Genomic DNA, 56,367 nt, shown 5'->3' with positions numbered 1-56,367 from the left:
CCCACCGTCCTCGAGGGGGTGACGTCGGCCATGGCGTGCCGTGACGAGGAGACCTTCGGTCCGGTCGTCGCCGTGACCCGGGTGTCCTCGGACGAGGCGGCCGTCGCGCTCGCCAACGACACCGAGTACGGGCTGAACGCGTCGGTGTGGACCCGGGACGTCCGCCGCGGCCGGTCGCTCGCCGCCCGGCTCGACGCCGGCACCGTGAACGTCAACGAGGGCTACGCCGCGGCGTGGGGGAGCGTCGGGGCGCCGATGGGCGGCATGAAGGCGTCCGGCCTCGGCCGTCGGCACGGCCGCGAGGGCCTGCTGAAGTACACCGAGAGCCAGACCGTCGCGGTCCAGCGGGGCGTCAACATCGCCGACCTGCCCGGGCTGTCCGGGTCGCGGTACGCCGCCGGCATGACGCGGGCGCTGCGCGTGCTGCGCGGCATCGGCCTGCCCTGACGGACCCGGCCGGCGAGCGGCGTGGGGGCCGCTGTCGGCGCCCGGTGCGACGATGGCGCCCATGGCCGACGGGCACTCGTGGACGGTGACGGCACCGGTGTGGCGGGCGGAGGACTCGTCATGGCACTTCGCGACGATCCCAGCGGGCGTCAGCGACGAGGTCGACGCGGCCGTGGGTGACCTCACCGGCGGCTTCGGCTCGGTCCGGGTCGAGGTGACGCTCGGTGGCTCGGTGTGGCGCACGAGTCTGTTCCCCTCGCGCGAGCACGCTGCCTACGTCCTGCCGATGAAGAAGACGGTCCGCACGGCCGAGGGGGTCGGGGAGGGCGACGAGGTCCGCCTCGTCCTGCGGCTCGTCGACCGCTGAGCCGCCGCCGGACGGGGTTGCTCGTCCTCGACGGGGAAAGAAGTCCGTCCGAGGCGAGGAGGCCCGTCCACGGGGTGGGGCTCGCGGGGGGTGAGGCGGCGGTCCGTCCGGTGGTGGGCGCCGCCGCGTCAGGCGGTGAGGGCCGGGCGGATCGTCGCGGCGTCGGGGTTGGTGTGCGGGACGCCGTCGACGACGACCGTCGGCACGGTCTCGTTCCCGTCGTTGACGCTCCGCACGAACGCGGCGGCGTCGGGGTCGCGCCAGATGTCGACCCAGGCCGCCTGCCGACCCCGGGTCCCGAGGCCGAGCCGCAGGCGCTCGCAGAACGGGCACCCGGGCCGCCAGTAGACGACCACCGACCGCCCGGACCCCAGCGCCTGCGCGTGGGTCATCACCCTGCGCCCGCCGCGCAGCGGCGAGACGAACCAAGCGACCCCCAGCACGAGGAGCAGCGTGAGGGCCGCGGTGCCCCAGCGACCGGACACCGCGTGCCAGCCGCCGAGCACGAGCCCGAAGACCGTGAGCACCACCCAGAGACGTCGATCCAGCATGGTGACGACCGTAGACCCACCCCGCGGGCGGCGGGGTCCGCCCCGAGGTCGACCGTCGCTCCGTCGCAGGTGGGAGGGCGCGGGACGTAGCGTGAGGGCGTGCCCGACGTCACCCGGATCGCGACCGACCTCATCCGCGCCATCGGCGAGCCCGGGGTGGGGCTGCTCATCTTCCTCGAGACGGTGATCCCTCCGATCCCCTCGGAGGTCGTCCTGCCGTTCGCGGGGTTCGCCGCCGCGCAGGGCGAGATGAACGCCTGGCTGGCGTGGGCCTGGGCCACCGCCGGCTCGCTCGCCGGAGCGGCCCTGTTCTACGTGCTCGGCGCGTCGCTCACCTACGAGCGGCTGTACGCGTTCGCCGGCAAGCGCTGGTTCGTCCTGTTCTCCCAGAAGGACCTCGACCGCGGGTTCCGGTTCTTCGACCGGCACGGCTCGGTCGTCGTCCTCGTCGGGCGGTTCGTGCCGTTCGTCCGCTCCGTCGTGTCGATCCCGGCAGGACTGAACCGGATGTCCTTCCCGTGGTTCCTCCTGCTCACCGCTGTCGGCAGCGGGATCTGGAACGCCGCCTTCGTCGTCGCCGGGGTCCGGCTCGGCGCCGACTACGAGTCCGTCGCGCGGTACGTCGACCCCGCGAGCCGGGTCGTCGTCGTGCTCGTCGTCGCCGGCCTCGTGTGGCTCGCGGTCCGCAAGGCGCGGGCGCACCGTCGACGGACCGCCAAGCAGCACACAGGCTGACCGGTCCCGTCAGCCCTCGTCGCGCCAGGAGCGCCAGAGGCGGGCGTACGAGCCGTCCGCGGCGATGAGGTCGTCGTGCGCGCCCAGCTCGTCGATCCGGCCGCCGTCGACGACCGCCACCCGGTCGGCGTCGTGCGCCGTGTGCAGCCGGTGCGCGATGGCGATGACGGTCCGGCCGGTGAGCACGGCGGCGAGCGAGCGCTCGAGGTGCCGGGCCGCCCGCGGGTCGAGCAGCGACGTCGCCTCGTCGAGCACGAGCGTGTGCGGGTCGGCGAGGACGAGCCGGGCGAGCGCCACCTGCTGGGCCTGGGCCTCGGTGAGGGTGTGCCCGCCGGACCCGACGACCGTCGCGAGCCCGTCCGGCAGCGCCTCCGCCCAGCCCCGGGCGTCGACGGCCTCGAGCGCCTCGAGCAGCGTCGCGTCGTCGGCGTCCGGACGGGGCAGGCGCAGGTTGTCGCCGAGCGTGCCGACGAAGACGTGGTGCTCCTGGGTGACGAGCGCGACCTGCCCGCGCAGCTCGTCGAGCTCGAGGTCGACGAGGGGGACGCCGCCGACGGTGATCCGGCCGGTCCGCGGCCCGTCGACCCCCGCCATGAGGCGGCCGAGGGTCGACTTGCCCGCCCCGGACGGCCCGACGATCGCGAGCCGCTCGCCCGGCTCGAGGTCGAGGGAGACCCCGTGGAGGACGTCGTGGCCCTCGCGGTAGGCGTAGCGGACGTCGGTGACGTCGAGCCGGTCGTCGGCCGGCACCGCGCCGCTCGCGGTGCGGTCGGCGGGGACCTCGCCGACGCCGAGGATGCGGGACATCGACGTCGCGGCGAACTGGATCTCGTCGAGCAGCCCGACGAGCTCGCCGAGCGGGTCGAGGAGCCGCTGGACGTAGAGGACGACGGCGGTGGCCGACGCGACCGGGATCATCCCCTCCCACGCGAGCCACCCGCCCCACAGCAGCGCCCCGGCGATCGGCGCGAAGAAGCCGACCTCGAGCCAGGGGAACCAGCGCAGCCGGAGGCCGACGGTGTACCGCTCGGCGGCGTGGCTGCCGTCGACGGCGGCGACGAAGCGGCGACCGCGCTCCTCCTCGAGCCCGAGCGCGTCGACGGTCCGCGCGCCCTCGACCGTCTCCGCCGCGACCCCGTTGAGCCGGGCGTACGTCGCGTGCTCCCACAGGTAGCCCGGTCCGGCCAGGCGCAGGTAGCGCCGGGTCGGCAGGAACCAGACGAGCGGCGTGAGGAGCAGCGGCAGCGCCGCGAGGGGGGAGGTGAGCACGGTCGCGACGGCGGTGACCGACACGGTCGTGACCGACACGACGACGGTCGGGATGCCGAACCGGATGACGTAGCTGATGGCGTCGATGTCGTTCGTCGTGCGGGCGAGCAGGTCGCCGGTCCCGGCCCGCTCGACCGTCGACAACGGCAGCCGGACGGCGGTCCCGACGAAGTCCTCGCGCAGCCGTGCGAAGACCTCCTCGGAGAGCACGAACGAGCTGCGGCGGGCGACCCAGGTGAAGCCGGTCTCCGCGACGAGGGCGACGGCGAGCAGCCCGACGAGGACGTCGATCCGGCTGATGACGGCGTTGCCGGTCGTCACGGTCCCGACGACCTGGCCGACGACCCACGGCCCGGCGAGCCCGGCGACCGCGGCGAGCAGGTGCCAGACGAGGACGCGCACGAGCGAGCGACGGTGGTCGCGCAGCAGGACGCCGACGTGCTGGCGCACGACGCTGCCGCGGGCGATGGGCAGGGTGCGCCGGGCGTGGTCGGTGGACTCCAGGAGCGGGGCCATCAGTCCTCCCCTCGGACGACGACGGAGCGGTAGCGGGGACAGGTGCGGGAGAGCTCGCGGTGGGTGCCGGTGGCGACGACCCGGCCGCCGTCGACGAGGTGGACGACGTCGGCCCGGTCGAGGACGAGGGGGCTCGCGGTGACGACGACGGTCGTGCGACCGCGGCGGTGCTGCGCGAGGCGCTCGGCGATGCGGGCCTCGGTGTGGGCGTCGACGGCGCTCGTCGGCTCGACGAGGACGAGGACCTCGGGGTCGCGCAGGAGGGCGCGGGCCAGGGCGAGCCGCTGCCGCTGGCCGCCGGACAGCGACCGGCCGCGCTCCTCGACCTCTCCGTCGAGTCCGCCCTCGACCGCCGCGAGGGCGTCCTGGGCGTCGGTGACCGCGACGGCCCGGCGGCGCGCCCCGTCGTCGGCCCCGGCGAGCTCCTCGCGCAGCGGGCCGCTGAACAGTCGTGGGTCGGCCTCGGAGACCAGGACCCGGGCGCGGACCTCGTCGAGCGGCACGTCGTCGATCGCGACACCGCCCCACGTCACGCCGTGCCGTCCGGGCACCATCCTCCCGAGCCGGGCCGCGACGAGCGCGGTGTCCTCGGGGCGCGCGCTGACGAGCGCGGTCATCAGCGCCGGCTCGACGCACACGTCGGAGGCCGGGTCGTGCAGCGGGGCCTCACCCGTGGGGGCGCTCGCGGTGCCGTGGGTGCGGTCGTGGTCGGGCCGGACGGCGAGGATCCGGGCGATCCGGCGGGAGGCGACGCGCGTCGTGATGAGCTTGTCGGCCATCTCGACGGCGGTCTGCAGCGGGATCGTGAGGAACGCGGTGTACCCGTAGTACGCGACGAGCTCGCCGGGCGTGATCTGACCGCTCACCGCGAGCTGGGCGCCGACGCCGGTGACGACGAGGACGAAGAGGCCGGGCAGCAGAACCTGGGCGGAGTCGAGCGTGGCCTGGGTCGGCGCCACGCGGACGCCGGCCCGGCGGACCGCCTGGGACTGGTCGCGGTAGCGGGCGAGGAAGGCGTCCTCGCCGCCGACGCCGCGCAGCACCCGTAGGCCGGCGACGGTGTCGGCGCCGAGCGCCGTGAGCCGGCCGGCCTCCTCGCGCTGGGCGCTCTGGCGGCGCTGGAGCGGCTTCATGACGAAGGCGAGCGAGGCGACGAGCAGCGGCCCGCCGACGAGCATGACGAGCCCGAGCAGGAGCGAGCCGCGCAGGAGGATGACGGCGACGACGACGAAGGAGACGACGGCGCCCATGAACCGGGCGAAGACGTCGAACGAGTGGCCCATCCGGCCGAAGTCGCTCGTGAAGCTCGTGAGGACCTCGCCCGCCGGGACGGAGCGGGTCAGGGCGGGTCCGGCGCGACGCACGGCGCGGTCGGCGACGACCCCGGCGCGGAAGGCGGCGACGAGCCAGTTCTTCACGGCGAACCAGTGCCGGCCGTTGCCCGCGGCCGCGGAGACGAGGCCGAGGCCCAGGACCGCGAGCGACCAGAGGACGAGCGCGCGCCCGTCCCGGGCGACGAGGCCGTCGTCGACGGCCCGGCCGACGGCGGCGGGAACGAGCGCGACGGCGAGCATCCACGGGATGCCGAAGCAGGCCCCCGCGAGGAGGGAACGCCACTGGCGGCGGGCGAGCCAGACGAGCAGTCGGTCGGTGTGGGCCGGCGGGTCCTCGTCGGGTCGCACGCCGTAGCTCCACGGGGGTCGGCTGCGCATGACGGAGCAACGCTACGTCCCACCACCGACGCCGCGCGAACGGGTTTCCGCCGGTCAGGGCAGGCGCCGTGGCCCGCCGGGTCGCGCGCTCGCCGCGAGCCGGGAGCGGGTGGCCCGCTCGGCGGCCTCGTCGGGCTCGAACGGCAGCTCCTCCCACGGGTCGCCGACCCGGACGGTGCCGCCCTCGAGCACCCGGAGCACCGTGCCGGCGAGGTCGTGCAGTGCCCGCGCCGCCCCGTCGCCGACCTCGTCGTCCAGCACCCGGCACGGCGCCGCGACCCGGACCACCTCGAGCAGCACCGGACCCAGGCGCGCCTGCGCGCCCGGGGTCCGCACGACCGGCCCGTGGCTCACCGTGACGTTGCGCCGCGTCCCCGAGGCCGGCACCTCCGCGCCGAGGCGCTCGGCCGCCGCCGCGAGGTCGGTCGCCGACTGCACGGTGACGTGCCGGTGCCGGGAGCCGTGGTACCGGTCGCCGACGAGCCCGCTCCAGGTCTCCGCGACGACCTCGTCGACCGGCCGCATCGGCAGTCGCCGGCCCGGCGCGACGTGGATCGCGACGACGACGGGGGGAGCGCTCACCCGCCCAGTGTGGCGGCCGGACGCCCAGCCCGGTCACGTAGCCTCGACGGGTGCTGCGGACCGCCCTGACCCCGAGGTACCTCGGGCTGCTCGGGGTCGCGCTCGTCGTCGTGCTCGCCTTCACCTGGCTCGGCCGGTGGCAGCTGGGGGTCGCCGAGGGCCGGGCACAGCAGGAGGCCGTCGAGGAGGCCCGCGCCGCCCGGCCGGTCGCCCTCACCGACGTCCTGACACCCAACGCCGCCTTCCCGGGTGAGCTCTCCTCGCGTCCCGTCCTCGCGACCGGCGCCTACACCGACGGCCAGCTCCTCGTCCCCGAGCGACGGCTCGACGGCGTCGCGGGCTCCTGGGTCCTCACCCCCTTCGTCGTCGAGGACACCGGCGCCACCCTCCCGGTGCTGCGCGGGTTCGTCGCCGAGGGCGAGGTGGCCGGACCGCCGCCGGACGGGCGGCGCACGATCGAGGGCGGCCTGGCCCCGCCGGAGGGCGCGGCGCCCGTCGAGACAGGACCGGGGGAGATCGGGTCGGTCGACACCGCGGTGCTCGTCAACGAGTGGTCGGTGCAGCTCTACAACGGCTTCCTCTTCCTCGACCGCGAGGACCCGGCGACGGGGGAGCAGCTCGCGAAGGTCCCGACCCCGCTCGGCCCCAGCGGGGTGACGTGGCGCAACGCCGCGTACGCCGTCCAGTGGTGGGTCTTCGCCCTCTTCGCGCTGTGGATGTGGTGGCGGATGGTCCGGGAGGGCCACCGCCGGGCCGAGGAGGAGCCATCCACCCACCACGGGACCGCCGCCCCGCCGCCGGTCGCCTCGGGGGAGAATGGCGCTCGTGAGCACCGCTGACCGCCGGCCCGGCACCGTCATCCGACCCGAGGACGTCGACGCCGTCCGACCCCGCCTCGCCTTCTTCAAGGTCATGGCCTTCGTCGTCGGCGTCGGGCTGCTCGTCCTCGTCGTCGAGCTCTTCCTGTCGTACGGGATGGGCCTGGAGGGCTCGGACAACCCCCTCTACTGGTGGCCGCAGCCGCACGGCTTCATCTACATGGTCTACCTCGTCGCCGTCGCCGTCCTCGGCTTCAAGGTCGGCTGGTCGCTCACCCGGATGGTCCTCGTCATGCTCGCCGGCTGCGTGCCCTTCCTCTCCTTCTGGGTCGAGCGCAGGGTCGCCCGGGAGGTCGAGGTCGAGCTGGAGACCGTCGCCAGTAGCCTTTCGGTGTGAGCGACGCCCCGGAGCTGCCCGCCGACCCGTCCCCCGTCGACCCGAGCCACGCCGTCGTCGAGGGCGGCGACCCGGTCCACCTCGCGGACAAGCCCGTCCTCGTCGTCGACTTCGGCGCCCAGTACGCCCAGCTCATCGCCCGGCGCGTCCGCGAGGCCAACTGCTTCAGCGAGGTCGTCCCGCACACGATGACGCCCGCGGAGATGCTCGCCAAGGACCCGGCGGCGATCATCCTGTCCGGCGGTCCGTCGTCGGTCTACGAGGACGGCGCCCCCCGCCTCGACCCGGGCGTGCTCGAGGCCGGCGTCCCCGTCTTCGGCATGTGCTACGGCTTCCAGGCGATGGCCCTCGCGCTCGGCGGCACCGTCGCGCGGACCGGCCTGTCCGAGTTCGGGGCCACCCCGGCGACGATCACCGACACCCACTCGACGCTCTTCAACGGCCAGCCCGCCGACCAGTCGGTGTGGATGAGCCACGGCGACTCCGTCGAGGAGGCCCCCGACGGCATGCGGGTCACCGCGACGACGTCCGGGGCGCCGGTCGCCGGCTTCGAGGACGACGAGCGACGGCTCTACGGCGTCCAGTGGCACCCCGAGGTCATGCACTCGACCTTCGGCCAGCGGGTGCTCGAGAACTTCCTCATCAAGGGCGCCGGGCTCACCGGCGAGTGGACGGCCGAGAACGTCGTCGAGGAGCTCGTCACCGCCGTCCGGGACCAGATCGGCGACAAGCGCGTCATCTGCGGGCTGTCCGGGGGGGTCGACAGCTCCGTCGCGGCGGCGCTCGTGCAGCGGGCCGTCGGCGACCAGCTGACCTGCGTCTTCGTCGACCACGGGCTGCTGCGCTCCGGCGAGGCCGAGCAGGTCCAGCAGGACTTCGTCGACGCGACCGGGGTCGACCTCGTCACCGTCGACGCCGCGGACCGCTTCCTCGAGGCGCTCGCCGGGGTGTCCGACCCCGAGGAGAAGCGCAAGATCATCGGCCGCGAGTTCATCCGGGTCTTCGAGCAGGCGGCCCGCGACATCGTCGGCGAGCACGACGGTGCGGGCGACCACCCCGTCGAGTTCCTCGTCCAAGGCACGCTCTACCCGGACGTCGTCGAGTCCGGCGGCGGCGAGGGCGCGGCGAACATCAAGAGCCACCACAACGTCGGCGGCCTCCCCGAGGACCTGCAGTTCACCCTCGTCGAGCCGCTGCGGCTGCTCTTCAAGGACGAGGTGCGGGCCGTCGGCCTCGAGCTCGGGGTCCCCGAGGGCATCGTGTGGCGCCAGCCGTTCCCCGGTCCCGGGCTCGGCATCCGGATCGTCGGCGAGGTGACGAAGGAGCGGCTCGACGTCCTGCGCGCCGCGGACAGGATCGCCCGGCACGAGCTGTCCGAGGCCGGTCTGGACCGGGAGATCTGGCAGTGCCCGGTCGTGCTGCTCGGCGACGTCCGCTCCGTCGGCGTCCAGGGCGACGGACGGACCTACGGCCACCCGGTCGTGCTGCGCCCGGTCTCCTCCGAGGACGCGATGACCGCCGACTGGACCCGCATCCCGTACGAGGTGCTCGCGAAGATCTCGACCCGGATCACGAACGAGGTCCGTGAGGTCAACCGGGTCGTCCTCGACGTCACGAGCAAGCCGCCGGGCACCATCGAGTGGGAGTGAGGCCTCCGCGCCACGCCGTTCCCGGGTGACCCCGGCGCCGGGCGTGGCAGGCTGGACCGGCCCACCCACCGCGCACGCGAGGACCGCACCCCATGCAGAGCACGACCGCCACGGTGACCGCGACCGACGGCACCCCCCTGTTCACCCACCGCTGGCTGCCCGACGGCGACCCCACCGCGGTCGTGCAGGTCTCGCACGGGATGGCCGAGCACTCGGCCCGCTACGCCCGGCTCGCCGAGGCCCTCACGGGGGACGGGTACGTCGTCTACGCCCACGACCACCGGGGGCACGGCCGGACCGCCGGGGACGGCGACCACGGGTACTTCGCCGACCGCGACGGCTGGGACACCGTCGTCGGGGACCTGCGCACCGTCACCGACCAGGCCCGCTCCGAGCACCCCGACCTCCCGGTCTTCCTCCTCGGGCACTCGATGGGCTCCTTCCTCGCCCGGGCCTACGTCATCGAGGACTCGAGGGCGCTCGCCGGGCTCGTCCTGTCGGGCACCGGCGGCGACCCCGGTCTCCTCGGCCGGGTCGGTGCGGGGGTGGCCGCGGCCGAGGCGCGGGTCCGCGGCCGGCGACACCGCAGCGGACTGATGAACCAGCTGACCTTCGGCCAGTACAACGCCGCCTTCACGCCCACCCGCACGGAGTTCGACTGGCTCTCCCGGGACGCCGCCGAGGTCGACGCCTACGTCGCCGACCCCCGCTGCGGCGAGGTCTTCACCTCCGGCTTCTACGCCGACCTGCTCGGCGGGCTGGGCCCGATCAACGACCCGAGGCGGGTGGCCGCGGTGCGCCGGGACCTGCCCATCCTGCTGATGTCCGGCGACCAGGACCCCGTCGGCGACGCGGGGAAGGGACCGAAGGCCGTCGCGCAGCAGTACCGCGAGTCCGGGGTCGTCGACGTGACGTGCCACCTCTACCCGGGCGCGCGGCACGAGATCTTCAACGAGACCAACCGCGACGAGGTCACCGCCGACCTGCTCCGCTGGCTCGACGCCCACCGCCCGGACTGAGCGGGCCGTGCCGACCTGCCGACCCCCGTCCGGCGCCCCGGTGACCCTGGCTAGGGTTGGCCCGTGCTGAGAACGGCCGCCGCCGTCGTGGCGGGCAAGACCGCCAGGGCCCTCGCGCGCCGCCGCGGCGGGGGCTCGGCCTTCCCCGGGCTCGTCGCGGAGCGCCTCCAGCCGCGCATCCTCTCCGGCGCCCTCGCCGACGTGCCCGGCGTCGTCGTCGTGAGCGGCACCAACGGCAAGACGACGACGACGAAGATGCTCGTCGCCGTCCTCCGGGCCCACGGCCGCCGGGTCTTCTCCAACCCGACGGGGTCGAACTTCACCCGGGGCGTGCTGTCCGAGATGCTCCCGGACCTGCCGCTGCGCGGACGGCTGGAGGCGGACCTCGCCGTCGTCGAGCTCGACGAGGCCCACGCGATGCGGTTCATCGCGGAGGTCCCGCCCACCCACTCGCTCCTGCTCAACGTCGCCCGCGACCAGCTGGACCGGTTCGCCGAGATCGACCACACCGCGGACCTGCTCGCCCGGCTCGGGGCGGCGTCCACCGAGGGGGTCGTCGCCAACGTCGACGACCCGTACGTCTCCCGCGCCGCCGGAGAGCTCGCCACCGACGTCCGCTGGTTCGGGCTGCACCCGTCCATCGCGGACCGCCTGCCGGAGATCACGGAGCACGACGCCCGCTTCGACGACGTCCTCGCCGCCCGCGAGCCCGGCCCCGGCGACGCGCGCCTGCGCCCGGTCGACGAGCGCTCCTTCCACGTCGTCTTCCCCGACCTCGAGGTCGGCCCGGTCACCCTCCAGCAGCGCGGCCTCGCGGCGATGATCAACGCGACGGCCGCGACGACGACGGCGCGGATGCTGCTCGGGGACGCCTTCGACGCCGCGACCACAGCCGAGGCCCTCGCGAAGGTCCGCCCGCCGTTCGGCCGCGGCGAGGTCATCGACGTGGGCGGCCGCCCGCTCGAGCTCGTCCTCGTGAAGAACCCCGCCGGCTTCGGGGTCGCCCTCGGCACGTACGGCTCGACCCCGGCCGCCACCATGGTCGCGATCAACGACAACGACGCCGACGGCCGGGACGTCTCCTGGCTCTACGACGTCGACTTCTCCTCGCTGCGCGAGCGGGGCGTGGCCGTCACGAGCGGTGTGCGCGCCTACGACATGGCGCTGCGGCTGCACTACGACGACGTGACGACCGACGCCGTCGAGCCCGACCTCGACGCCGCGCTCGACGCCTTCGTCGCCGCCCACCCGGACGAGCCGAAGCGGATCTTCTGCACGTACACCGCGATGATGGCGCTGCGGCGCACGCTCGCGGCGCGGCACGGCCTCGCGCACTTCGGAGAGGACGCCCCGGCATGAGCACCCTCGTCCCGGACGGCCCGAGCAAGGGCACGATCACCCTCGTCCACCTCTACCCGCGCGAGATGAGCATCTACGGCGACCTCGGCAACACCCGGGCGCTGGCGAGCCGCGTCCGTCGGCACGGGTACACCGCCGAGGTGCACGACCACCACCCGGGCGCCGACTTCCGCGACGACGCCCATCTCCTCCTCGGCGGCGGCGGCCAGGACTCCGGGCAGGCCCGGGTCGAGGCCGACCTCGACGTCATCGGCCCGGCGCTGCGCTCGATGGCCCGCGACGGCGTGCCGATGCTCATGATCTGCGGGATGTACCAGCTCTTCGGTCGCAGCTTCCACACCGTCGGGGGGCAGGTGCTGCCGGGCCTGGGGATCCTCGACGTCACGACGCGGGGCAACGACAAGCGGATGATCGGCCCGGTCTGCCTCGACACCGAGTTCGGCCGGGTCGTCGGGTACGAGAACCACTCCGGCTCGACGGTCCTCGGCGACGGCCAGGAGCCGTTCGGGCGGGTCCTGTCCGGGCAGGGCAACAACGGCGAGGACCGCACCGAGGGGGCACGCAGCCACCACGTCATCGGGTCCTACCTGCACGGCCCCCTGCTGCCGGCGAACCCGATGGTGTCCGACGCCCTCATCGCCGTGGCGGCGGAGCGGGCGACGGGGCGTCCGTTCGAGCCGGCCGACCTGGACGACCCGCTCGCCGACGAGGCCCGCGGCCGTCAGGTCCGCCGGCTCGTCGGCTGACGACGACCTCGTCCGACCCCGCCTCGGGCGGCGGTGTCTTCGTGCTCAGCGACCACAGGAGCCACCCGACGGCGCCGAGCGGGATCTCCATGAGGTAGGTGACGAGCGAGAAGAGGATGACCCCGGCGGAGGCCCCCGCGGGGTCGGCGCCCCACCCGACGAGCGCGACGACGGTGGCGGTCTCCGTGACGCCGATGCCGCCCGGGGTGACGCCGACCGCGGTGAGGAGGCGCCCGATGGCGTACGCGGCGAACAGCTCGTCGAGCGGCAGGTCCACCCCCGTCTGCTCCATGACGAGGACGAAGAGGACGTAGTAGAGGCCGAAGAAGACGAGCATCCCGAGGCTCATCGACCACCAGGCGTCCCGGACGACGACGACGACCCGGGCGCGCAGGTCGCGGACCAGCTCCTCGAGGCTCATCGACGCCGTCGCCGGGCGACGCCGCAGCAGCGGGCGCAGCGCCCGGTCCAGGCCGCGTCCGATGGCCTGGGCGACCCGCTCGCTCACCATCATCCCGACGAAGGCCGCGACGAGGGCCGAGCCGGTCGCGGCTCCGGCGGTCGCCAGGTCGGTGAGGGTGCGAGGCAGGTCCTCGGCACCGGCGAGCAGGACGAGGATGGCGACGACGGGCAGGAGGATGCGGGTCAGGACGTTCCACACCCCGCTGACCAGCGCCGACGTCGAGACGGCCCGGCGGGTGAAGCCCCAGGACCGGCAGATCGTGTACGTCGCCGCGAGGCCGAGCGCGCCGCCCGCCGGGAGGAGCTTGGAGACCGAGGAGCCGCAGAGGTTGAGCACGAGCGCCCGCCCGTGGGTCAGGCCGGGCAGCGAGCCGGTGAGGACGAAGGTGTAGCCGTAGAGCCCGGCGACCATGAGCACCTGGAGCCCGAGGGCGTGGTGCGGCGGCACCTCGCGCAGCACGGCCCAGATGTCCCCCCACGACGTCTGCGCGAAGGCCGGCAGCATCCAGCCGATGAGCGCCGCGGCGAGCGCGATCCCGGCGACGAACTGGGCGACCTGGCGGCCGCGGACCTCGACGGTCGTCCCCGGGAGCCTCACGGCCGCCACCGGAGGGTAGTGCCGGAGGCCGGGGCGGGGGACCGGTCGCGCCGGTGGGTGCTGGACATCGACACCAGTGTCCCGCATGGCAGGGTGGGCCCTCGTGAAGGTCGCCCTGCTCTCCGACTGCTACCCGCCGCGGCTCGGTGGGATCGAGCGTCAGGTGCACGACCTCGCCCACCGGCTCACCGCCGCGGGGCACGCCGTCGAGGTGTTCACGGCGACCTCCGGGCCGGACGGCGAGCGGCACGGCGCGACGACCGTCGAGGGCGACGTCGTCGTCCACCGGATGGCGCTCGGACTGCCCGGGGACGTCCCGGTCAACCCGCTCGCCCCGCGGGAGGTGCGGCGTCGCCTGGAGCGTGGCGGCTTCGACGTCGCCCACGCCCACCTCGGCGTCGTCAGCCCCTTCGCGACCGACCTCGTCGGCACCGCCCTGGACGCCGACCTGCCCGTGCTCGCCACCTTCCACTGCGCCCTCGGGCACAACCGGCACTGGATGGCGGCGGCCGGCCACGTCGGCCGCTGGGCGCGGCGCGGGGTCGCGCTCGACGCCGTGTCCCGGATGACCGCCGCCCAGGTCTCGGGTGTCGCCGGCGGGGCACGGGTCGAGGTGCTGCACAACGGCATCGACGCCGCGTGGTGGGCCCACGGCGAGCACACGCCGGACCCCGCCGGGCTGCACGTCGTCACGGCCATCCGGCTGGTGTCCCGCAAGCGGCCGCTCGTCCTGCTCCGCACGCTCGAACGGGCCCGAGCGCTGCTCGACCCCTCGGTAACGATGCGGGCGACCGTCCCCGGCGCGGGTCCGCAGCGGCGGGTCATGGAGGCCTACCTGCGGGCGCGGGGGATGGACTGGGTGTCGCTGCCGGGCCGGCTCGATCGCGAGACCCTGCGCGAGCTGCACCACACGGCCGACGTCTACCTCTCGGTCGCGCTGCTCGAGGCCTTCGGCATCGCCGCCCTCGAGGCGCGCTCGGCGGGGGTGCCGGTCGTCACCCGGACCGGCACGGGCGTCGAGGACATCGTCACGCACGGGGTGGACGGTCTGCTCGTCGACACCGACGAGGCGCTCGCGCTCGCCGTCGCGGGCCTCGGCGCGGACCGCGGACGGCTGGCCGCGCTCACCAGCGGTGCCCGGGCGCGGCCGCCGCGCCAGGAGTGGGACGCGGTCCTCGGGGCCCACCTCGCGGAGTACCGCCGGGCCCGGGAGGAGCGGTGATCACCGTCGTCGGGGAGCGGGACGGCGAGGACGTCGTCTCCTTCGTCCTCGGCCACGGGGAGGACGCGCACGACCGGCTGCGCGCCCTCGGGTGGGCCGGTCGCTCGCCCCGGGCCGACGGGCCGCTCGAGCGGATGGTCGTCCGGTTCGTCGTCGACCCGGTGACACCCGAGCCCCTCACGACGACCGCCCGCGGTCCCGGGCTGAGCGACGCGGAGCGCGCCGACGTCGTCCCGCGGCAGCGGGTCGCGGCGTACGCCGTCGTCGTGGCCGACGGGGCCGTCCTGCTCACCCAGCTCACCGGCGGAACCGGAGCCGACGGGCGCTGGAACCTGCCCGGCGGCGGCATCGACCCGGGCGAGACGGCGGAGGCCGCCGTCGTCCGCGAGGTCCAGGAGGAGGCGGGGCAGCACGTCGAGGACGTCCGGCTCGTCGACCTCATGACCCAGCACTGGCGGGGTCGCTCGCCGCGGGGGGTCGAGGACTACCACGCGGTGCGGCTGCTGCACACCGCCGTCTGCCCTCGCCCGAGCACTCCGGTCGTCCACGACGTCGGCGGCTCGACGGCGGACGCGCGGTGGGTCCCGCTCGACCGGCTCGGGGAACTGTGGGTCGTCGCCACCGTCCCGGTCGCGCTCGAGGCCGCGGGCGTGCCGTGGCGACACCCGCGGCCCCGCCCCTGAGCCGGGACGGCGGTCGGGTCAGGGCTCGGTGCGGTTCGAGCGGATGCCCAGCAGTCCCACGACGACGACGAGCAGTCCACCGGCGACGACGGCCCACGGGCCGAGCACCGACCAGTCGGGGGAGAGGTCGACGCTCTCTCCGACGAGGACGGCGAGCGCGAGGAGCAGGCCGAGGGTGCCGAGGAGGAGCGCGAACGGGGCCGGGCCCCGGCGGTGGAGCGGTCCGGGCGGCGTGCCGGACGCGCCGGCCGCGTCGCTCGCCCCCGTCGTGGTGCCCGTGCCGGCCGGCCCGGCGTCGCCGGGGTCGGTCCGCGGCCGGCTCGCCTCGTCCTCGGGGTCGAAGCCGAGGTCCTGGGTCAGGGGTCGGGTCTCGTCGCTGCTCATGTCAGCCCTCCTCGATGGTGATCTCGCCGAGACCGAGCTCGACGTCGACGACGACGACGGCGTCGTCGCCGGTCGTGATGGTCTCGGGTCCGCTCCCGAGGTCGCGGGTGTCGACCGTCGTCGGGCCGTCGGGGTCGAGCCGCTCGTGTCGGATCGTCCCGACGCCGCCGTCGGCGGTGACCTCGACGTCGAGCCCCTCCGGGACCTCGATCGTCAGCTCACCGGCTCCGACGCGGGCCGTGACGGTCACGGGGTCGTCGGTGGGGGTGGTACCGACGAAGCCGGAGAGGTCCAGCGTCGCCTCGCCGGCGCCGAGCCGGTAGGACGAGGTCTGCGACGTCGCGGACGGCACCCAGGTGCGGTCGCCGACGCTCCCGCCGGGGGTGGTGTGCGCGGCGGCCGTCGCGATGCCGGTCGCCCCGGCGAGCACGAGGACGAGGAACCCGCTGACCCCGGAGGCGCGCCCACGCAGCCCGAGCCCGAGGACGAGGAGCGAGACGCCGGCGAGGGCGACGGCGAAGCCGAGCTGCACCGCCGGGCCGTCCCAGCCGACCGGGCCCGCGAGGAGGCTCCCGGCGCCGGTGAGGAGGATGGCGAGCCCGAGGCCGACGAGCCCGACCGAGCCGCTGGGCCGCCGGCGGCGGGGCCGCGGCGGGGGCGGCGGGAGCACCGGGCGCGGCGGGACCGGTGGGGTGGGGCCCCCGTAGCGCGGCGCCCCGTGCGGCGGCGGGACGTCACCTCCCGGCTCGCCGTAGCGCGGCGGACGTCCGAGCGCCGGGGGCCCGGCCGGGGTGGCGACGGCGGCCGCGGGGGCCGTGCCGGCGCCCGGCGCGGTGGCAGGGGTGGCGGTCGTCGTGGACGGGGCCACACCGGGACCGGTGGGCCCCGTGACGTCCTGGTTCGTGGGGGGTGCGGTCATCGCGGCGTCTCCTGGAGGTGGCGGGGGTGGGACGGGGCCCGGCGGCGCGGTCGCCGCCGGTCGGCCGGCGCGGGAGGCCAGCAGCCAGACGACGACGCCCACGGGCAGCAGGAGCCAGACCGGCCCACCCCAGCCGTTGTCGCCGACGCCGAGCGAGACCAGGCCGCCGAGCACGAACAGCCCGGTGACGACGACGAGGACGACCGGCCACACGTCGCCGTGCCGCAGCCCGCGGTCGGCGAGGAGCGAGCCGTCGGCGTCCGGGAGCAGCAGCCAGAGGACGAGGTACACCGGGACGGCGACGCCGCCGGCGAGGGCGAGGGCGATGGCCGCGGCCCGGATGAGGAGCGGGTCGACGTCGAAGCGCGCGGCGATCCCGGCGCACACGCCGCCGAACCAGCGGCGCTCGCCGTCCCTTCGCACGCTCGAGGAGCGGAGCCGGTCGAAGGTGTCGTCGAGGGCGCCGCGCCGGCTCTGCGGCGGCGTCCCGGTGGAGGTGTCCGTCATGCCACCCACTGTGGCGGCCGGGGGTGGGCGCTGCCATGAGGGTCGACCCTGACGCCCCCCTGACCCGACCCCGGGACCTGCCGCCGAGGGCTGCTGCGGGCCGGACCGGTGCGTCAGGATGGACCCGTGCCCACCCCCTACGAGCCCGTGTCCGCCCGGACCGTCGCGCCGGCGCCCGGTCCGGCCCGTCCGCCGCTCGTGCGCGCCCGGGCCGCCGGCTGGACGCCCGGGGTCTGCGACGCGGTCGCCCGCCACCTCGGGGTGTCCCGGCGGCTCGTGAGGGTGGCCTTCGTCGTCCTCGCTCTGAGCGGCGGCGCCGGCATCGCGGCCTACCTCTTCCTGTGGGCGCTCACCGCGGAGGACGACGTCGAGCCGTGGTCGCCCGCCGGGGTCGCCCGCAGCGAGCGGCGCCGCTGGGGGCTGACCCTCGCCGGTGGTGGCGTCCTCGTCCTCGGCGGCCTCGCGCTCCTCGTCCCGGGTCTCGGGGCGTCGGTCCGCGGCTCGGTGCTCGTCCCCGTGCTCGTCATCAGCGTCGGCGCGGTCGTCGCGTGGTCGACCCTCGACGACGCCCAGCGCTCGCGGTGGCTCACCGGCGGCCCGGGCGGTCGCGGCTGGGTCCGGGTCACCCTCGGGACGCTCCTCACCCTCGCCGGGATCCTCGTCCTCGTGACCCGCGGCAGCACCCCGGGCGTCGTGATGGACGCCCTCTTCGCGGCGCTCGCCGTCCTCACCGGCGCCCTCATCCTCGCGGCGCCCTGGGCGGTCCGGCTGTGGACCGACTTCCGCCGCGAGCAGCTCGCCGCGGCCCGGGCCACCGAGCGGGCCGACATCGCCGCGCACCTGCACGACTCGGTCCTGCAGACCCTCGCCCTCATCCAGCGCCAGGCGGGCGACGGCCAGGCCGTCACCCGGCTCGCCCGGGCCCAGGAGCGCGAGCTGCGGTCGTGGCTGTACGCCGGGCCGCAGGGATCCCAGGAGTCGCTCGCGGCGGCGGTCACCGAGGTCGCCCACGAGGTCGAGGACCTCCAGGGCGTGCCGGTCGACCTCGTCGTCACCGGCGACCGCCCCTTCGAGCAGCACGGCGCCGCGCTGAGCCGGGCGATGCGCGAGGCGCTGCTCAACGCCGTCCGGCACGGCGCGCCGCCGGTCACCGCCTACGTCGAGATCGGACCGAGCGGCGTCGAGGCGTTCGTCCGGGACCGCGGCGAGGGGTTCGACCTCGAGGGGGTTCCCGAGGACCGGCTCGGGGTGCGCCAGTCGGTGCTCGGCAGGATGGAACGGCACGGCGGGTCCGCCCGGGTCCGCCGACGCGAGGACGGGACCGAGGTGGAGCTGCGCCTCCCGCCCGTCGAAGGAGAGCAGTGATGGCCACGACCGACACGACCGCGACGCCCGCCCCCGTGCGGGTCGTCCTCGTCGACGACCACCGGATGTTCCGCACCGGCGTGCGGGCCGAGCTCACCGAGGCGATGGCCGAGGGCGGGCCGGTGTGCGAGTTCGTCGGGGAGGCCGCGGACGTCGACGCGGCGATCGCCGTCATCCGGCGCGAGGAGCCGGACGTCGTCCTCCTCGACGTCCACCTGCCCGGCGGGTCGGGCAACGGCGGGGTCGACGTCATCCGGGGCTGCGCCGGCGTCGAGACCGTCGGCGGGGCGCCGGTGCGCTTCCTCGCCCTGTCGGTGTCGGACGCCGCCGAGGACGTCATCGCCGTCATCCGCGCCGGGGCGCGCGGCTACGTCACGAAGACGATCACCGCGCGCGACCTCGTCACCGCGATCCGCCGGGTCGCCGACGGGGACGCGGTCTTCTCCCCGCGGCTCGCCGGCTTCGTCCTCGACGCCTTCGGGGCGGCGGCCGGCGAGATCGCCGAGGTCGACGAGGAGCTGGACCGGTTGTCCGCCCGCGAGCGGGAGGTCATGCGGCTCATCGCCCGCGGCTACCAGTACAAGGAGGTGGCCAAGGAGCTGTTCATCTCGGTCAAGACCGTCGAGACGCACGTGTCCTCTGTGCTGCGCAAGCTGCAGCTGTCCTCCCGGCACGAGCTGACCGCCTGGGCCATGGGACGCCGGCTCGTCTGACACCCGCGAAACCCCACCCGCCCCAGCCGAACCCCACCCACCCCAGCCGAACCCCACCCACCCCACCGGTCCCGAGATTTCGGGGTGACCCCGAAATGTCCGGTGACACAAGGGAACGGATCCCTTGTCTCACCGGAGGATGTCTTGCCTCGATGGGGCGGGAGCGGGAGGGGGGCGTTCCGGTCAGCCGGAGACGACGAGCAGCGTGCCGGCGAACACGACCCCGGACGCGAGCAGCGTCACCGTCGTGTAGCCGAGGATGTCGCGCATCTTCAGCCCGGCGATCGCGAGCAGCGGCAGCGCCCAGAACGGCTGGATCATGTTGGTCCACTGGTCACCGTAGGCGACCGCCATGATGGCGACCGACGGGTCGACGCCGAGCGACTCGGCCGCCCCGAGGAGCACCGGCCCCTGCACCGCGAGCTGGCCGCCGCCGGAGGGCACGAAGAAGTTGACGACGCCGGCCGACAGGAACGCGAGCACCCCGAAGGTCGTCGGGCTGGCGACGCTCGTGATGGCGTCGGAGAGCACCTCGATGAGGCCGGACGCCGTCATGATGCCGAGGATCCCGGCGTACAGGGGGAACTGCAGGAGGATCTCGCCGACGTTCGCGGCGGCGTTCTTCACGAGCGCGATGAGCTCGAACGGGTGGAGCACGAGCAGGAGGATGAGCGCGAGGAAGGTCCAGTTGACGACGTCGAGGGTCAGCCCGCCCCCGTCGGAGAAGTGCAGCACGAGGTAGAGCACGAGGAAGAGGCCCAGCGCCAGCGTCGGCACCCGGCTGGCGTCGACCCGGTCGGCGGGGGTGACGACGGTGTCGTCGAGGTCGACGTCGCCCTCGCGGGCGTCCACGTCGAGCTCGACGACCCGGTCGTCCCCGCGCGGGGCGACGAGCCACAGGGCGAGGGCGACGACGGCGACGACGAGCACCGCGGCGACGACGTTCCACAGCGCGAAGGTCGTCTGCGACAGCGGGAGCGGCTCGCCGAGCGCCTCGACGACGAACGAGTCCGGGGTCGCGGCCGTGAGCGGGGCGCTGCCGGAGTAGCCCATGTGCCACACGACGAACCCGGAGAACCCGGCGGCGACGAGCATCGGGAAGTGCAGCCGCAGGCCCTTCTCCCGGCCCTGCGCGGCGACCTCCTTCGCGAGCAGGGCCCCGACGACGAGGCCGAGCCCCCACGTGACGAGGGCGGCGACCGCGGCGACGACGAAGACGAAGACGTAGGCCTGCGCCGCCGTCCGCGGCACCGACCCGAGCACCCGCAGGAGGCGGCGGACGGGGCGGGTGTGGGCCAGGGTGTGGCCGAGCAGCAGGATGAGCGCCATCTGCGTGATGAAGGCGAGCAGGCCGGACAGCCCGTCCCCCCAACCGACGACGACGTCGACGGGCCCGGCGTCGGTGAGCAGCAGCGCCATGACCGCGACGACGAAGGTCAGGGCGACGGCGAAGACGAGGGCGGACGGGATCCACCGCTCGACGACGGTGTTGACGGGACGCATCGCGCGGGTGAGCACGCTGCCTCGGGGGCTGTCGGACACGAGGGGCTCCTGCCGTCGGGAGGGGGCGTCACCGGCGGGGGCCGGGCAGGGGCAGGCTAGCGGGACGAGCGTCGGATCGGCCCCTCGCGCACCGGCGCCGGGGCGCCGGGTGGGGCCGCGCGACACCGGCCCCGGCGCCGTCGACCCTGCCCGTGGCCTCTACCCTCGGGGGCATGGAGTTCGTCCAGCACCTGCTCGTCCTCGCCCACCTCCTCGGGATGGCGGCCATCGTCGGCAGCGCCGTCTTCGTCGCCCGGGGGACGGCGACCCCGGCGCTGCTGTGGGGTGCCCGGGCGCAGGTCGTCACCGGGCTGCTGCTCGTCGGTCTCGCCGAGATGGGGGACGACCCGGTGAACCACGCCAAGATCGGCGTCAAGCTCGTCCTCGCCCTGGCCGTCGCAGGCTGTGCCGAGGTCGCCGCGGCCAAGGCCCGCAAGGGTCAGGGCGAGCGCCCGCAGCTCGTCCAGGCGGCCGGCTGGCTGGCGGTCGTGGCCGCGGCCGTCGCCGTCCTCTGGGCCTGACGGGCTCGCCCGACGCCGCCGCGTCCGCCAGGGCGGCTCATGGCAGGAGCAGCAGCTTCCCCTGCGTCGCCCGGCCCTCGAGGGCGTCGTAGGCCCGGGCCGCGTCGGCGAGGTCGTAGCGACCGCCGACCGTCACCTCGAGCGTGCCGCGCGCCACCGCCTCGAGCAGCTCGCGGGCCCGCCACTCCAGCTCGTCGCGGGTGGCGATGTGGTCCAGCAGCTTGGGACGGGTGACGAAGCAGGACCCGGCGGCGTTGAGCCGCTGGAGGTCGAAGGGCGGCACCTGACCGCTGGCACCGCCGAAGAGGGCGAGCGTGCCGCGGGGTCGCAGCGAGGCGAGGGAGGCGTCGAAGGTGTCCTTGCCGACCCCGTCGTAGGCGACGTCGACGCCTCCACCCGCCACCTCGCGGACGGCGGCCGCGAGGTCCTCCACCGCGCGGTAGTCCACGACGTGGTCCGCTCCGAGGCGTGACGCCGTCGCGCACTTCTCCGGCCCGCCGGCCGTCGCGACCACCCGACCGCCGAGGGCCTTGACCATCTGGACGAGGAGCTGGCCGACCCCACCGGCGGCCGCGTGGACGAGCGCCGTCGTGCCCTCCTCCACGGCGTACGTGCTCGTCACGAGGTAGTGGGCCGTGAGGCCCTGGAGCATGACCGCGGCCGCGTCGTCGAGGTCGACCCCGTCGGGCACCCGCACGACGACGGCCGCGGGCACGGCCACGTAGCGGGCACCGCTGCCGGCGGCCTGGCCCCAGGCCACCCGGTCCCCGACCCCGAGGCCGCGGACGGCCGAGCCGACCTCGACGACCGTCCCCGCGCCCTCGTTGCACGCGACGAACGGCGGCTCGACGGGGTAGACACCCTCGCGCTGGTAGACGTCGATGAAGTTGACCCCGACCGCGGCGACCTCGACGAGGACCTCGTCGGGGCCCGGGGCCGGGGCTGGCCGGTCCTCGACGACGAGGACGTCGGAGCCCCCGGTGCGGGGGACGACGAGGGCGGGGCCGCGGCGGTCGTTCATCCCCTCACCGTAGAGCGGCGGGAGCGTCCGTGGGGTCGCCGGCGGGCACCCAGTAGCGCTCCTTGCCGGTCCGGACGTCCTCGAGCACGCCACCGCTCGCGACGATCGTCCGTCGTGAGCCCTCGTTGTCCTCGTCGCAGGTGACGAGGACCGGGTCGATGCCGAGGCCGGCGCACAGCGGGAGGGCCGCACGCAGCGCCGCCGTCGCCACCCCGCGCCGCCGCGCGGAGGGGCGCACCGAGTAGCCGACGTGTCCGCCCTGGTCGAGGAGGAAGGGGGTGAGCCGGTGCCGAACCGCGAGCGACCCGAGGTAGGTCGCCGGGTCGGCGTCGTCGACGACCCACCGGAAGGTGCACGGCACGTGGCCGGTCGGGCGGGGGTGGTCCTCGTCGGCCTGACCGCGCCGGTGGGCGGCGAAGCGGGCGAAGCCCTCCGGGGTCTCGAGCTCGTCGCGGGTGAAGGCGACACCGGCGAAGCCCTCGTCGGCCTCCTCGACCCACAGGCCGTCGCCGTCCCGGTGTCCCTCGCCGGCGGCGACGAACTCGTCGTGGGCGGCGAGGTAGGACTCGCGGAGGCGGGCGTCGGGGACGGCGAGGACGATCATGGACCGACCGTAGGCAGCGGCCCGCGACCGCGCGACCGGATTCCCGGGGTCACGCGGGGCGGCGCAGCCCGAGGAGGACCTCGTCGAGCATCTCCGGGGTGAGCCGCTTCGTGTACGTGTTGTGCGGGCTCACGTGATAGCTGCCGACGAGCCGGACCGGGCGCCCGTCGGCGGTGCGCAGGACGACCTCGGCCGCGTGCCCGAACCGCGGCTTCGGGCGTGGCACCTCCCAACCGAGACCCCGGGCGGCGGACAGGGCGGCGTCCCAGCCGATCGACCCGAGGGCGAGGACGGCCCGCAGCCGGGGTGCGGCGAGCTCGAGGTCGCGGCGCAGCCACGGCTCGCACGCCGCCCGCTCGGCGCCCGTGGGCTTGTTGGCGGGCGGGGCGCAGCGGACGGCGGCCACGATCCGCATGCCCGTGAGCGCCTGTCCGTCGCCGGCACCGACCGACGTCGCGAGCGCCGCGAAGCCCGCGCGGTGCAGGGCCGCCCACAGGAAGTCACCGGAGGAGTCGCCGGTGAACATCCGCCCCGTCCGGTTCGTGCCGTTCGCGGCGGGGGCGAGCCCGACGAGCAGCACCTCGGCGTCCGGGTCGCCGAAGGACGGGCCGGGCCGCCCCCAGTACGGCTCGTCCGCGAACGCCGCGCGGCGACCCGTGACCGCCACCTCCTCCCTCCAGCGCAGGAGGCGGGGGCAGGCGCGGCACACCGAGAGGCGGGCCTGCAGCTCGGGGACGTCGGGGGCCGAGGTCGCGAGGCGTCGGACCTGGGCCGGGGTGCGGGCCACCGGGGTGTCCGCGGTAGCCGGGTCGCCCGGCCAGCCGCCGCCCGGTGGGGCGGGGGAGGGGAGGGGGAGCCCGGTCACCGGGTGCGGGTCGGTCGGCTCCATGGACGCCACGCTAGGGGACGATGGCGTCGTGGCACGGGTGACGGTCGTCGGTGGCGGGGTCGTGGGGCTGACGAGCGCGCTCGCGCTCGCCGGGCGGGGACACCGGGTCCGCTGCGTGCGCGACGTCCCCGCGGCCGGGACCGTGTCGGCCGTCGCCGGTGGGCTGTGGTTCCCGTACCACGTCGAGCCGCGCGAGCGGGTCGTCGGATGGGGGCTGGTGTCCCTGGCCCGGTTCGAGGCGCTCGCCGACGACCCGTCCGCGGGGGTCGCGCTCCGGGAGGGTCTGCTGGTCGAGCGGGCGGGACCGGACCGGTGGTGGTCCGAGGGGGTCGACGGGGTGCGCGACGCGCGCCCCGACGAGCTGCCCGGGGGCGCCGCGTCCGGGGCCGTCGTCCGTCTGCCCCTCGTGTCGATGCCCGTGCACCTGGACTGGCTGTCGCAGCGCTGCGAGGCGGCGGGCGTCGAGACCGTCACCTCTCGCGTCGCCGACCTCGACGAGCTGGAGGACGAGGTCGTCGTCGTCGCGACGGGGCGCCGGGCCACCGAGCTCGTCCCCGGCCTGGAGGGGACCCCGTCCCGGGGGCAGGTCGCGGTGCTCGCCAACCCCGGGCTCGACCGCTGGCTCGTCGACGACGCGGGACCCTCCGGCGGTGAGCTCACGTACGTGCTGCCGCACCCCGGCCGCGTCGTCTGCGGCGGGACCGACGTGCCGGGGGAGGACCTCGAGCCCGACCCCGACGTCCACGCGGCCATCGTCGAGCGGTGCCGTGCGGCGGTCCCCGCGCTCCGGGACGCCGAGGTCCTCGGCGCACGGGTGGGGATCCGTCCGGTCGCGCCGGCCGTCGACCTGCGCGCGCGGGCCCTGCACGGGCGGACCGTCGTGACGAACGTCGGCCACGGCGGGGCGGGCATCACCCTGTCGTGGGGGTGCGCCGAGGAGGTCGCCGACCTCGTCGACGCCGCCGGCTGACGCCTCGGTTATCCGCCTCAGCCCCGCGCGTACACCGACACGTGGAGGTCACGACCGGTGTAGGGCTGCCCGTGCCAGCCACCGAACCGCTCGAGCAGCCGCAGCCCCGCCAGGCGCGCCATGAGGTCGAGCTCGGAGGGCCAGGCGAGACGACAGGCGATCGGGGCGCAGCGGACGCCTGCGGTCCCGATCGTCACGTGGTTCTCGTCGAGCACCTGGGTCACCGGGTCGTACCGGCACACGTCGAGGACCACCCCGTCGGCGGCGACCCGCTCGGGGCGGGCGTAGGCCTCGCTCGGCAGCCACGCCGACGGGACCGCGGCCTCGACGACGAAGACCCCGTCGTCCTCGAGGTGGTGTGCCGCGTTGGCGAAGCAGGCGACCTGCTGCTCCTGGGTCAGCAGGTTGAAGATCGTGTTGTAGACGAGGGCGACGACGCCGTACCGCCGACCGGTCGACACCGTCGCCATGTCCCCAGGCCACACCTCGAGCTCCGCACCCCCGGGCTTGGCACGCAGCCGGTCGACCATCGACGTCGAGAGCTCGATGCCGTCGACGGCGAGGCCGGTGGCGGCGAGGGGCAGCGCGATCCTCCCGGTGCCGACCGCGAGCTCGAGGACCCGCCGGCCGGCCGCGCGCTCGGCGAGGAAGGCGACCGCGGCGGTCTCGTCACCGCGCGGCTCGTCGTCGTACCGGGCGGCGGCCTCCGGGCCGAACGCGCTCTCGGGGGTGAAGTCCTGCATCGCCGTCCTCTCGTCGGTCGGGCCCCAGCATCGTGCGCCCGGGAGGACCATTCCACCCCCTTTCACTCCGGAGGGCGTCGCCGGTCGACGCGACCGCGGCCGGACTTCGTCTCGCCGCGGGCCCGCTTGGCCCGCAACCGGCGCTCGACCGACCCGCGCGTGGGCCGGGTGGCCCGCCGGGCGGGCGGCGGTGGGGCGAGGGCGTCGCGGAGGAGGCCGGCGAGGCGATCCCGGGCCGCGACCCGGTTGCGGCGCTGCTGCCGGTGCTCGGACGCCGCGACGACGAGCCGGCCGTCGACGAGCCGGTCACCGAGCGCCGTCGTCACCCGACGCCGTTGGGCGTCACTGAGCCCCGGCAGGAGCGCGACGTCGACCTCGAGCTCGACCCGGCTGTCGGCGGTGTTGACGCCCTGCCCCCCGGGCCCGGACGAGCGGGAGAATCGCTCGACGAGGTCGGCCGCCGGCACCGTGAGGCCGTGCGGCACGCCCGGTCCGGGCGGGACGACGAGGTCCACGGGTCAGCCGTCGTCGGGCTCGGCGGGTGGCTCGGCGCCGGCGGCCTCGTCGCGCTCGGCCCACTCGAGCAGCGGCGAGATGTCGAAGACGGCGTCGTCGATGCCGGCGTGCAGGTCGCCGAGGGCCGCGAACCGGTCCGGCATCGTCGCGATCGTGAAGTCGTCGGGTTCGGCGTCGTCGACCTCGTCCCAGCGCAGCGGGGCCGAGACGGTCCCGACGTCGTTGCCGCGGACCGAGTAGGCGGCCGCGATCGTGTGGTCCCGGGCGTTCTGGTTGTAGTCGACGAAGACGGCGGCCGGGTCCCGGTCCTTGCGCCACCACGTCGTCGTCACGTCCTCGGGCAGCCGCCGCTCGACCTCGCGCGCGAACGCCAGCGCCGCGCGACGGACGTCGGTGAACCCGTGCTCCGGCGCGATGCGGACGTAGACGTGGAGGCCGTGGCCACCGCTCGTCTTCGGCCACCCGACGGCGCCGAGCTCGTCGAGGACCTCGTGGGCGACGTGGGCGGCGCGCCGCACACGGGAGAAGGGCGCCTCGGGCATCGGGTCCAGGTCGATCCGCCACTCGTCGGGCTTCTCGGTGTCGGCCCGGCGGCTGTTCCACGGGTGGAACTCGACGGTGCTCATCTGGCAGGCCCAGGCGACGTCGGCGAGCCGGGTGACGCACAGCTCGTCGGCGTGCAGCCCGTACCGGGGGAAGTGCAGCCGGACGGTCTCGACCCACGGCGGCGCACCCCGGGGCAGGCGCTTCTGGTGCACCTTGTCGCCCGCGACGCCGTCCGGGAAGCGGTGGAGCATGCACGGACGCTCGCGCAGCGACCTCACGATGCCGTCACCGACGGACAGGTAGTAGCGGACGAGGTCGAGCTTCGTCTCGCCGCGGGCCGGGAAGTACACCCGGTCGGGGCTCGAGACGCGCACGTCGAAGCCGTCGACGTCGAGGACGACGGGCTCCCCGAACTCACCCTTGCGCGAGGCCATGCCCCCGAGCGTAGGGCCGCCCTCCGACGAGCCGCGCCCCGTGCACCGGGCCCGACCTCCGACAACCCTGGACAAACCCTGGACGGCGTGACGCCTGGGGCTCTAGTGTTCTCGCACCCCTGCACGCGGCCGGTCGGAGCACTGCTCCGGCCGGCCGCACCCTCGTCCGGGTGGCGGGTCGACATCTGTCGAACCTTCGACAAAGTATCGACAGGTGGCGCGCTGCACCCCTAGGTTCGAAGCACCGATCGGAGACCAGTCACCGCCGACGAAGGAGCCCATCGCATGTCCGCCACCACCCGTACCGCCGCTGCCGCCCTCGCCGCCGCGGGCCTCGCCGTCACCGGCGCCGCCACCGCGTCCGCCGCCGCCCCCGACACCGAGTGCATGCGCGCCGGCATCTCGACCCTCAAGGACGCCGGACTGCTGAGCGCCGTCGCCAAGGACGGCCTGCCGGTCGCCGACGCGGTCGCCCTCGGCGTCACCCCACGGGAGGGGACGGACGTCTCGGCCCTGCCGGCGGTCCTGCCGTTCTCCACCGTCCTCGCCGACCACCGGGCCGGCGAAGACAGCCTGTTCGTCTACCCCTGGTGCGGCTGACCCGCACCCACGACGACCGACGGCCGGCCGGAGCACCCGCTCCGGCCGGCCGTCGGCGTCCGCCGTCCCGGTGACAGGAGGGGCTCCGGCGTGGGACGGTGAGCGCGCCGGCTGCTGCGCACGGCGGCCGAGGGAGGGGGAATGGTGCTCGACGAAAGATCGGTCCGTGCCGCGGACGAGGCACGGTACGTCGGCCTGCTGGCCCAGCAGCTGCGGCACGGCGGCCTGCGTGAGCGGGAGGTCGAGCGGGTCGTCGCCGACCTCGTCGACGACGCGCGTCGCGACGGTGGCGACCTCGCGGCCCTCCTGGGGACGCCGGCCGAGCAGGCCGACCGGTGGGTGACGCCACCGTCGTGGAGCCGGCGCCTGGCCCGGGCGACGCTGAGCGGTCTCGGCTCGGCCGGCATCATCGTCACGGTGTGGGCGGGCCTGGCGTCAGACGTCGGCTGGGGCGATCCGCGGCCCGTCCTCCTGATCGACCTGCTCCTCGTCGTCGTCTTCTTCCTGGGTCCGTTCCTCACCTGGACGATCGACGTGCCCCTCGCACGACGCGCCGCCACCCGGATGTCGGCCGCCCGGCCCTCGCCCGGCGTCGTCCACGTCGTGGGGGTCAGTTGCGTCGTGGCGGCCTTCGTGCTGCTCGTCGTTCTGGGCTCCGACCGTCAGGTCGTCCTCGACGGCGTCCCGCGGTGGGTGCTCGTCGCTGGAGGTGCCCTCCTCGCGCCGCTCGCGGTCGTCGTCGGAGAGCCCGCCCGGGCGAGCGTGCCCCTCCGGCCGGCCGTGAACGTGCGCCGGTGGCGGCGGATCTCGTCGGCACTGCTCGGCACGCGCCCCTGACGCCTCGCACCGCGCCACGGCGACCGAGGTCGCGTCGGCGCCGGGACGTAGGGTGGAGATCGAGATGAGCACCCTCTTCGACGGCCTGGACTTCGGCGACCACAGCAGCGGGCGGGGCACCGACCCCGCGACCCACGACAGCGCGCACGCCGCGCTCGTGGGGTCGACGGGCGTCCCGACGTGGGCCGAGGCCGCCGCCGCGGGCGACCCGGACGCCGCACCCCCGGGACGTCGCGGGGCGGACCCGGAGCAGCTGCTCGCCGGGCTCAACCCGCAGCAGCGGGAGGCCGTCCTCCACGAGGGGCCACCGCTGCTCATCGTCGCCGGCGCCGGGTCGGGCAAGACCCGGGTCCTCACGCACCGGATCGCCCACCTCCTCGCCGAGCGCGGGGTCCAGCCGGGGCAGGTCCTCGCCATCACGTTCACGAACAAGGCCGCCGCCGAGATGCGCGAGCGGGTCTCCGACCTCGTCGGCCCACGCGCCAAGGCGATGTGGGTCATGACGTTCCACAGCGCGTGCGTCCGGATCCTGCGGCGCGAGGCCGACAAGGTCGGGATGCGCTCGCAGTTCTCCATCTACGACGCCGCCGACAGCCAGCGCCTCATGTCGATGGTCCTGCGCGACATGGACCTCGACCCCAAGCGGTACAACCCGCGGGCCTTCGGCCACCAGGTGAGCAACCTCAAGAACGAGCTCGTGGACGAGGAGACCTTCGCCTCGCGCGTCTCGCAGGAGGGCACCCACCAGGAGCAGGTGCTCGCCGAGGCGTACACGGAGTACCAGCGCCGGTTGCGGCAGGCCAACGCGATGGACTTCGACGACCTCATCATGACGACGGTCCACATGTTCCAGGCCTTCCCCGACGTCGCCGAGCACTACCGCCGCCGGTTCCGGCACGTGATGGTCGACGAGTACCAGGACACCAACCACGCCCAGTACCAGCTCGTCCGCGAGCTCGTCGGCTCCGAGGAGACACGGAGCGAGCACGGCGTCGAGCCGAGCGAGCTCGTCGTCGTCGGTGACGCCGACCAGTCGATCTACGCCTTCCGCGGTGCGACGATCCGCAACATCGAGGAGTTCGAGGAGGACTACCCGCAGGCGCGGACCATCCTCCTCGAGCAGAACTACCGCTCGACCCAGACCATCCTCCGTGCGGCGAACAGCGTCATCGCCCGCAACGAGACCCGCCGCAAGAAGAACCTGTGGACCGACAGCGGCGACGGCGCGACGATCGTCGGGTACGTCGCCGACAACGAGCACGACGAGGCGTCCTTCGTCGCCCGGACCATCGACCGGCTCACCGACGAGCACGCGACCCGGCCCGGCGACGTCGCCGTCTTCTACCGGACGAACGCCCAGTCCCGTGCCCTCGAGGAGGTCTTCGTCCGGGTCGGCCTGCCGTACAAGGTGGTCGGCGGCACCCGCTTCTACGAGCGCCGCGAGGTCAAGGACGCGCTCGCCTACCTCCGGGTCCTGTCCAACCCCACGGACACCGTCAACCTCCGACGGGTGCTCAACGTCCCGAAGCGGGGGATCGGCGACCGGGCCGAGGCGTGCGTCGCGGCGCTCGCCGAGCGCGAGCGGATCCCGTTCGTCGCGGCGCTCGGGCGGGCCGAGGACGCCCCGGGCATCGCGACCCGCTCGGTGTCGGCGATCCAGGGCTTCACCCGCATCCTCGAGGACCTCGGCCGGGTCCGCGACGACGAGGACGCCGGGGTCTCCGACCTGCTCGAGGCCGTCCTCGACCGCACCGGGTACCTCGAGGAGCTGCGCGAGAGCCGCGACCCGCAGGACGAGACCCGCGTCGAGAACCTCGCCGAGCTCGTCGCCGTCGCTCGTGAGTTCGACGACGCCCGTCGGGAGACCGGCGAGGTGCTGAGCCTCGAGGACTTCCTCGAGCAGGTCTCCCTCGTGGCCGACGCCGACGAGATCCCGGAGAACGACGAGGCGCAGGAGCAGGGGGTCGTCACGCTGATGACCCTGCACACCGCCAAGGGCCTGGAGTTCCCCGTCGTCTTTCTCACCGGCATGGAGGACGGGACGTTCCCGCACCTGCGCAGCCTCGGCGACGCCAAGGAGCTCGAGGAGGAGCGGCGGCTCGCCTACGTCGGCATCACCCGCGCCCGTGAACGGCTGCACCTGTCCCGGGCGGCGGTCCGCTCGGCGTGGGGCGCGCCGCAGTACAACCCGCCGTCACGGTTCCTCGACGAGATCCCCGCCGAGCTCCTCACCTGGGAGCGGGAGCTGTCGGGCGCCGCCGCCGTCGGCCGTCAGCGCCCGGCCGTCGCGACCCTCGCCGCGCGTCCCGGCGTGCGCTCGCCGGGAAACCGGCCGATCGTGCAGCTCTCGCCGGGGGACCGGGTCACCCACGACACCTACGGCCTGGGCAGCGTCGTGCGCACGATGGGAGAGGGCGAGAGGACCCAGGCCGAGGTCGACTTCGGTGGCGAGCTCGGGGTCAAGCGGTTCGTCCTGCGCTTCGCCCCGCTCGAGAAGATCTGAGGGCCGGGACGACGACGCCCGCCCCGAGCGGGGGCGGGCGGGTGTCGCCGCAGCGGGTCACCGGGCGCTCGGTGGCGGTGGCGCGGGAGGCCGCGACCGTCACGCGGACCGGGTCGGTCAGTAGAGACCCTTCGCGGACAGCCACGGCACGGGGTCGAGCGGGCTGTCGTGCGACGTCGTCTGCTGGAACTCCAGGTGCAGGTGCGACCCGAAGGAGTGCCCGGTGTTGCCGACGGCGCCGACCTGCTGGCCGGAGACGAGGCTCTGGCCGGCGACGACGTCGATCCGGCTCATGTGGCCGTACCAGGAGATCGAGCCGTCCCAGTACTGGATCTCGACCTTGTACCCGAAGCTCGGCTTGTACCCCGCGGAGAGCACGGTGCCCTTGGACATCGAGTACAGCGGGGTGCCCGTCGGGGCCGCGAGGTCGAGGCCGTCGTGGTTCTTGCCCCAGCGCCAGCCGAAACCGGAGCTGATGTTCCAGGTGTCGATCGGGCGGACCCACTTCTTGGCCTGACGCTCGGCCTCGGCGCGGGCCTTGGCCTCGGCGGCGGCCTTGCGCTTGGCGGCACGGGCGGCACGGGCGCGCTCCTCGGCGCGGCCCTGGATCGCGGACGAGGCCATCTGCGCGTCCTGGCGACGCGTCGCGATGTCGGTGGCGCTCTCCTCGCCGGCGGCCTCCTGGGACCGGGCGACCTGGGACTGCTGCCCGGTGAGGTCGAAGGAGGGGGCCTGCGCGGACTCCGCGACGGTCGCGCCCGTCGCGGTCACGACGAGGGCGGCGGCAGCCGTCGAGGGGAGGACGAAGCCGGCGCTCAGGGCGCGCGGGGGACGGACACGACGCTGCGGGCGGTGACGGCCTGCGTAGTGACGCCCCTGGTACGAGCGGGAACTCACAGGGGGGACCTCATGGCTGCGGACGGTGGTGCGGGGGCCTGGCGGGCACGGTCACCGTACCGTGACCTTCCCGTGACCCAAAGGTGGATCCTGAGAGAACGGTGAGCCGGTGGACAACGTTGTCCGGGCGACACCGGTCTGACCTGCGGAAACGTCGGTCCCGTGCCGTGAGAAAAAAATCGGTGGCGGAAGGAACAGGCCGGGCGTCCCCGATGTTGGGTCGCCGTCGGTCATCCGCGGGGCGCGAGCGGGGTGGCTCCCCGGCGCACCGTCGTGCCGTCGGTGTCGAGCTGGGCGAGAGCCTCCGAGATGCCGTGGACGACCTCCCCGAGCATCGGCAGGGTCAGGTGCCCCGCGCCGTGCAGCCGGACGTTGCGGGCCGCGAGGTCGGGGTGGCGCAGGGCGGCCGACGTCCGCGGGACGATCGCGGCGTCGGCGTCGGACCAGTAGGCGACGAAGCGGGTCCGGCACCCGTGCACGGGGCGGGCGAGCTCACGCATGAGCCCGCTGCCCGGCTGCATCTGACGCATGAGCCGCGACGGCGTCGAGTACGCCGCCCACGTGCCCTCGTGCGGGGTCCCGAGAGTCACGAGGGTGTGCACGCGGCGGTCGCCCCCGAGCCGGGTGACGTAGTACCGCGCGATGAGGCCCCCGAGGCTGTGCCCGATGACGTGGACGCGCTCGAACCCCGTCTCCTCGGCGACGGCCTCGACCTCCTCCGCGAGCCGCAGGGCCGCCGTCCGCACGTCCGTCGCGACCGTGGGGTAGTTGAGGCCGATGACACGCGAGAACCCGCGGCGGGTCAGACCGCGCCGTAGGAGGGTGAAGATCGACCGGTTGCTCACGATGCCGTGCACGAGCACGATCGGCGTCCCCGCGGCCTCGACGTCGGAGACGAGCAGGCCACGGCGGACGGGTGGCAGGTGCGCCACGGAGTACCGGGGGCCGGTGTCCCGGTGCCCGCCGGTCACGAGACCCACCGGCCACGTCGCGAGGTGGGCCGTGAGCCAGGCGGCCTCGACGGCCGCGCCGGCGAGCACGGCGGGGTCCACGAGACCGCGTCCGGCCGCGACGGCGAAGTCGAGGCAGCGCCGGACGGAGGTGCCCCCACGCCGCGCGTCGGGAGCGACCTCGACCACGGGGGCCGTCGGCGTCGCTGCCACCGCGTCAGGGTACGCCCGGCGCCCCGCACCGCCGTGGGACCGGTCCGCGGCACCGGCGGTCCCCGACGGACGACCGCCCGGCGTGAGATCGGTCCCTTCCACGGCTCCGGTGGCGGCGAGGGCCCGACACGCCGATACGCTGCCCTGCGGATCACCATTCGCTACCAGTGAGGACGGATCACCCCGTGGACCTCTTCGAGTACCAGGCCCGTGACATGTTCGAGAAGCACGGGGTCCCCGTGCTCGCCGGGGCCGTCGCCACGACCCCCGCGGAGGCCAGGGAGGCGGCCGAGCGGATCGGTGCCTCGAGCGGCGGCGTCACCGTCGTCAAGGCCCAGGTCAAGACCGGGGGCCGCGGCAAGGCCGGCGGCGTCAAGGTCGCCAAGAGCGCCGACGAGGCCGAGCAGCACGCGGCCGCCATCCTCGGCATGGACATCAAGGGCCACACCGTGCACCGCGTCATGGTCGCCCAGGGTGCCGCGATCGCCGAGGAGTACTACTTCTCCATCCTCCTCGACCGCGCCGAGCGCCGGTACCTCGCGATGTGCAGCAAGGAGGGCGGCGTCGAGATCGAGCAGCTCGCCGTCGAGCGCCCCGAGGCCCTCGCGCGCGTCGCCGTCGACCCGAACGTCGGCATCGACGACGCCAAGGCCGCCGAGATCGTCTCCGCCGCCGGCTTCGAGGGCGACACCGCCGAGAAGGTCCGCGAGGTCGTCAAGACGCTCTGGACCGTCTACCGCGAGGAGGACGCGACGCTCGTCGAGGTCAACCCGCTCGTGAGGACCGAGTCGGGGGACGTCGTCGCGCTCGACGGCAAGGTGACCCTCGACGGCAACGCCGACTTCCGCCACCCGGACCACGCGGCGCTCGAGGACACGGGGGCCACCGACCCGCTCGAGGCCAAGGCCAAGGAGAAGGACCTCAACTACGTCAAGCTCGACGGCTCCGTCGGGATCATCGGCAACGGCGCCGGCCTCGTCATGAGCACCCTCGACGTCGTCGCGTACGCCGGGGAGGAGTTCGGCGGCCAGAAGCCCGCGAACTTCCTCGACATCGGCGGTGGCGCGTCCGCCGAGGTCATGGCGAACGGCCTCGACATCATCCTCGGGGACCCGCAGGTCAAGGCGGTCTTCGTCAACGTCTTCGGCGGCATCACCGCGTGCGACGCCGTCGCCAACGGCATCGTCGGTGCCCTCGACACCCTCGGCGACGAGGCGACGAAGCCGCTCGTCGTCCGGCTCGACGGCAACAACGTCGAGGAGGGCCGCCGGATCCTCGCCGAGGCGAACCACCCCCTCGTGAGCATCGAGGCGACGATGGACGGCGCCGCGCGCCGGGCCGCCGAGCTGGCCTCCCAGAACTGACCGACGAGCGAGCGAGAGAAAAGAGCAGACACCCATGGCCATCTTCCTCAATGCCGACTCCAAGGTCATCGTCCAGGGCATGACCGGCTCCGAGGGCATGAAGCACACCCAGCGCATGCTGCGCTCCGGCACCGCGATCGTCGGCGGGGTCAACCCCCGCAAGGCCGGCACCGAGGTCGAGTTCGAGGGCGGCGTCACCGTCCCCGTCTTCGGCTCGGTCGGCGAGGCGATGGAGGCCACCGGCGCGAACGTGTCGGTCGTCTTCGTCCCCGCCGCGTTCACGAAGGCCGCCGCCGTCGAGGCGATCGACGCCGGCATCCCGCTGTGCGTCGTCATCACCGAGGGCGTCGCCGTCAAGGACACGGCCGAGTTCTACGCCTACGCCGTCGAGAAGGGCACGACCCGGATCGTCGGCCCGAACTGCCCCGGCCTCATCAGCCCCGGGCAGTCCAACGCCGGCATCATCCCGGCCGACATCGCCGAGGGCGGCCGGATCGGCCTCGTGTCGAAGTCGGGCACGCTGACCTACCAGATGATGTACGAGCTGCGGGACTTCGGCTTCTCGTCCGCGGTCGGCATCGGCGGCGACCCGGTCATCGGGACGACGCACATCGACTGCCTCGAGGCGTTCGAGAACGACCCCGACACCGACGCCATCGTCATGATCGGCGAGATCGGCGGCGACGCCGAGGAGCGGGCCGCGGCCTACATCAAGGACCACGTGACGAAGCCGGTCGTCGGCTACGTCGCCGGCTTCACCGCCCCGGAGGGCAAGACGATGGGCCACGCGGGTGCCATCGTCTCCGGCTCGTCCGGCACCGCCGAGGCGAAGAAGGAGGCCCTCGAGGCCGCCGGCGTCAAGGTCGGCAAGACCCCGACCGAGACGGCCGACCTCATGCGCTCGATCATGGAGGGCCTCTCCGCCTGACCCGTCGCCGGCGCCGGTGCGGCGTGTGCTCACCGGCGCCGGCGTCCCGGTCCGCGACACTGGGCCGGTGACCGTCGTCGACCGCCTGCGCTCCGCCCTTCCGGGCGACGACGCCTCGCGCCCGTCGGCGTGGGACCCGGGCTGGCGACGTGCCGGGATCCTCGGCGTCGGCACCGGGCTCGTCTCGGCGCTCCTCGTCGTCGTCCCGGTGTGGCTCGCCTGGGACGCCGACCCGACCGGCCGGGTCGCAGACGCGATCCGGGTCGGTGCGGGACTGTGGCTCCTCGTCGGCGGCGCCCACCTCGGCGTGGACGGGGCGAGCGTTACGCTCACCCCGCTGCTCGCCTTCGGGATCCTCCTCGTCCTCGCCCGCTACGGCGTCCGCGAGGGCATCGTCGCGGTGCGCACCGACGGCCCGCACTGGGCCGGTCTGCTCCCGCGACCGCTCGCCGCGGCGCTCGCCGCGTGGTGGGCCGGCTACGTCGTGGTCGTCGGTGCCGGCTGGCTCCTCGCCGCCGACGGGCCGTTCCCGCCGCAGCCCTGGTCGCTCGTCCTCCCGGCCCTCGTCCTGCCCGGCCTCGGCGTCGGCCTCGCGGTGCGGGCCGTCGTCCGCGACGACCCGGACCTCCTCGGGCCCCGGGTGCCCGTCGTCCTCCCGGACCTCGCCCGGCGCGCCCTCGGTCCCGGGCTCGCGGGGGCGGGGGTCCTCCTCGCGCTCGGCACCCTCGTCCTGCTCGGCGCGGTCGCCCTCGCCTGGCCCCGGGTCTCGGCGCTCGACGCCGACCTCGCCGCCGGGTCGACCGGCGGGGCCGTCCTCGCCGCGGCGCAGCTCGTCGCCCTGCCGAACCTCGCGCTCTGGGTGGTCTCCTTCCTCGCGGGGACCGGCTTCTCGGTCGTCGACGGGTCGTCGGTCTCGTGGTCGGGCGCCGAGGGTGGGCTCATGCCCCTCCTGCCGGTGCTCGGGGCGGTGCCGCAGCCGGGCGCCTTCTCCCCGGCCGTCCCGGTCGTGTCGGTCCTCGCGCTGCTCGCCGTGGGGGTCCTGGTCGGCCGTCGGTCGGTGCGGACCGTGGCCCGGCTCTCTCGCCTGCGCACGAAGCTCGCGGTCGCGCTGTGGGCCTGCCTCGTCACCGCCGGGTCGGTGGGCGCCCTCGACCTCCTCGGCGGCGGTGCGCTCGGGCAGTTCCGGCTCGCCGACGTCGGGGCGCCCGCGGTCCGGATGAGCGTGGCGCTCCTCGTGCCGCTCGTCGTCGGGGCCGTGTCCGCCGTCCTGCGCGACGCGTGGAGGCTGCGCCGATGACGGACGCGCTGCGCCTCGTCGTCCTCGTCTCCGGGTCGGGCTCGAACCTCCAGGCCCTCCTCGACGCCTCCGCGGCGGGGGCACCGTTCACCGTCGTCGCCGTCGGGGCGGACCGGGACGGCACCCTCGGCGCCGAGCGGGCCCGGGGCGCCGGGGTCCCCGTCTTCGTCGCCAGGGTCCCCGACTTCGACTCCCGCGCCGACTGGAACCGCTCGCTCGCCCGGCTCGTCGCCGAGCACCGGCCCGACGTCGTCGTGAGCGCGGGCTTCATGAAGGTCCTCGGCCCCGAGGTCGTCGACGCCTTCCGCATCCTCAACACCCACCCCGCGCTGCTGCCGAGCTTCCCGGGGGCGCACGGCGTGCGGGACGCGCTCGCCCACGGCGTCACCGTCACCGGCTGCACGTGCCACTGGGTCGACGCCGGGGTCGACACCGGCCCGATCGTCGACCAGCGCGCGGTGCGGGTCCTGGCCGACGACACCGAGGCGAGCCTCCACGAGCGGATCAAGGTCGCCGAGCGCGCCATGCTCGTCGAGGTGCTCACCGCTCTGGCCGAGGACCGCTCGTGGCGCTGACCCCGGCCGAGCTGCCCGACGCCGCGCTCGAGTTCATGCGCGAGCGGCACCTCGCGACGCTCACGACGCTGCGCCGCGACGGCAGCCCGCACGTCGTGCCCGTCGGCTTCACGTGGGACGAGGACGCGCTGCTCGCCCGGGTCATCACGAGCCGGGCGAGCGCGAAGGCGGTCCAGGCCCGGGCCGGGCGACGGGCCGCGCTGAGCCAGGTCGACCGGCGCCGCTGGCTCACCCTCGAGGGGACGACCCGCGTCCTCGACGACGCCGACGCGGTCCGGGACGCCGAGGAGCGCTACGCCCGCCGGTACCGGCAGCCGCGGCCGAACCCGCAGCGGGTCGTCGTCGTCCTCGACGTCGACCGGGTCCTCGGCGCCTCCTGGCCGGACCCGCTGCCGCCGTCCCCGTACTCCTCCTGAGCCCGACGCCGCTAGAGTGACCCGCGGAACGACGACGACTGGCGCGGGTGGGTCACCACCGGGGAGTTCACCGCCGGGGCATCGCCCGCCTGGGTGCCCCGGGTCCCCACCGTCGACCCCTCGAGGAGTCCCGATGTCCGCCCCCGTCTCCGCCCCCGGCCCGTCCGAGGACGTCCGCCCCGTCCGCCGGGCGCTCGTCTCCGTCTACGACAAGACCGGCCTGCGGGACCTCGTCCGCGGCCTGCACGACGCCGGCGTCGAGCTCGTCTCGACCGGTGGCAGCGCCGCCCTCATCGAGGGGGAGGGCCTGCCCGTGACCCGCGTCGAGGAGCTGACCGGCTTCCCCGAGTGCCTCGAGGGGCGCGTCAAGACCCTCCACCCCCGCGTGCACGCGGGCCTGCTCGCCGACACCCGCAAGCCGGACCACCTGGCGCAGCTCGAGGAGCTCGGCGTCGCCGCCTTCGAGCTCGTCGTCGTCAACCTCTACCCGTTCGCCGAGACCGTCGCCTCGGGCGCCTCCCCGGACGAGTGCGTCGAGCAGATCGACATCGGCGGACCCTCGATGGTCCGGGCGGCGGCGAAGAACCACCCGAGCGTCGCCGTCGTGACCGACCCGGCCGGCTACGACGACGCCCTCGCCGCGGTCCGCTCGGGCGGGTTCACCCTCGTGCAGCGCATGCGCCTGGCCGCCGAGGCCTTCGTGCACACCGCCTCCTACGACGTCGCCGTCGCCTCGTGGATGGGCAGCGCCTACGCCGACACCTCCGACGGCAGCGGCTTCCCGGCGTGGGCGGGGGCGACGTGGGAGCGGGCGGCCGTGCTGCGGTACGGGGAGAACCCGCACCAGCGCGCCGCCCTGTACACCAGCCCCACGGCGCGGCCGGCCCTCGCCCAGGCCCGCCAGCTGCACGGCAAGGAGATGTCGTACAACAACTACGTCGACGCGGACGCCGCCGTGCGGGCCGCGTACGACCACGGCGACCGGCCGACCGTCGCCGTCGTCAAGCACGCCAACCCCTGCGGCATCGCCGTCGGCGACGACGTCGCCGACGCCCACCGCAAGGCCCACGCCTGCGACCCGGTGTCGGCCTTCGGCGGCATCGTCGCGGCGAACCGTCCCGTGACGGCCGCGATGGCCGCGACCGTCGCCGAGATCTTCACCGAGGTCGTCCTCGCCCCCGCCTTCGAGCCGGAGGCGCTGGAGATCCTCACCCGCAAGAAGAACGTGCGCCTGCTCGAGTGCCCGGCGCCGACCCGTGGCGGCCTCGAGACGCGCCCGGTCGCGGGCGGTCTGCTCGTCCAGGAGCGCGACGCCGTCGACGCGGTCGTCACCGGCGAGGACGGCACCGTCACCGGTGGTGACGACGCCGCGCACTGGCGGCTCGTCGCCGGGGAGCCCGCCGACGACGCGACCCTCGAGGACCTCCAGTTCGCCTGGCGGGCCGTGCGGGCGACGAAGTCCAACGCGATCCTGCTCGCCGACGGCGGTGCGTCCGTCGGCATCGGGATGGGACAGGTGAACCGGGTCGACTCCTGCCACCTCGCGGTGTCCCGGGCCGGCGAGGGGCGGGCCCGCGGGGCCGTCGCCGCCTCGGACGCCTTCTTCCCCTTCGCCGACGGCCTCCAGGTCCTCCTCGACGCCGGGGTCCGGGCGGTCGTCGCCCCCGGCGGCTCGATGCGGGACGCCGAGGTCGTCGAGGCGGCGCAGGCGGCCGGCGTCACCACGTACTTCACCGGGACCCGGCACTTCGCCCACTGACCGCGGGCGTGCGCCGGGGCTCAGGAGGGCGAGGACGTCTCGCGCTCCTGCTCGACCTTCGGCGCGGTCCGCAGCAGCCGCAGGAAGGTGACGAACCCGATCCCGCCGACCATGTTCCCGGCCGCGGACCACACGAGCGCGGTGAGGAACGAGGCGATCGAGATGTCCGAGCCGACGACGGCCGCGCCGATCATGAAGATCTCGTCGAGGACGCAGTGGAAGAGCTCGGCCCCGACGAGGAGCGAGCCCATGAGGATCGCGGGCACGATGCGCACGCCGAGGGACTCGGTCGCGTGCTGCATCCGGGTCATGAGGGTGATGACGAGCCCGGCGAGCACGGCGAGGAGGAAGCTGCGCAGGCTGACGCCGAGGTTCTCGTAGTGCTCCCCGGTCGTCCGGGCGACCTCCTCCAGGTCCGGCCGGGCCGTGAGGATCACCGCGACGACGAGCGCCCCGCCGGCGATGTTCGTCACGAGGGTCACCGCCCACAGCCGGACGAGCGCGAGGTAGGGCCCCTTCTCGGCGATGACCGCGGTCACCGGGACGAGGAAGTTCTCGGTGAACAGCTCGCTGTGCGCGAGCAGGAGGGCGACGAAGCCCACGGAGAACGCGATGCCGGCGAGGACCTGGTCGCCCGTCGCGTCCTTGACGAGGTAGTAGGCGAGGATGCCGACGCCGACGTCGATGCCGCCGAGCAGGCCGGTCGCCACGAGGGCCCGCAGCGGGCGGGACAGCCGGTCGGTGCCCTCCTCGAGCAGCCGTTCGAAGGTCTCGTCGATCTCCTCCTCGGGCTGGTCGTCGGCGCTCCGCTGCCCGTTCCTCGTCATGCGACGAACGCTAGGCCATCGGGGACGCGGACGACCCCCGACCTGCGCGGACGCCGGGCCGGCGCGGCGCGGCGGACGGGGCAGGGGCGACCGATGTCGGGCACCTGCGCTAGCGTCGCCGCAGACACGGACCATGTCGCGCCGGCGACGGACCCGCAGGAGAGCAGATGACCGACGCCAGCCCGGGCGGCTCCGGAGCCGGGACGGCCACCGCGGCGCGACCCCGGTCGTCCCCGCCGCGCCCGTCCCTCGGGTCGAACCCGTGGGTCATCCGCGGGGTCGTCCTGGCGGCGACGCTGCTGCTGTGGTGGCTCGTCACGGCCGTCGGCCTCGTGCGTCCCCTGTACCTGCCGTCCCCGGGGTCGGTGTGGGCCGCCTTCCTCGAGGCCAACAGCGTCCACCCCGTGGCCGAGGGCGTGGACCGGATGGTCCGCGGCGAGCAGAACTACTACCTGTGGGAGCACCTCGTCGCGAGCCTGCAGCGGATCGGGATCGGCGTCGGCGCGGCGATCCTCGTCGGCATCCCGCTCGGCCTCGTCATGGCGACGGTCCGGTGGGTCGGCATCGTCCTCGAGCCCTACCTCAACTTCCTGCGCGCCCTGCCGCCGCTCGGCTACATCGGCCTGCTCATCGTGTGGTTCGGCATCGGGGACACCTCGAAGAACTGGCTGCTCTTCCTCGCGGCCTTCCCGCCGATCACCCTCGCGACGATCGGCGCGGTCCGCGGCGTGCGCGAGGACATGGTCAACGCCGTGCTCAGCCTCGGGGCGAACCGCCGCCAGGCCCTCACCGTCGTCATGCTCCCGGCGACGCTGCCCCAGGTCATCACGGGCATCCGGGTCGCGACCGGCTTCGCGTGGACGACCGTCGTCGCCGCCGAGCTCAACAACGGCATCCCCGGCATCGGCGGCCTCGCCTACCTGTCCGGCACCCAGCTGGACACCCCGCTCACCATCGCCTGCATCATCGTCATCGGCCTCGCGGCCCTGGCGCTCGACGCCGGCATCAAGCTCCTGGAGTCCGTGCTCGTGCCCTGGCACGGCAAGGCCTGACCCCGTCCCGACCCCCCACGGAAGAGAACCGACATGACGCGACGCACGACCTTCCTCGCGAGCGCGACCACCGCCCTCGTCGCCGCCCTCGCCCTCGGTGGCTGCGTGGAGTCCGGCCGGTCCTCGACCGGCGCCGAGGGCACCGAGTGCCCCTGGGAGGCCGACGAGTCCATCGAGACGATGGCCCGGATCGGGTACCAGAACATCCCGAACGGCGACCTCCTCGTCAAGGACCTCGGGCTGCTCGAGGCGTGCATGCCGAACGCCGACGTCCAGTGGACGAGCTTCGCCTCGGGCGCCGACGTCGTCCAGGCGTACGGCGACCCGAGCATCGACATCGGCCTCATGGGCTCCTCGCCCGCGACGCAGTCGCTCTCGGAGCCGCTGCAGCTGCCGATCTCCGTCGTGTGGGTCCACGACGTCATCGGCGCCGCGGAGTCCCTCGTCGTCCGTGGCGGCGCCGCCGACGACCTCGAGGGTCTCGAGGGCAGCTCGATCGCGGTGCCGTTCGGCTCGACCGCGCACTACTCACTGCTCCAGGCCCTCCAGGACGCGGACATGTCCGAGGCCGAGGACGTCGACCTCATCAACCTCGCCCCCGAGAACATGCCGGCCGCGTGGCAGGGCGGCGAGATCGACGCCGCGTGGGTGTGGAACCCGGTCCTGTCCGAGCTGCTCGCCGACGACGGTGAGATCGTCCTCAGCAGCGCCGACACCGCGGAGGCGGGCAAGCCGACGTACGACCTCGGGACGGCGCTGGACTCCTTCGTCGAGGAGAACCCGGAGTTCATGGTGCAGTGGGCCAGGGCCCAGGACCACGCCGTCGGGATCCTCCAGGACGACCCGGCCACGGCGGCGGTGAGCATCGCGGCGGAGATCGGCGTGTCGGTCGAGGAGGCCCAGGAGCTCTTCGAGGGCTACGAGTACCTGCGCGCCGAGCAGCAGGCCGGTCCGGACGCCCTCGGCGGCAAGATGGCCGAGGACCTCGCGACGACCGCGGACTTCCTGCTCAGCCAGGGCGGCATCGAGGCCGTCGCCGACCCCCAGGTCTACGCCGAGGGCGTCGACGCGACCCCGGCGGAGGGCGCGGCGCAGTGAGCCACGACCGCGAGGTGCGGATCGCGGACCTGGCGCACACGTTCGACACCGGCGACGACGGCGTCCGGGCCCTCGACCGCATCGACCTGACGATCGAGCCGGGGCAGTTCGTCTGCCTCGCCGGTCCGTCGGGGTGCGGCAAGACGACGTTGCTGCGGCTCATCGCCGGGTTCATGCAGCCGTCCGAGGGCTCGATCCGGGTGGGCGGCGAGGTGGTCACCAAGCCGTCGGCCGAGCGCGGCGTCGTCTTCCAGCAGCCGATGCTCTACCCGTGGATGACGGTCCGCGAGAACGTCGAGCTGGGCCCGCGGCTGCGCGGTGTCGCCAAGCGCGAGCGACGCGAGCAGGCGGGACGGTTCCTCGAGATGGTGGGACTCGCGGACTTCGCCGAGCGCCGACCCTACGAGCTGTCCGGCGGGATGCAGCAGCGCTGCCAGATCGCCCGGGTGCTGACGAACGACCCCGAGATCATCCTCATGGACGAGCCGTTCGGCGCCCTGGACGCCCTGACCCGCGAGCGGCTGCAGGACGAGCTGCTCGAGATCTGGCGGGCGACGGGCAGTACGGTCCTGTTCATCACCCACAGCGTCGACGAGGCGGTCTTCCTGGGCAACCGGGTCATGGTGATGAGCCCGCGCCCGGGGCGGATCGTCCTCGACGAGCCCGCCGTGTTCTCCACCCCCGGGCACACCCTGGACGCCGAGGAGCTGCGGGCCCTGCCGGCCTTCGGCGAGCTCGTCGACACCGTCCGCCACGCCATCAACGGAACCGAGCCGGACCGCTCGGCCTGACCCGACCGTGTGCCGCCCCGGCGGCGCTCGGGCGAAAGGACCTCCATGTCCCGCAGCACCGGTGCCGACCGCACCTGGCTCGTCGCCGTCGCGGCCTCCCTCTGGGGGCTGTCCTCGCTGTGGCGCGAGCCGCTGGCGCGCGAGTACCCCTCCCTCGCCGTCGTCTTCTGGGAGCACCTCGTGCTCGTCGCGCTCACCCTGCCGTGGCTGCTCCCCGCGGTGCGCCGGGTGCTCGTCGCGTCCGTCCGCACGAGGGTCAGCGTCCTCGTCATCGGGGCGGGCTCCTCGGCGCTCGCGACGACCCTCTTCACGATGGCCTTCCGGGTCGGGGACCCGATCACCCCGCAGGTGCTCCAGAAGCTCCAGCCGCTCATCGCCATCGCGCTCGCGGCCCTGCTCCTCGGTGAGCGGCTGCGTCCGCGCTACCTCGTCTTCGCCGGTCCGGCGCTCGTCGGGGCGTGGCTGCTCGCCTTCCCGGACCCGCTCGGGGTCGGGGTGTCGTCCGCGACCGGGGCGCTGCTGGCGGTGGGTGCCGCGGCGCTGTGGGCCGGGGGGACCGTGCTCGGGCGGGCGGCGAGCGCCGAGCTGCGCTTCTCCGACCTCACCGCCCTCCGGTTCGCGGTCGGCCTCGTCACCCTCGCGGTGCTCGCCGGGGTCACCTCCACCCCGCTCGCGCTCGGGTCGGACGCCGTCGTCAACATCCTCCTGCTCGCCCTCGTCCCCGGGCTGCTCGCCCTCGTCCTGTACTACCGGGCGCTGGGCCGGACCCCCGCGTCCCGGGCCACGCTCGCCGAGCTCGCCTTCCCGCTGTCGGCGGCCCTCGTCGGCGTCGTGGCCCTCGGGGCCCGCCCCGAGCCGACCCAGTGGCTCGGGTTCGTCGTCGTGCTCGCCTCGGTCGTCGCGCTCGCGCTCAACGAGCAGCGCAGCGACCGACCCTCGGTGAAGGCCCCGGACCGGGCGGACGACGCCCTCGCCGTCGCCGGTCGGGGCTGACGGCACCCACTCCGACGGCGGCGGGTCAGCCGCCCTCGTCCATCGCGTCGAGCCAGGCGCGCACCGAGGCGCCGTGGGCGTCGAGCCGTGGGGGCGGCTCGTGCCGCGTGCGGCCGCCGCGGCCGTCCTCGTCGAAGCGGAGCGGGGGGCCGGGCAGCTCGGTCGGACCGAGCACGGGGTGGTCGACCTCGACGACGAGCCCCTGGCTGCGGGTCTGCTCCCAGTCGTAGACCTCGTCCATCGTGCGGACCCGCCCGGCCGGGACGCCGAGCTCGTCGAGCCGGTCGAGGAGGGCGTCCGCGGTCCACGCGGCGAAGGCGGCCTCGACGACCTCGACGAGGTGGGCGTGGTGGACGACCCGGTCGGTGTTCGTCGCGAGCCGTGGGTCGGCGGCGTCGAGGCCGAAGGCGGCCGCGAACCGGTCCCACAGGCGGGCTGAGCCGATGGCGACCTGGACCGGGCCGTCGGCCGCCCGGAAGAGCCCGTACGGGGCGAGGGTCGGGTGGTGGTTGCCGCGCGCCCGGGGGACCTGGCCGGTCACGGTGTACGCGGTGCCCTGGAACGCGTGCAGGCCCACGGCCGCGGCGAGCAGCGAGGTGCGCACGACGCGGCCGCGGCCGGTCACCTCCCGCTCGCGCAGGGCGGCGGCGACGCCGAGCGCGCCGTGCAGCCCCGCGACGAGGTCGGCGACGGGGACACCCACCCGCTGCGGGTCGTCCGGGCCGGACCCGGTGACCGACATCAGCCCACCCTCGCCCTGCGCGACCTGGTCGTAGCCGGCCCGTCCGCCCTCGGGTCCGTCGTGCCCGAACCCGCTGATCGACAGCACGACGAGCCGGGGGCTGAGGGCCCGCAGCGTCGCGACGTCGAAGCCCAGCCGGTCGAGCACGCCGGGACGGAAGTTCTCGACGAGGACGTCGCCGTGCCGCACCAGCCGGGTCAGGGTGCGCCGGCCCTCGTCGGAGCGCAGGTCGAGGACGACCGACTCCTTGTTGCGGTTCGCGGCAAGCCAGTACGGGGAGACGGGGTCGTCGTCGGGCCCGGCGAACGGGGGGCCCCAGCCGCGGGTGTCGTCCCCGCCCGGCGGCTCGACCTTGACGACCCGGGCCCCGAGGTCGGCGAGGACCATCGTCGCGTGCGGCCCGGCGAGGGCGCGGGAGAGGTCGACGACGACGACGCCGTCGAGCGGTCCGGGCACGGGGCCTCCTCGGGAGGGGACGGGACGGCCACGCCAGCCCCGCCTCGGGAGGGGATGGGAGGACCACGCCAGCCCCGCCTGAGGAGGGGATGGGAGGACCACGCTAGTCCCGCCGGGAGACGGACTTCCGGCGGCCGCACGGAGGACAACGTTGTCAGGATCCGTCCGGCCCCGCGGCGCGGGAGGCCCATCCGTCTCCGGCCGCACCTCGAACACCCCCCAGGTCCGGCCCGTCGCCTCATCCCTGCAGGGGCGACGGGCCGGACACCGCGCTCCCGGTCCCTGACGTCGCAGAACGTCCGGCGGGCACGGACCCATCCGTCCCGGCGAGGGCCCCGAACACCCACCAGGCGCGGATCCGGTGCTGCGGATCCCCGTCTGGCGATGGCAGAGGGCCCGTCGTGCGCTCCGGCGCACGACGGGCCCTCGTTCGTCCCGTGGGGTCGATCAGTCCGACGCGCCCGCCCCGGTCCGCTCGACCTGTGGGCCCGACGCGCTCGACGAGGCGCCGGAGGTGTAGCGCTCGAGCAGCTCCTGGACGTCGACACCGGTCGTGCTCTTGAGCATCGCCATCGTCTGGGTGAGGTTGTCGGTGACCTGGCGGGGGAGCGCGGCCGCCCCGTCGGTCGAGACGACGGTGAGCGTGTCGATCGCCGCCATCGGCGCGGCGACCTCGCGGGCCACCTGCGGCAGCACCTCGACGAGCATCTGGAGCACCGCGGCCTCGTTGTACCGGGCGAACGCGTCGGCGCGCTTGTTCATCGCCTCGGCCTCGGCCTGGCCCGTCGCGAGGATGGCGCTGGCCTGCGCCTCGCCCTCGGCGCGGGTCGCCTCCGCCTGCGCGACGCGCAGGGCCTTGTCGGCCTCACCGCGCCGGGCACCCTCGGTCGCCTCGGCCTCGGCGAGTGCCGTGCGGCGGGCCTTCTCGGCCTCACCGGTGAGCCGGGCCTCCTCGGCCTCCGCCTGCGCGTTCGCGATGCTCGAGGCCTTGCGGGCCTCGGCCTCGTAGATCGCGGCGTTGCGGGCGCCCTCGGCCTCCTGCTCGACGCGGTACCTCTCGGCGTCGGCCGGCTTGCGGACCTCGGTGTCCAGCTGGCGCTCCTTGAGCGCGGCCTGCCGGACGGCGACCTTCTCCTGCTCGGTGAGGATGGCCTGGTCCCGGTCGGCCTGGGCGAGCGGCCCGGCGGCCGAGGCCTGCGCGGCGGCGGCGTCGGTCTCGGCCTTGATCTCGGACTCCTTGAGCGCGAGCTGGCGCTGGCTCACGGCGATCTCCTGCTCGGCGGCGATCCGGGCCTGCTCGGCCGCCTGGCGGGCGTTGGCCTCGGCGATCGCGGCGACCTGGCCCACCTTCGCCGCCTCGGGACGCCCGAGGTCGGCGAGGTAGGACCCGTCGTCGGTGATGTCCTGGATCTGGAAGGTGTCGAGGACGAGGCCCTGGCCGGTGAGCGAGGACTCGGACTCGTCGGCGACCCGCTGGGCGAACGCCGCGCGGTCGCGGATGATCTGCTCGACCGTGAGCGAGCCGACGATCGAGCGCAGGGATCCGGCGAGCGTCTCCTGGGTGAAGGTCTCGATCTCGCCCTGCTGGGTGAGGAAGCGCTGGGCGGCGGCGCGGATCGAGTCCTCGTTGCCGCCGACCTTGACGATGGCGACGCCGTCGAGGTTGAGCTTGACGCCCTGGCCGGACACGGCGCCGCGGATCTGGACCATGATCCGGCGGCTCGACAGGTCGAGGATGTGCAGGCGCTGGACGAAGGGGATGACGAACACCCCGCCGCCCATGACGACCTTCTGTCCGGACAGGTCGGTGGAGATCTGCCCGGTCTCGGGGTTCTTCACCTGCTTGTTGCCCTTGCGGCCGGTGACGATGAAGGCCTCGTTCGGCCCCGCGACCCGGTACCGGGAGGCGATGACGAGCCCGGTGAGGATGACGAGGAGCACGAGCCCGAGGACGGAGATGAGACCGACGGGGACGTCGAACCCGAACATGGGACCTGGCCTTTCCGGGCGGCTGGCGCCCAGGGTGTGATGTGAGTGGTGGACGCGGCGGGTGCGCGGTCGGTTCCCCCCGACCCGCCGCGGACGTCAGGACCGCCGGGCGACGGTGACCGACGTCGGGCTGAGGACGCCGGTGACGACGACGGCGGTGCCGGCCGGGAGCGGCTCCTCGGCGCGGGCGTTGAGGCGGGTGATGTGACCGGACGCGACGACGCTCACCATCCCGAGGCCGCCGGCCGGGACGGCCTCGACGACGCTGCCGGTGAGGCCGACGAGCCCGGCCGAGCTCACGGTGTCCTCGTCCCCGCCGCGCATGAGGCGGGTGCTGAGGAAGCCCGCGCCCGCGCCGGCCGCGGCGCCGGCGAGCAGTCCGACGACGATCGCCACCGCCCCCGTCGCGCCGGCCGAGAGGGCGAGCGCCCCGACGAAGCCGAACGCGGCGAGGAACCCCGCGACCGCGAGACCGGAGAGCGCGTCCGGGCCGACCCCCTCGAGGACGCCGTCGACGAGGTCGCCGAGGACGAGGGAGACGACGAGGAGGAGGATCCCCGCGGCCCCGATGGCGAGCATCGTCACCTGCATGTGTCGCGTCCTTCCGCGCCGGCGGGAGCGCCGCCGCTCGGGCCCCCGGCGCCGAGGGTAGCGCCCCGCCGCCGGGCCGTGCGGGCGATCGCGGCCACCGCCGGGCACGATGGCGGGATGCACCACGTCGAGCTGCTCCCCGACGACGACACCGACGCCGCCCTGCGCGAGGAGTGGCGGCTGCTCGACGTGGCGGGGCTGCCGAGCCTCGCCCGGCACCGCAGCCCGTCGAACCGGCCGCACGTCACCCTGACGACGACCGACGGGTGGCCGCCACCGGAGGCCCGGGGGGCCGTCGACGGTCCGCTCGGTGTGCTGCCGCTCGACGTCCGGGTCGGGGGACTCCTCGTGCTCGGCCGCCGCCGGCTCGTCCTCGCCCGCGCGGTGCTCGCGACGCCCGGCCTGCTGGCCCTCCACGCGACGCTCGCCGGTGCGCTCGGGCCCGAGGCGGTCCCGCACACCGGGCCCGGACGCTGGGTGCCGCACCTCACCCTCGCGCAGGGGCTGACGGCGGCGCAGGTCGGCGAGGCGGTCGAGGTGCTCGGCGGTCCGGGGGAGGGGTGGGACGCGTCGTTGGTCGCCGGGCGGCACTGGGACGCCGAGCGCCGCGTCGAGGAACCGCTGGGTGTGTGAACCGTAACTCACTTCAGTGTGAATACCGGTTCACAAAAGGCTTCCCCTCCGGCGCCCGGCCCGGCATACTCGGAGCCAGACCGCAGACACACCGAGGTGGAGGCGCAGCATGGGAGTCCAGCCGATGTACGACGACGAGCACGAGGCCTTCCGGGAGACCGTGAACCGGTTCGTCGCCAAGCACGTCGAGCCGAACACGCAGGCGTGGGAGCTCGAGGGCAAGGTCGACCGGTCGCTCTTCACGCGGGCCGCGCAGGACGGGCTCCTCGGGTTCGCGATCGAGGAGCGCTTCGGGGGCGGGGGTGCCCCCGACTTCCGGTTCAACGCCGTCATGGCCGAGGAGCTCGGCCGGTCGGCGGCCAGCAGCGGCATGGGCGGGGTGGCCCTGTCCAACGACATCGTCTTCCCGTACTTCACCGACCTCACCACCGAGGAGCAGAAGGAGCGCTGGCTGCCCGGGATCGCCGCGGGAGAGCTCGTCACCGCCATCGCGATGACCGAGCCGGGCACCGGCAGCGACCTCGCAGGCATCCGGACGAGCGCGGTCCGGGACGGCGACGACTACGTCGTCAACGGGGCGAAGACGTTCATCTCCAACGGGCAGAACGCCGACCTCGTCGCCGTCGCCGTGCGCACCGGCGAGCACCCGCACAAGGGGGTCTCGCTGCTCGTCCTCGAGCGCGGCATGGAGGGGTTCGAGCGGGGGCGCAACCTCGACAAGATCGGCCTGCACGCCCAGGACACGAGCGAGCTGTCGTTCACCGACGTCCGCGTCCCGGCCGCCAACCTCCTCGGCGAGGAGGGGTCCGGCTTCGCCGGGCTCATGCGCAACCTGCCGCAGGAGCGGCTGGCCATCGCCCTCGGGGCGACCGCAGCCGCCGAGGGGACCTACGCCCGCACGCTCGCCTACGTCAAGGAGCGCACCGCGTTCGGGCAGCCGATCGGCTCGTTCCAGAACACCCGGTTCGTCATGGCCGAGACCGCGACCGAGCTCGCCGTGACCCGCAGCTTCGTCGACGACTGCGTCCGCAAGCACCTCGACGGCGCGCTGTCGGCCGAGGAGGCCGCGATGGCCAAGTGGTGGGCCACCGAGCTGCAGAACAAGATCGTCGGGCGCTGCCTGCAGCTCCACGGCGGCTACGGCTACATGCGCGAGTACCAGGTGGCCAAGGACTACGAGGACGCGCGCATCGCGACGATCTACGGCGGGACGACGGAGATCATGAAGGAGATCGTCGGCCGGGGCCTCGGGCTCTGACCGTGGACGGAGGACGAGGAGCACCGATGACCGACACCGCGTACATCTACGACGCCGTCCGGACCCCCCGGGGGCGGAACCGCGACGGCGCCCTGCACGGCACGAAGCCCGTCGACCTCGTCGTCGGCCTCGTCGACGCGCTCCGGACGCGCAGCCCCGGCCTCGACCCGGCGGGGGTGGACGACCTCGTGCTCGGGGTCGTCTCGCCGGTGGGTGAGCAGGGCGGCGACATCGCCCGCACCGCGGCCCTCGTCGCCGGTCTGCCGCAGACGGTCGCCGGGGTGCAGCTCAACCGCTTCTGCGCCTCCGGCCTCGAGGCGGTCAACACGGCGGCGGCCAAGGTGCTCGCCGGTGACCGGTTCGTCCTCGCCGGGGGCGTCGAGTCGATGTCGCGGGTCCCGATGGGCTCCGACGGCGGCGCGTACCACCAGGACCCGACGACGGCCTACGACCACTACTTCGTGCCCCAGGGCATCGGCGCCGACCTCATCGCGACGATCGAGGGCTTCACCCGGGAGGACGTCGACGGGTACGCCGCCACCTCCCAGGAGCGCGCCGAGGCGGCGTGGTCGCAGGGACGGTTCGACCGCGGGGTCGTGCCCGTCACCGACCTCAACGGGATGCTCGTCCTCGACCACGACGAGCACCGCCGGCCCGGCGCGACCGTCGCGTCGCTCGGCGGCCTGCGACCGGCGTTCGCCGGCATCGGCGAGCAGGCCGGGTTCGACGCCGTCGCGCTCCAGCGGTACCCCCACGTCGAACGGGTCGAGCACGTGCACACCGCCGGCAACTCCTCCGGCATCGTCGACGGGGCGGCCCTCGTGCTGCTCGGCAGCGAGGAGGCCGGGCGGTCCGCCGGCCTCACCCCCCGTGCCCGCGTCGTCGCCCAGGCCGTCGTCGGCAGCGAGCCGACGATCATGCTCACCGGGCCGACGCCCGCGACCGAGAAGGTGCTCGCCCGGGCGGGGCTCACCGTCGACGACATCGACCTCTTCGAGCTCAACGAGGCGTTCGCGTCGGTCGTCATGAAGTGGATGCGGGACCTGAAGGTCCCGCACGAGAAGGTCAACGTCAACGGCGGGGCCATCGCGATGGGGCACCCGCTCGGTGCCACCGGGGCGGTGATCCTCGGGACCCTGCTCGACGAGCTCGAGCGTCGGGACCTGCGCCGCGGCCTCGCGACGCTGTGCGTGGGGGCCGGCATGGGCATCGCGACCGTCATCGAGCGGGTCTGAGGGAGGACGACATGAGCGACATCCGCGGCATGCACTGGGAGCAGGACGAGGACGGCATCGTCACGCTGACGATGGACGACCCCGACCAGCCCGTCAACACGATGAACGACACGTGGTCCCGGGCCTACGAGGCGGCGATCGAGCGGCTCGAGGCCGAGCGCGACACCGTCACCGGGGTCGTCCTCACGAGCGCGAAGTCCTCCTTCTTCGCCGGCGGCGACCTGCGGATCATGCGAGAGGTCACCCCGGAGACCGCGCCCGACACCGCGGCGCACATCGACCACCTCAAGACCCTCATGCGCCGGTACGAGACGCTCGGGCGGCCCGTCGTCGCGGCCGTCAACGGCACGGCGCTCGGTGGCGGCCTCGAGGTCGCCCTCGCGACCCACCACCGCGTCGTCCTCGACCGGCCCGACGTCCGGCTCGGGGTCCCCGAGGTGACCCTGGGCCTGCTCCCCGGCGGAGGCGGGGTGACCCGGCTCGTCCGGATGCTCGGCCTGCAGCCGGCGCTCCAGGAGTGGATCCTCACGGGCGCCCGGTACCGCCCGGCCGAGGCCCTCGCCAAGGGCGTCGTCGACGAGGTCGCCGACTCGCCCGAGGCGCTCGTCGCGGCGGCGAAGGCGTGGATCCGGGCGACCCCGGACGCGGCGCAGCCCTGGGACGTCGACGGCTTCCGGATCCCCGGGGGCGCGGCGAACAGCCCGAAGGTCGCGGCGTTCCTGCCCGCCTACGCGGCCACCCTGCGGAAGCAGACGCGGGGGGCCCCGATGCCCGCCCCCCGGGCGGCGCTCGCGGCGGCGGTCGAGGGCAGCCTCGTCGACGTCGACACCGCGACCCACGTCGAGACCCGGTACCTCGTCTCGCTCATGCGCGGCCAGGTCGCCAAGAACATGATCGGCACCTTCTACGACCTGCAGGCGATCACCGCCGGTGCCTCGCGTCCCGACGGGTACCCCGAGGCGCGGGTCTCGAGGGTCGGGGTGCTCGGCGCCGGGATGATGGGCGCCGCGATCGCCTACGTCTGCGCGAGGGCCGGCATCGACGTCGTCCTGCGGGACGTCTCTCCCGAGGCGGCGGAGCGGGGGAAGGGCTACGCCGAGCGCCTCGAGGCGAAGGCCGTGGAGCGGGGCCGGACGACGCCGGAGCGCTCCGCCGACCTGCTCGGGCGCATCACACCGACGGCCGACCCGGCCGACCTCGCCGGCGTCGACGTCGTCGTCGAGGCGGTCTTCGAGTCCGTCGAGGTGAAGCAGCAGGTGCTGCGGGAGGTCCAGGACCTCGCCCCGGACGCGGTCCTCGGCAGCAACACCTCGACCCTGCCCATCTCCGGGATCGCCGCCGGGCTCGACCGCCCCGAGGACGTCATCGGCATCCACTTCTTCTCACCGGTCGACAAGATGCCGCTCGTCGAGATCGTGCGGGGCGAGAGGACCTCCGACGCGACGCTGGCGCGGGCCTTCGACCTCGTCCGGCAGATCCGCAAGACCCCGATCGTCGTCAACGACAGCCGCGGCTTCTTCACCTCCCGGGTCATCGGGCGCTTCGTCGACGAGGGCGTCGCGGCCGTGGGCGAGGGCGTCGAGCCGGCCCTCGTCGAGCAGGCCGCGCTCCAGGCGGGCTACCCGACCGGGCCGCTCCAGCTCATGGACGAGCTGACCCTCACCCTGCCGCGGACGATCCGCCGGGAGACCCGGGCCGCGGTCGAGGCGGGCGGGGGCACGTGGACCCCGCACGGCGCCGAGGCGGTCGTCGACGCCCTCGTCGACGAGGACGGCCGGACCGGTCGCTCGGGGGGCGCGGGCTTCTACGAGTACGACGAGGCCGGGCGACGGACCCGGTTGTGGCCCGGCCTGCGGGAACGGTTCGCCTCGGGGACGCGGGACCTGCCGCTGCGGGACCTCCAGGAGCGGATGCTCTTCGCGGAGGCGATCGACTCCGTGCGGTGCCTCGACGACGGCGTCCTCACCTCGGTCGCCGACGCCAACGTCGGCTCGCTCCAGGGCATCGGGTTCCCGCCGTGGACCGGCGGCGTCCTCCAGTACGTCAACCAGTACGAGGGCGGCCCGGCCGGCTTCGTCGAGCGGGCCCGAGAGCTCGCCGCCGCCTACGGCCCGCACTTCGAGCCGCCGGAGTCCCTCGTCGCGCTCGCCGCGTCCGGCGGCCGGTACGCGTGAGGGGCGCGGCGTGAGGACACCGATCACCGACCTGCTCGGGATCGAGCACCCGGTCGTCCAGGGCGGGATGATGTGGGTCGGGCGCGCGGAGCTGGCGGCCGCGGTCTCCGAGGCCGGCGGCCTCGGCATCATCACCGCGCTCACCCAGCCGACGCCGGCCGACCTCGTCCGGGAGGTCGAGCGGGCGCGAGCCCTCACGAGCAAGCCGCTCGGGGTCAACCTCACGATCCTGCCCTCGATCGACCCGCCACCGTACGCCGAGTACGTCCGGGCGATCATCGACTCCGGGGTCGAGGTCATCGAGACGGCGGGCGCCAACCCCGAGCCCTTCATGGGGCTGCTGGGGGGCGCCGGCCTCACGGTGCTGCACAAGTGCACGAGCGTCCGGCACGCGCTCAAGGCGCAGGCCGTCGGCGTCGACGCCGTGAGCATCGACGGGTTCGAGTGCGCCGGGCACCCGGGAGAGGGCGACGTCCCCGGTCTCGTCCTCGTCCCCGCGACGGCGGACGCGCTCGACATCCCCTTCGTCGCCTCCGGTGGGTTCGCCGACGGGCGTGGGCTCGCCGCCGCCCTCGTGCTCGGCGCGCACGGGGTGAACATGGGCACGCGCTTCCTGTGCACGCAGGAGTCGCCGGTCTCCGACGCGGTGAAGGCGCGGATCGTCGAGCAGACCGAGCGCGACACCGTCCTGATCTTCCGGCCGCTGCGGAACACGGCCCGGGTGGCGGCGAACTCCGTCGGCCGCGAGGTCGTGCGCATCCTCGACGAGGGCGGGGAGTTCGCGGACGTCCGCGACCTCGTCGCCGGGGCGCGCGGGCGCCGCCTCTTCGACGAAGGGGACCTCGAGGCCGGGATCTGGTCCGTGGGGATGGCCCAGGGGCTCGTCCACGACGTGCCGTCCGCGGGCGAGGTCGTGCGCCGGGTCGTCGCGGAGGCCGAGGCGGTGCTGCGCGATGCCCTCGGCTCGGTGTCGGAGGGTCCGCGGCGCGCCTCGGCCTGAGTCCCGGCGAGGCCCGACGGGGGAGCGAGCACGCCCGAACGCGGGTGCGCCATCGTCCTTTTGGCCCTCCGGTTGACGACTTTTGTCGCCCTCGCCTACGTTAGTCCGCGTTCGACCTGTCAATGACGACGAGGAGACACCGTGACATCTATCCGACGACGGGTGGGCGCAGCCGGCATCGCAGCCGGGTTCGCCGCACTCAGCTTCGCCGGCCCCACCGGGGCCCACGAGGGACACGAGGCGAGCAGCGACCTGCCGCCCGACTCGGCCTTCGACAAGGTCACCATCGACGACACCCCCGGCGAGCCGCTCGACCTCGCCGTCCTCCCGGACTCGCGCGTGCTCCACGTGACGCGGGCCGGCGAGGTCCGCCTCCACGACCCGGACTCCGGTCTCACGACGACCGCCGCCGAGCTCGACGTGTACCTGCACGACGAGGAGGGCCTCCAGAGCGTCGCGATCGACCCGGACTTCGAGCAGAACCACTGGGTCTACATGTACTACTCGCCGGTGCTCGACACCCCGAGCGACGACCCGGTGACGCCGGACGTCAACGAGGGCGACGCCCCCGAGACCGGGACCGCCGAGGACTTCGCGCCCTACGAGGGCTACCTCCAGCTGTCGCGGTTCAAGCTCGTCGGCGACGAGATCGACCTCGACACCGAGGAGGAGATCATCCAGGTCCCCGTCGACCGGGGCATCTGCTGCCACGTCGGGGGCGACGTCGTCTTCGACGACGACGGCAACCTGTACCTCTCGACCGGTGACGACACCAACCCGTTCCAGTCGGGCGGGTACATCCCGATCGACGAGCGCGAGGACCGCAACCCGGCGTTCGACGCCCAGCGCAGCTCGGCCAACACGAACGACCTGCGCGGCAAGATCCTGCGGATCACGCCGACCGACGGCGGCGGGTACACCGTCCCGGACGGCAACATGTTCGAGCCCGGCACGGACGGCACGAAGGCCGAGATCTACGCGATGGGCTTCCGCAACCCGTTCCGCATCGAGCTCGACACCGAGACCGGTCTGCTCTTCGTCGGCGACTACTCGCCGGACGCCCGCTCCGCCGACCCGGACCGTGGTCCGGCCGGCACCGGACGGTGGATGGTCGTCGAGGGCGGCGAGAACTACGGCTGGCCGTACTGCGTCGACCCCGAGACCCCGTACGTCGACTACGACTTCGCGACCCAGGAGTCCGGCGAGCCGTTCGACTGCTCCGCGCCGGTCAACGAGTCCCCGAACAACGACGGTCTCACCGAGCTGCCGCCCGTCGCGGACAGCGAGGTCAAGTACCAGTTCGGCGCGAGCGAGGAGTTCCCGGAGCTCGGCACCGGCGGCATCGGCCCGATGGCCGGTCCCGTCTACCACGGTGAGGCCGCGAAGGGCCGCAAGGCCACCAAGGGCCGTCCGTCGGTCGCCTGGCCGGAGGAGTTCGCCGGCCACCCGCTCTTCGGTGAGTGGACGCGCGACTACATCAAGATGTTCACGCTCGACGAGGACGCCGACGAGGTCACCACGATCGACTCGGTCCTGCCCTCGCTCGTCTTCGACAACCCGATGGACATGGAGTTCGGCCCCGACGGCGCGCTCTACGTCCTCGAGTACGGCGACGGCTACTTCGCGCAGAACCCCGACGCCCAGCTGTCCCGCTTCGACTACATCGGCGAGGGCGGCAACCGCAGCCCGCAGCCGGTCATCGAGGCCGACACGACGAGCGGCGCCGAGGCTCCCCTCACGGTGCGTTTCGACGGCACCGGGTCCAGCGACCCCGAGGGCGACCGTCTCCGCTACGAGTGGGACTTCGACTCCGACGGCAAGGTCGACAGCCGCAAGGCGACCGGCACCTTCACCTACGACGACTTCGGGACCTACCGGGCCAGCCTCAAGGTCACCGACGTCGGCGGCAAGGACCGCGGCCGCTCGGCCTCGACCTACACGGTGATCTCCGTCGGCGGCCAGGCGCCCGAGGTGAGCTTCGTCTCGCCGAGCGACGGTGACAGCTTCGCGTTCGGCGACACCGTCGCCTTCGAGGTGGAGGTCACCGACGACCAGGAGGTCAACTGCGACGACGTCACGGTGACCTACATCGTGGGTCACGACCAGCACGGTCACCCGGTGACGACGGCCTCCGGCTGCTCGGGCACCATCGTCACCTCCGTCCCCGAGGGGCACGACCCCGAGGTCGACGAGATGAGCGCCGTGTTCGTCGCGAGCTACACCGACCCGGGCGCGGGCGACATCCCGCCGCAGACCGGGACCGCACAGGTTCGTCTCATCCCGACGAACTGACCGAGCGCCGACGGCCGGGGGCCCCCCCCGGGGGGCCCCCGCCGACCGCCCACCCGACCCCCGCCACCGCCCCCCGCGACCCCGGGGGGCC

Annotated in this window: 54 protein-coding genes (1 of these 54 only partly in view); 34 read left to right on the top strand and 20 right to left on the bottom strand. The window is 74.5% G+C overall.

Going from position 1 to position 56,367, the window contains the following annotated elements; genetic code table 11:
• Nucleotides 1–447: the end of a succinic semialdehyde dehydrogenase gene (locus KC207_RS10020; protein WP_211602880.1), read on the top strand. It extends 1,137 nt beyond the left edge of the window; the window shows 447 of its 1,584 coding nt (coding positions 1,138–1,584); its start codon lies off the left edge, out of view; it ends in the stop codon at nt 445–447.
• A gap of 61 nt (nt 448–508) precedes the next feature.
• The gene (locus KC207_RS10015; protein WP_211602879.1) at nt 509–814 is read left to right on the top strand and encodes a DUF1905 domain-containing protein; all 306 of its coding nucleotides are present in this window, start codon (nt 509–511) and stop codon (nt 812–814) included.
• 128 nt (nt 815–942) lie between these two features.
• Here KC207_RS10015 and KC207_RS17085 read toward each other — a convergent pair whose 3' ends face one another.
• Nucleotides 943–1,365 carry a glutaredoxin domain-containing protein gene (locus KC207_RS17085; RefSeq protein ID WP_367616044.1) on the bottom strand — a complete coding sequence of 141 codons (423 nt, stop codon included), beginning with the start codon at nt 1,363–1,365 and terminating at the stop codon, nt 943–945.
• Between the two features lie 99 nt (nt 1,366–1,464).
• On the opposite strand from KC207_RS17085, the gene KC207_RS10005 reads away from it, so the two are divergent.
• Nucleotides 1,465–2,100, top strand: a complete 636-nt coding sequence (locus KC207_RS10005) for a DedA family protein (RefSeq protein ID WP_211602878.1) — start codon at nt 1,465–1,467, stop codon at nt 2,098–2,100.
• A 9-nt stretch (nt 2,101–2,109) separates the two neighbouring features.
• Here the strand turns inward: KC207_RS10005 and KC207_RS10000 are convergent, their stop codons facing one another.
• From KC207_RS10000 to KC207_RS09990, 3 genes are read right to left on the bottom strand one after another with little or no spacing between them, the layout of a single operon-like run.
• Nucleotides 2,110–3,885: an ABC transporter ATP-binding protein gene (locus tag KC207_RS10000; RefSeq protein WP_211602877.1), complete on the bottom strand. Its 1,776-nt coding sequence runs from the start codon at nt 3,883–3,885 to the stop codon at nt 2,110–2,112.
• On the bottom strand, nt 3,885–5,597 hold the full coding sequence (locus KC207_RS09995) for an ABC transporter transmembrane domain-containing protein (RefSeq protein WP_211602876.1): 1,713 nt from the start codon (nt 5,595–5,597) through the stop codon (nt 3,885–3,887). The genes KC207_RS10000 and KC207_RS09995 overlap by 1 nt, the downstream gene beginning before the upstream one ends.
• Before the next feature lie 54 nt (nt 5,598–5,651).
• Nucleotides 5,652–6,179 carry an MOSC domain-containing protein gene (locus tag KC207_RS09990; RefSeq protein WP_249138679.1) on the bottom strand — a complete coding sequence of 176 codons (528 nt, stop codon included), beginning with the start codon at nt 6,177–6,179 and terminating at the stop codon, nt 5,652–5,654.
• A gap of 50 nt (nt 6,180–6,229) precedes the next feature.
• On the opposite strand from KC207_RS09990, the gene KC207_RS09985 reads away from it, so the two are divergent.
• From KC207_RS09985 to KC207_RS09960, 6 genes are all read left to right on the top strand, one after another.
• Nucleotides 6,230–7,018 (top strand): SURF1 family protein, encoded by a 789-nt coding sequence (locus KC207_RS09985; protein ID WP_211602875.1) that lies wholly within the window; start codon nt 6,230–6,232, stop codon nt 7,016–7,018.
• On the top strand, nt 7,005–7,394 hold the full coding sequence (locus KC207_RS09980) for a DUF3817 domain-containing protein (RefSeq protein WP_437179132.1): 390 nt from the start codon (nt 7,005–7,007) through the stop codon (nt 7,392–7,394). The genes KC207_RS09985 and KC207_RS09980 overlap by 14 nt, the downstream gene beginning before the upstream one ends.
• Nucleotides 7,391–9,043 (top strand): glutamine-hydrolyzing GMP synthase, encoded by a 1,653-nt coding sequence (gene guaA, locus KC207_RS09975; protein WP_282958965.1) that lies wholly within the window; start codon nt 7,391–7,393, stop codon nt 9,041–9,043. Before KC207_RS09980 ends, guaA begins: the two co-directional genes overlap by 4 nt.
• 92 nt (nt 9,044–9,135) lie before the next feature.
• Nucleotides 9,136–10,062 (top strand): alpha/beta hydrolase, encoded by a 927-nt coding sequence (locus KC207_RS09970; protein WP_211602873.1) that lies wholly within the window; start codon nt 9,136–9,138, stop codon nt 10,060–10,062.
• A gap of 63 nt (nt 10,063–10,125) precedes the next feature.
• Complete coding sequence (locus KC207_RS09965; protein ID WP_211602872.1) at nt 10,126–11,421, top strand: Mur ligase family protein; 1,296 nt, start codon at nt 10,126–10,128, stop codon at nt 11,419–11,421.
• Nucleotides 11,418–12,167, top strand: coding sequence for a type 1 glutamine amidotransferase (locus tag KC207_RS09960; protein WP_211602871.1), 750 nt, complete (start codon nt 11,418–11,420; stop codon nt 12,165–12,167). The genes KC207_RS09965 and KC207_RS09960 overlap by 4 nt, the downstream gene beginning before the upstream one ends.
• Here KC207_RS09960 and KC207_RS09955 read toward each other — a convergent pair.
• The gene (locus KC207_RS09955; protein WP_249138678.1) at nt 12,055–13,227 is read right to left on the bottom strand and encodes a lysylphosphatidylglycerol synthase transmembrane domain-containing protein; all 1,173 of its coding nucleotides are present in this window, start codon (nt 13,225–13,227) and stop codon (nt 12,055–12,057) included. The genes KC207_RS09960 and KC207_RS09955 overlap by 113 nt on opposite strands.
• An 85-nt stretch (nt 13,228–13,312) precedes the next feature.
• Between KC207_RS09955 and KC207_RS09950 the strand changes: the two genes are divergently transcribed.
• Nucleotides 13,313–14,449 carry a glycosyltransferase family 4 protein gene (locus tag KC207_RS09950; RefSeq protein ID WP_211602870.1) on the top strand — a complete coding sequence of 379 codons (1,137 nt, stop codon included), beginning with the start codon at nt 13,313–13,315 and terminating at the stop codon, nt 14,447–14,449.
• Nucleotides 14,446–15,132: an NUDIX domain-containing protein gene (locus KC207_RS09945; RefSeq protein WP_211602869.1), complete on the top strand. Its 687-nt coding sequence runs from the start codon at nt 14,446–14,448 to the stop codon at nt 15,130–15,132. Before KC207_RS09950 ends, KC207_RS09945 begins: the two co-directional genes overlap by 4 nt.
• 18 nt (nt 15,133–15,150) lie before the next feature.
• On the opposite strand, the gene KC207_RS09940 is transcribed toward KC207_RS09945, so the two are convergent.
• Entirely contained in the window at nt 15,151–15,516 is a 366-nt protein-coding gene (locus KC207_RS09940) for a hypothetical protein (RefSeq protein WP_211602868.1), read from the bottom strand.
• A gap of 1 nt (nt 15,517) precedes the next feature.
• Entirely contained in the window at nt 15,518–16,942 is a 1,425-nt protein-coding gene (locus KC207_RS09935; protein ID WP_211602867.1) for a PspC domain-containing protein, read from the bottom strand.
• 126 nt (nt 16,943–17,068) lie between these two features.
• Between KC207_RS09935 and KC207_RS09930 the strand changes: the two genes are divergently transcribed.
• Nucleotides 17,069–18,307, top strand: coding sequence for an ATP-binding protein (locus KC207_RS09930; RefSeq protein ID WP_249138677.1), 1,239 nt, complete (start codon nt 17,069–17,071; stop codon nt 18,305–18,307).
• Complete coding sequence (locus tag KC207_RS09925; RefSeq protein ID WP_211602866.1) at nt 18,307–19,020, top strand: LuxR C-terminal-related transcriptional regulator; 714 nt, start codon at nt 18,307–18,309, stop codon at nt 19,018–19,020. Before KC207_RS09930 ends, KC207_RS09925 begins: the two co-directional genes overlap by 1 nt.
• 183 nt (nt 19,021–19,203) lie before the next feature.
• Here KC207_RS09925 and KC207_RS09920 read toward each other — a convergent pair whose 3' ends face one another.
• A complete protein-coding gene (locus tag KC207_RS09920) occupies nt 19,204–20,523 on the bottom strand; it encodes a short-chain fatty acid transporter (RefSeq protein ID WP_211602933.1) in 1,320 nt (439 codons plus the stop codon).
• A 212-nt stretch (nt 20,524–20,735) separates the two neighbouring features.
• Between KC207_RS09920 and KC207_RS09915 the strand changes: the two genes are divergently transcribed.
• The gene (locus KC207_RS09915; RefSeq protein WP_211602865.1) at nt 20,736–21,083 is read left to right on the top strand and encodes a hypothetical protein; all 348 of its coding nucleotides are present in this window, start codon (nt 20,736–20,738) and stop codon (nt 21,081–21,083) included.
• A 37-nt stretch (nt 21,084–21,120) separates the two neighbouring features.
• On the opposite strand, the gene KC207_RS09910 is transcribed toward KC207_RS09915, so the two are convergent.
• From KC207_RS09910 to KC207_RS09900, 3 genes are read right to left on the bottom strand one after another with little or no spacing between them, the layout of a single operon-like run.
• On the bottom strand, nt 21,121–22,104 hold the full coding sequence (locus KC207_RS09910; RefSeq protein WP_211602864.1) for a quinone oxidoreductase family protein: 984 nt from the start codon (nt 22,102–22,104) through the stop codon (nt 21,121–21,123).
• Nucleotides 22,105–22,108: 4 nt separating this feature from the next.
• On the bottom strand, nt 22,109–22,708 hold the full coding sequence (locus KC207_RS09905; protein WP_211602863.1) for a GNAT family N-acetyltransferase: 600 nt from the start codon (nt 22,706–22,708) through the stop codon (nt 22,109–22,111).
• Nucleotides 22,709–22,757: 49 nt separating this feature from the next.
• Nucleotides 22,758–23,597, bottom strand: coding sequence for a uracil-DNA glycosylase (locus KC207_RS09900; RefSeq protein ID WP_211602862.1), 840 nt, complete (start codon nt 23,595–23,597; stop codon nt 22,758–22,760).
• 28 nt (nt 23,598–23,625) lie between these two features.
• Here KC207_RS09900 and KC207_RS09895 point away from each other — a divergent pair, with 28 nt between their 5' ends.
• The gene (locus KC207_RS09895) at nt 23,626–24,567 is read left to right on the top strand and encodes an NAD(P)/FAD-dependent oxidoreductase (RefSeq protein ID WP_211602861.1); all 942 of its coding nucleotides are present in this window, start codon (nt 23,626–23,628) and stop codon (nt 24,565–24,567) included.
• A gap of 17 nt (nt 24,568–24,584) precedes the next feature.
• On the opposite strand, the gene KC207_RS09890 is transcribed toward KC207_RS09895, so the two are convergent.
• The 3 genes from KC207_RS09890 to ligD all read right to left on the bottom strand — a co-directional run bounded on the left by KC207_RS09890 (nt 24,585) and on the right by ligD (nt 26,806).
• The gene (locus tag KC207_RS09890; protein ID WP_211602860.1) at nt 24,585–25,310 is read right to left on the bottom strand and encodes a methyltransferase domain-containing protein; all 726 of its coding nucleotides are present in this window, start codon (nt 25,308–25,310) and stop codon (nt 24,585–24,587) included.
• A 62-nt stretch (nt 25,311–25,372) separates the two neighbouring features.
• Nucleotides 25,373–25,825, bottom strand: coding sequence for an alternative ribosome rescue aminoacyl-tRNA hydrolase ArfB (gene arfB, locus KC207_RS09885; RefSeq protein ID WP_249138676.1), 453 nt, complete (start codon nt 25,823–25,825; stop codon nt 25,373–25,375).
• 3 nt (nt 25,826–25,828) lie between these two features.
• Nucleotides 25,829–26,806: a non-homologous end-joining DNA ligase gene (gene ligD / locus KC207_RS09880; protein ID WP_211602859.1), complete on the bottom strand. Its 978-nt coding sequence runs from the start codon at nt 26,804–26,806 to the stop codon at nt 25,829–25,831.
• A 285-nt stretch (nt 26,807–27,091) separates the two neighbouring features.
• Here ligD and KC207_RS09875 point away from each other — a divergent pair, with 285 nt between their 5' ends.
• From KC207_RS09875 to pcrA, 3 genes are all read left to right on the top strand, one after another.
• Nucleotides 27,092–27,406, top strand: a complete 315-nt coding sequence (locus KC207_RS09875; protein WP_211602858.1) for a hypothetical protein — start codon at nt 27,092–27,094, stop codon at nt 27,404–27,406.
• A gap of 141 nt (nt 27,407–27,547) precedes the next feature.
• Nucleotides 27,548–28,243 (top strand): hypothetical protein, encoded by a 696-nt coding sequence (locus KC207_RS09870; protein ID WP_211602857.1) that lies wholly within the window; start codon nt 27,548–27,550, stop codon nt 28,241–28,243.
• Nucleotides 28,244–28,307: 64 nt separating this feature from the next.
• Complete coding sequence (gene pcrA / locus KC207_RS09865) at nt 28,308–30,746, top strand: DNA helicase PcrA (protein WP_211602856.1); 2,439 nt, start codon at nt 28,308–28,310, stop codon at nt 30,744–30,746.
• A gap of 117 nt (nt 30,747–30,863) precedes the next feature.
• Here the strand turns inward: pcrA and KC207_RS09860 are convergent, their stop codons facing one another.
• Nucleotides 30,864–31,643 (bottom strand): M23 family metallopeptidase, encoded by a 780-nt coding sequence (locus KC207_RS09860; protein ID WP_211602855.1) that lies wholly within the window; start codon nt 31,641–31,643, stop codon nt 30,864–30,866.
• 230 nt (nt 31,644–31,873) lie between these two features.
• Nucleotides 31,874–32,806, bottom strand: a complete 933-nt coding sequence (locus KC207_RS09855) for an esterase/lipase family protein (RefSeq protein WP_249138675.1) — start codon at nt 32,804–32,806, stop codon at nt 31,874–31,876.
• Nucleotides 32,807–32,991: 185 nt separating this feature from the next.
• Here KC207_RS09855 and sucC point away from each other — a divergent pair, with 185 nt between their 5' ends.
• From sucC to purH, 6 genes are all read left to right on the top strand, one after another.
• Nucleotides 32,992–34,170 carry an ADP-forming succinate--CoA ligase subunit beta gene (gene sucC / locus KC207_RS09850; protein WP_211602854.1) on the top strand — a complete coding sequence of 393 codons (1,179 nt, stop codon included), beginning with the start codon at nt 32,992–32,994 and terminating at the stop codon, nt 34,168–34,170.
• Between the two features lie 34 nt (nt 34,171–34,204).
• Nucleotides 34,205–35,098 carry a succinate--CoA ligase subunit alpha gene (gene sucD / locus KC207_RS09845; protein WP_211602853.1) on the top strand — a complete coding sequence of 298 codons (894 nt, stop codon included), beginning with the start codon at nt 34,205–34,207 and terminating at the stop codon, nt 35,096–35,098.
• Nucleotides 35,099–35,165: 67 nt separating this feature from the next.
• A complete protein-coding gene (locus KC207_RS09840) occupies nt 35,166–36,395 on the top strand; it encodes a cell division protein PerM (protein WP_211602852.1) in 1,230 nt (409 codons plus the stop codon).
• Nucleotides 36,396–36,403: 8 nt separating this feature from the next.
• On the top strand, nt 36,404–36,970 hold the full coding sequence (gene purN / locus KC207_RS09835) for a phosphoribosylglycinamide formyltransferase (RefSeq protein WP_211602930.1): 567 nt from the start codon (nt 36,404–36,406) through the stop codon (nt 36,968–36,970).
• Complete coding sequence (locus KC207_RS09830; protein ID WP_282958964.1) at nt 36,961–37,386, top strand: pyridoxamine 5'-phosphate oxidase family protein; 426 nt, start codon at nt 36,961–36,963, stop codon at nt 37,384–37,386. The genes purN and KC207_RS09830 overlap by 10 nt, the downstream gene beginning before the upstream one ends.
• A 133-nt stretch (nt 37,387–37,519) precedes the next feature.
• Nucleotides 37,520–39,145 (top strand): bifunctional phosphoribosylaminoimidazolecarboxamide formyltransferase/IMP cyclohydrolase, encoded by a 1,626-nt coding sequence (gene purH / locus KC207_RS09825; protein WP_211602851.1) that lies wholly within the window; start codon nt 37,520–37,522, stop codon nt 39,143–39,145.
• Between the two features lie 20 nt (nt 39,146–39,165).
• On the opposite strand, the gene KC207_RS09820 is transcribed toward purH, so the two are convergent.
• Nucleotides 39,166–39,972, bottom strand: coding sequence for a formate/nitrite transporter family protein (locus KC207_RS09820; protein WP_211602850.1), 807 nt, complete (start codon nt 39,970–39,972; stop codon nt 39,166–39,168).
• 167 nt (nt 39,973–40,139) lie between these two features.
• Between KC207_RS09820 and KC207_RS09815 the strand changes: the two genes are divergently transcribed.
• The 4 genes from KC207_RS09815 to KC207_RS09800 are packed head-to-tail and all read left to right on the top strand — an operon-like array spanning nt 40,140 to nt 43,906.
• Nucleotides 40,140–41,024: an ABC transporter permease gene (locus KC207_RS09815; RefSeq protein WP_211602849.1), complete on the top strand. Its 885-nt coding sequence runs from the start codon at nt 40,140–40,142 to the stop codon at nt 41,022–41,024.
• A gap of 33 nt (nt 41,025–41,057) precedes the next feature.
• On the top strand, nt 41,058–42,122 hold the full coding sequence (locus KC207_RS09810) for a taurine ABC transporter substrate-binding protein (protein WP_211602848.1): 1,065 nt from the start codon (nt 41,058–41,060) through the stop codon (nt 42,120–42,122).
• Nucleotides 42,119–42,913 carry an ABC transporter ATP-binding protein gene (locus KC207_RS09805; RefSeq protein WP_211602847.1) on the top strand — a complete coding sequence of 265 codons (795 nt, stop codon included), beginning with the start codon at nt 42,119–42,121 and terminating at the stop codon, nt 42,911–42,913. The genes KC207_RS09810 and KC207_RS09805 overlap by 4 nt, the downstream gene beginning before the upstream one ends.
• 45 nt (nt 42,914–42,958) lie before the next feature.
• The gene (locus tag KC207_RS09800; protein ID WP_211602846.1) at nt 42,959–43,906 is read left to right on the top strand and encodes a DMT family transporter; all 948 of its coding nucleotides are present in this window, start codon (nt 42,959–42,961) and stop codon (nt 43,904–43,906) included.
• A gap of 25 nt (nt 43,907–43,931) precedes the next feature.
• On the opposite strand, the gene KC207_RS09795 is transcribed toward KC207_RS09800, so the two are convergent.
• The 3 genes from KC207_RS09795 to KC207_RS09785 form a co-directional block, all read right to left on the bottom strand.
• Nucleotides 43,932–45,104: a CaiB/BaiF CoA transferase family protein gene (locus KC207_RS09795; RefSeq protein ID WP_249138674.1), complete on the bottom strand. Its 1,173-nt coding sequence runs from the start codon at nt 45,102–45,104 to the stop codon at nt 43,932–43,934.
• Nucleotides 45,105–45,551: 447 nt separating this feature from the next.
• Entirely contained in the window at nt 45,552–47,093 is a 1,542-nt protein-coding gene (locus KC207_RS09790; RefSeq protein ID WP_211602844.1) for a flotillin family protein, read from the bottom strand.
• A gap of 96 nt (nt 47,094–47,189) precedes the next feature.
• Nucleotides 47,190–47,684: an NfeD C-terminal domain-containing protein gene (locus KC207_RS09785; protein WP_211602843.1), complete on the bottom strand. Its 495-nt coding sequence runs from the start codon at nt 47,682–47,684 to the stop codon at nt 47,190–47,192.
• A gap of 117 nt (nt 47,685–47,801) precedes the next feature.
• Here KC207_RS09785 and KC207_RS09780 point away from each other — a divergent pair, with 117 nt between their 5' ends.
• The 6 genes from KC207_RS09780 (at nt 47,802) to KC207_RS09755 (ending at nt 56,276) form a co-directional block, all read left to right on the top strand.
• Nucleotides 47,802–48,317, top strand: coding sequence for a 2'-5' RNA ligase family protein (locus KC207_RS09780; RefSeq protein ID WP_211602842.1), 516 nt, complete (start codon nt 47,802–47,804; stop codon nt 48,315–48,317).
• Nucleotides 48,318–48,426: 109 nt separating this feature from the next.
• A complete protein-coding gene (locus KC207_RS09775) occupies nt 48,427–49,575 on the top strand; it encodes an acyl-CoA dehydrogenase family protein (protein WP_211602841.1) in 1,149 nt (382 codons plus the stop codon).
• Nucleotides 49,576–49,601: 26 nt separating this feature from the next.
• The gene (locus KC207_RS09770) at nt 49,602–50,810 is read left to right on the top strand and encodes an acetyl-CoA C-acetyltransferase (protein ID WP_211602840.1); all 1,209 of its coding nucleotides are present in this window, start codon (nt 49,602–49,604) and stop codon (nt 50,808–50,810) included.
• An 11-nt stretch (nt 50,811–50,821) separates the two neighbouring features.
• Nucleotides 50,822–52,984: a 3-hydroxyacyl-CoA dehydrogenase NAD-binding domain-containing protein gene (locus tag KC207_RS09765; protein WP_211602839.1), complete on the top strand. Its 2,163-nt coding sequence runs from the start codon at nt 50,822–50,824 to the stop codon at nt 52,982–52,984.
• Between the two features lie 10 nt (nt 52,985–52,994).
• Nucleotides 52,995–53,984 carry an NAD(P)H-dependent flavin oxidoreductase gene (locus KC207_RS09760; RefSeq protein WP_211602838.1) on the top strand — a complete coding sequence of 330 codons (990 nt, stop codon included), beginning with the start codon at nt 52,995–52,997 and terminating at the stop codon, nt 53,982–53,984.
• A gap of 141 nt (nt 53,985–54,125) precedes the next feature.
• Nucleotides 54,126–56,276: a PQQ-dependent sugar dehydrogenase gene (locus KC207_RS09755; protein ID WP_211602837.1), complete on the top strand. Its 2,151-nt coding sequence runs from the start codon at nt 54,126–54,128 to the stop codon at nt 56,274–56,276.
• Nucleotides 56,277–56,367: the final 91 nt, after the last annotated feature.

This window comes from Phycicoccus avicenniae, assembly GCF_018139485.1.
GTDB lineage: Bacteria > Actinomycetota > Actinomycetes > Actinomycetales > Dermatophilaceae > Phycicoccus > Phycicoccus avicenniae.
The sequence above is the reverse complement of the archived record's forward strand: the minus strand, read 5'-3'. Positions and strand labels throughout refer to the sequence as shown.

Excerpts from the sequence above, each read along its gene's own strand:
- KC207_RS10015 (WP_211602879.1), top strand. The coding sequence starts at position 509 with ATGGCCGACGGGCACTCGTGGACGGTGACGGCACCGGTGTGGCGGGCG.
- KC207_RS17085 (WP_367616044.1), bottom strand. The coding sequence starts at position 1,365 with ATGCTGGATCGACGTCTCTGGGTGGTGCTCACGGTCTTCGGGCTCGTG.
- KC207_RS10000 (WP_211602877.1), bottom strand. The coding sequence starts at position 3,885 with ATGGCCCCGCTCCTGGAGTCCACCGACCACGCCCGGCGCACCCTGCCC.
- KC207_RS09995 (WP_211602876.1), bottom strand. The coding sequence starts at position 5,597 with ATGCGCAGCCGACCCCCGTGGAGCTACGGCGTGCGACCCGACGAGGAC.
- KC207_RS09970 (WP_211602873.1), top strand. The coding sequence starts at position 9,136 with ATGCAGAGCACGACCGCCACGGTGACCGCGACCGACGGCACCCCCCTG.
- KC207_RS09960 (WP_211602871.1), top strand. The coding sequence starts at position 11,418 with ATGAGCACCCTCGTCCCGGACGGCCCGAGCAAGGGCACGATCACCCTC.
- KC207_RS09950 (WP_211602870.1), top strand. The coding sequence starts at position 13,313 with ATGGCAGGGTGGGCCCTCGTGAAGGTCGCCCTGCTCTCCGACTGCTAC.
- KC207_RS09940 (WP_211602868.1), bottom strand. The coding sequence starts at position 15,516 with ATGAGCAGCGACGAGACCCGACCCCTGACCCAGGACCTCGGCTTCGAC.
- KC207_RS09935 (WP_211602867.1), bottom strand. The coding sequence starts at position 16,942 with ATGACGGACACCTCCACCGGGACGCCGCCGCAGAGCCGGCGCGGCGCC.
- KC207_RS09925 (WP_211602866.1), top strand. The coding sequence starts at position 18,307 with ATGGCCACGACCGACACGACCGCGACGCCCGCCCCCGTGCGGGTCGTC.
- KC207_RS09920 (WP_211602933.1), bottom strand. The coding sequence starts at position 20,523 with ATGCGTCCCGTCAACACCGTCGTCGAGCGGTGGATCCCGTCCGCCCTC.
- KC207_RS09915 (WP_211602865.1), top strand. The coding sequence starts at position 20,736 with ATGGAGTTCGTCCAGCACCTGCTCGTCCTCGCCCACCTCCTCGGGATG.
- KC207_RS09910 (WP_211602864.1), bottom strand. The coding sequence starts at position 22,104 with ATGAACGACCGCCGCGGCCCCGCCCTCGTCGTCCCCCGCACCGGGGGC.
- KC207_RS09905 (WP_211602863.1), bottom strand. The coding sequence starts at position 22,708 with ATGATCGTCCTCGCCGTCCCCGACGCCCGCCTCCGCGAGTCCTACCTC.
- KC207_RS09900 (WP_211602862.1), bottom strand. The coding sequence starts at position 23,597 with ATGGAGCCGACCGACCCGCACCCGGTGACCGGGCTCCCCCTCCCCTCC.
- KC207_RS09890 (WP_211602860.1), bottom strand. The coding sequence starts at position 25,310 with ATGCAGGACTTCACCCCCGAGAGCGCGTTCGGCCCGGAGGCCGCCGCC.
- ligD (WP_211602859.1), bottom strand. The coding sequence starts at position 26,806 with ATGGCCTCGCGCAAGGGTGAGTTCGGGGAGCCCGTCGTCCTCGACGTC.
- KC207_RS09875 (WP_211602858.1), top strand. The coding sequence starts at position 27,092 with ATGTCCGCCACCACCCGTACCGCCGCTGCCGCCCTCGCCGCCGCGGGC.
- KC207_RS09870 (WP_211602857.1), top strand. The coding sequence starts at position 27,548 with ATGGTGCTCGACGAAAGATCGGTCCGTGCCGCGGACGAGGCACGGTAC.
- pcrA (WP_211602856.1), top strand. The coding sequence starts at position 28,308 with ATGAGCACCCTCTTCGACGGCCTGGACTTCGGCGACCACAGCAGCGGG.
- sucD (WP_211602853.1), top strand. The coding sequence starts at position 34,205 with ATGGCCATCTTCCTCAATGCCGACTCCAAGGTCATCGTCCAGGGCATG.
- purH (WP_211602851.1), top strand. The coding sequence starts at position 37,520 with ATGTCCGCCCCCGTCTCCGCCCCCGGCCCGTCCGAGGACGTCCGCCCC.
- KC207_RS09820 (WP_211602850.1), bottom strand. The coding sequence starts at position 39,972 with ATGACGAGGAACGGGCAGCGGAGCGCCGACGACCAGCCCGAGGAGGAG.
- KC207_RS09815 (WP_211602849.1), top strand. The coding sequence starts at position 40,140 with ATGACCGACGCCAGCCCGGGCGGCTCCGGAGCCGGGACGGCCACCGCG.
- KC207_RS09810 (WP_211602848.1), top strand. The coding sequence starts at position 41,058 with ATGACGCGACGCACGACCTTCCTCGCGAGCGCGACCACCGCCCTCGTC.
- KC207_RS09800 (WP_211602846.1), top strand. The coding sequence starts at position 42,959 with ATGTCCCGCAGCACCGGTGCCGACCGCACCTGGCTCGTCGCCGTCGCG.
- KC207_RS09790 (WP_211602844.1), bottom strand. The coding sequence starts at position 47,093 with ATGTTCGGGTTCGACGTCCCCGTCGGTCTCATCTCCGTCCTCGGGCTC.
- KC207_RS09785 (WP_211602843.1), bottom strand. The coding sequence starts at position 47,684 with ATGCAGGTGACGATGCTCGCCATCGGGGCCGCGGGGATCCTCCTCCTC.
- KC207_RS09780 (WP_211602842.1), top strand. The coding sequence starts at position 47,802 with ATGCACCACGTCGAGCTGCTCCCCGACGACGACACCGACGCCGCCCTG.
- KC207_RS09775 (WP_211602841.1), top strand. The coding sequence starts at position 48,427 with ATGGGAGTCCAGCCGATGTACGACGACGAGCACGAGGCCTTCCGGGAG.
- KC207_RS09770 (WP_211602840.1), top strand. The coding sequence starts at position 49,602 with ATGACCGACACCGCGTACATCTACGACGCCGTCCGGACCCCCCGGGGG.
- KC207_RS09765 (WP_211602839.1), top strand. The coding sequence starts at position 50,822 with ATGAGCGACATCCGCGGCATGCACTGGGAGCAGGACGAGGACGGCATC.